This window comes from Pseudomonas sp. GL-B-12 (genome assembly GCF_019955895.1).
Taxonomy (GTDB): Bacteria; Pseudomonadota; Gammaproteobacteria; order Pseudomonadales; family Pseudomonadaceae; genus Aquipseudomonas.
The window spans coordinates 57,672-115,342 of sequence record NZ_JAHBCX010000001.1 but is presented as its reverse complement, the minus strand read 5'-3'; the positions used below and the strand labels follow the sequence as shown (position 1 = coordinate 115,342).

Genomic DNA, 57,671 nt, shown 5'->3' with positions numbered 1-57,671 from the left:
GATAGGGAAAGCGGATCTCCTCCATTAGTCGAAAAGTTGGCAGCCGACCTGGTGGCGTGCCCATTATTTACACCCGTTCGCTGCTCGGCCTGAACAGATGGATCGAAAATAAATGAAGCCCAGAGTAAAGAAATGCAAAAAATGTGGAGTGCTGGATAGAGACGGCTTATCGCTAATAGAAGGTGGGTGCTGTCTTTCGTGCCGATTAAAAAAATATGAGATGGGAAGCTTTAATATTTTGAAGGAGGCACCACTTCGATTAAAAATCCTACTTGGTGGGGTTTCGTTGATTTTTATAATGCTTTCAATTTACGCAATATATCATCAACATCTACTTTTGCCTGGAGGCGCTCGCCATCAACCATTTTTGGTAGAATTTTCAGGGCGTGGAGTGCTGATGCCGGTGTTTTCATTAACGATGTTTTCGATAAGCTTTTTGTCGTTAATTGTTTCCAATTGCCTTCGGCATTCTAGCGACCATATTTATAAAAAAATAATAAGGTACAGCTTTCACGCTGGTTGGATTTTGTATTTAGTTTCGATATTCTTTTTTCGGAAATAATCAGGCAGCCAACAGCTGGCGATTTACAAGCGCATCGCAAGTCGATCGACAAGGTTCTCCCTTTGCGCCATTCAGCCTCAAATTAATTTGATAAATTGTAGCTGTTACGGCTTTTTCGGGTGAGGTCCTAGGACGTTTCCTTCAAAACCTAGCGGTTTTCATGAAGTGGTGCGATGCGAGTGCCGTCGATAGTCTTTGGCAGCCACTGACAACTCAGTGGTGGGGTGTAGGAACCTCTCAAGGCCGATGGGAAGCACTTAGCGTCAATACTTGGTTTGTGGTCGTTTACATGCGCCCGTAAGATCAGTTGCGGCAGCTATGTGCGGGCACGCTTCGGCGTGGTCGGGTTTTCCCAAAGGTCTCGATATTCCTACCCCGCGCTTAGCTGCCACCCTAGCCTGTAGGAAGGCTGATGGCAGCTCCGATTCATCTTTGGGAGCTACTAATGAAAACAATTCACCCCGATCCACCCTACGAAAAACCAATCCCCCATCCCGACAACCGCTTCATGGCATTGACCAGCAACTGCACCGATATGCCTACCCTGTTCGTCGACACCCACGCGCCACTCGACATCCTCACCGACGCCGCCAACTACAGAATTCGCGCAGTCACCCAAGTGCTTGAGAACCTGTCCATGCGCGGTTCGATCGAGTGCGAGTCGTTCATCCTCAGCGACTTTGCCTTGCTCTGCGCCATTTCGTTGCGCGATGGCTGTGATGTGCTGGAAGTGGTTGGGCGGCGGTTGCGAGCGCGGCCTTCAGCGGGGGCGTAGGCGACTCCCATGGATTGAACTCTTTCATGTAAGAAACGGTTCGCAGCTTGATAGTGCGGGCCGTTTTTTTGCAGCCCAGGTCCGAAACAGGCATTGGTCCTCCAATTTCCGTGGTCCTTTTCAGTATTGGTCGTGAGACATTTCCTGATTTTCCCGGCCATCTTGAGTTTCCTCTCTGTCCACGTACTTTGCGTTAAGCCACTCCTCCAGAGCCGGCTTATCGATCGTTAACAGTGGTGCGCTTCCCATGACTGGGGCGCCAGTAGAGAGGGAGATCAGCAATGGCAAAGGGACATTTCATTCGCAAAGACGACGAGACGACCTGCGGTGGCAAGGTTCTGGATGGCGCTACAAACGTCATGATGTTTGGCATCGCCCATGCTCGTGTGGGGGATCCGGTTTCCTGTGGCAAGGACAATAAAACCTACGTCATCGAGGGCGGCGTTTCATACATCAAGAGTCACGGAAGGTTGGTGGCGGGCTCGCTGGACAGCTACAGCAGCTGTCCCTGTAAAGCCGGGCTGATTCCATCGTTTTTTAAGGGTACCTACGAGTCCAGCCGCAGTGCTGCGCCGCACGCCATGCGGAGCGCCACTCCACAGGCGACACCAACCGCCGCCAACAACCCGGTAGCCTCACGATCTTCCAGCTTCGCGCCTGCGCCAAACCATCCCCTGCCAACGCGTGAAAGCAGCATGCAGGCAGCAGAGCCTGGCTTCTACATCGTGCCCAAAAGCACCACCCGCGAACAACTCGAGGCCTCGCTGTTCACCCTGCGCGACCCGGCGGTGATGGGTAAATTCAAGCTGCTGAATCCCAATCGGCGCGACGTCAAAGCCGGCTCGCTGATCGTGCTGAGCGATCCCAATAATTTCCAGTGCACCCGTGAAGAAGCGCTGCTCATGGAGGTGGCGGCTAAAACTAATCAAATACTGGAAACGCTTACCCCGGAAGAGGCGGATTTCATGGTGCAACACCGGGATGCCATTCAGACGATCTTGGGCTTCGGTTCTGGCGCTATTGGCGTCGGCGCGAGCATCTTTAAGAACAACCTGGATAACGTCGATAAAATCTTGCGTGAAATGGAAACTCTGCATCAACGTTTCTTCCTGCGCGACGGACATCTGAACTCACCGGCGTTTCGGGCCGAACGACAAAAGCTGCTGGCGCAACTCGATAGTCACCTGACAAGCCTGACGCGCAAAGGCATCGGTTTCCCACATCACCCCAATTTGAACCGTGCAATGTTCCTATCTCCCCCCAGTCTGGTTCACCGCTGGACGGAAGCCGGCGGTGTGGGGCAGATGCCGGGGTATGCGACTCACCTTGAAGGTGTGGCCAGGGCATCCAATTATCTGAAGTACGGTGGCTGGGTTGGCACTGCCATTGGTGGTGGGGCGTCGGCTATGAAGGTTCAGGATGTGTGTAATGCAGGGAATACCGAAGCTTGCGAGCGGGTTAAGTTTACTGAAACGGGGAGTTTTGTTGGGGGGATTGGTGGCGGCGTGTTCGCTGGAGCGATAAGCGCTCACATTGTCGGTGGAATCTGCGTGGGGCTTGGAATCCCTACGGGTGGTTTCTCTACGCTAGCTTGTGCCGTTTTAGCAACCGGAGCGACAACCCTTTCAGCAAGCTATGCCGGAGAGAAAGTTGGCGAAACTACAGCCGAAAAAATATATGAGGCTCTTAATTGACCCTGAGCACAGCCGACACGTTATTCCTTGTTTTAGGAGTTATTGATATCTCAGGAATGTTCGCGGGAATTGGCTACATGCTTTTTCTCGCAAACACAAAAATGGATATTCTTCAAAGGTGTTTTAAAAACAGCTGGGGCGTTACGGAGGGGTATGCCTTTGGGTATAGCGGGGTGTGGGGAAGAATAATGATAATTGGTCGTATATCAGGTTATGTGGCCTTCTCTACCTTCTACATTAAGCGCGGACTTCTCAGTCCTGACGATTTAAAAGAGCTACCTGTTCCGTTCAAACAAAAACTAATCGCTTTGCAGTGGGTTGGTATAATTTTGTTGGCTGTTATGTTTGGTCTCGCGTTGCTAGCTGAATTTAATGTTGTTTGATTAGGAGGGGCGCTCCTCTGAAAAAATTAAAAAAGGGAACGGGTTTATTACTGGAGTGAAAATAAATCAGTCCCCTTTCCGGTCCAGCCGCGCCGGTAGTAGGAGGTATGTGCGTTGCCCTGGGAGTTCCAATAGGCGGCTTTTTCGCGCTTGCTTGCAGTATCGTTGCGGCGGGCGCTGGCTCGTATGCGGGGGGGGCATTGGGAGAAATGAGTGGCGAGTTCAAAGGTGAAGTGATTTACGAGTCGACGAAATGACTACCGCAGGACTGGTTATTGGTGGCTTGAGTTGCATCGTGACCGTTAGCCTGTTCATTTGTATTGCTCTTGCTCTTTACTTGGGATATGTCCAAGGCGAAGAAATGACTAAGCATTTCAAAAATAGTTCAGCAAGCATAACTAGCGCTACGCACAGGCACTCAGGCCCTTACGGTAAAATGCAGTTAGTGGGAGGAATCTCTTTTGTTGTTACATTTCCTCGTTTTTTTTGAAGCATGGAATCCTTGATGCTGAAGATATTAGAAACCTCCCTTTGCACCTCAGACGAAAACTTGTAGCGCTGCAATGGGGCTTTATAGGCGTTTTCATCTCTATGGCGCTACTAGCCTGTATAGGGTGGTCAGGAATACTTTATTAACTAACAAATGGGCGAGCGGATTTTCGAGGCCACTCAATGAGTATTAGCGTTGCAGACGCACTATTCCTGGCATCAGGACTAATAGTTTTCGGTGCGGCACTTGTTATTTTTGGGGTTGCGCTGCATTTGGGCTACACCAAGGGAGATGTCCTGTCAGAGCATTTCCAAAACAGTTCTCCACTTATAACTGTCTCTGCGCGTATTGACGCAGGGCTTAGAGGTAAGACTCGGCTGGTTTATTCAATATCTAGCGTCGTTACGTTTCCCCGATTTTTTTTGAAGCGCGGTATGGTCACTGCTGAAGATCTCGACAATTTTCCCCATGACCTCAGGCGAAAACTCGTAGTGCTGCAATGGACTCTTCTAGGGGTTGTATCTGGCATGGTGCTACTTGGCCTGATAGCGATGTCTGGGATAATCAGGTAACTGACCAATAAAAAATGGGCACTCAATCTAGTTGGTGTGCCCATTCTTCATGCCACTCCATTCTCGTCAGGCGGGTTGGAAATTTTCTGGACAAGGTCCTAGGACGTTTCCTTCAAAACCTAGCGGTTTTCATGAAGTGGTGCGAAGTGAGTTCCGTCGATAGTCTTTGGCGGTCACTGACAATTCAGTGGTGGGGTGTAGGAACCCTTCAATACCGATGGGAAGCACTTAGCGTCAATGCTTGGTTTGCGGTCGTTTACATGCGTCCGTAAGATCAGTTGCGGCGGCTATGCGCGGGCACGCTTCGGCGTGGTCGAGTTTTCCCAAAGGTCTCGATATTCCTACCCCGCGCTTAGCTGCCACCCTAGCCTGTAGGAAGGCTGATGGCAGCTCCGATTCATCTTTGGGAGCTACTAATGAAAACAATTCACCCGGACCCACCCTACGAAAAACCAATCCCCCATCCCGACAACCGCTTCATGGCATTGACCAGCAACTGCACCGATATGCCTACCCTGTTCGTCGACACCCACGCGCCACTCGACATCCTCACCGACGCCGCCAACTACAGAATTCGCGCAGTCACCCAAGTGCTAGAGAACCTGTCCATGCGCGGTTCGATCGAGTGCGAGTCGTTCATCCTCAGCGACTTTGCCTTGCTCTGCGCCATTTCGTTGCGCGATGGCTGTGATGTGCTGGAAGTGGTTGGGCGGCGGTTGCGGGCGCGGCCTTCGGCGTAGCGCAGAGGGCTTTCGTGGCGAGGGAGCTTGCTCCCGTTCAACTGCGAAGCAGTTGTAGAACAGGTGGAGTGAAGCGTGTCAGACCAGACCGGGGTTCAGGTTTTGGGGCCGCTTCGCAGCCCAGCGGGAGCAAGCTCCCTCGCCACAGGGGGTGGTTACGGCCACTCAGCTGCGAACCCCTGACTTGCCGGCCGGTAAAAGGTAAACTTCCCGGCCTTCGCAGGAGCAGCCATGAATTATCGTCACGCCTTCCATGCCGGCAATCACGCCGATGTGTTCAAACACCTGACCTTGACCCGCCTCATCGCCCTGATGTCGCGCAAGGAGCAGCCGTTTGCCTATCTCGACACCCACGCTGGCATCGGTCTGTATGACCTTCAGGGTGATCAGGCCAACCGTACCGGCGAGTACCTGGAAGGCATTGCGCGTTTGTGGGATCAGCCGGATCTGCCGATCCTGACCGCTGATTACATGCAAGTGCTGCACGAGATGAACCCGGATGGCCAGTTGCGCTATTACCCGGGGTCACCGGAGCTGGCACGACGCCTGACTCGTCCGCAAGACCGCGTGTTGCTCAACGAGAAACACCCGGAAGACGGCTTGCTGCTCAAGGACAACATGGCCGGTGATCGCCGGGTCAAGGTGCACCTGGGTGAAGGCTGGCATGTGCCGCGAGCCTTGCTGCCGGTGCCGGAGAAGCGTGCGGTGATGCTGATCGATCCGCCGTTCGAGAAGCTCGACGAGATGCAGCGCTGTGCCGCGTCGTTGAAGGAAGCGATTGGCCGGATGCGCCAGACAGTGGCGGCGATCTGGTACCCGGTGAAGGATCAGCGCGCGCTGCGCCGCTTCTATCAGGACCTGGCCGGTACCGGTGCGCCGAAGTTGTTGCGGGTGGAGTTGCTGGTGCATCCGCTGGATACGCCCAACAGCCTGAACGGTTCCGGGCTGGCGATTGCCAATCCGCCGTGGGGGTTGGAGGAAGAGTTGCGTGAGTTGCTGCCGTGGCTGTCCCAGAAGCTGGGGCAGACCCAGGGTGGGTGGCAGATGGATTGGTTGATTGCCGAGAGTTGATCAGCAATCAACAACCTGTGGCGAGGGAGCTTGCTCCCGCTGGGGTGCGAAGCACCCCTAAAAACCGGTAACTGCGTTCTTTCAGTAAGAACCGGTTCTCCGGTTCTCCGGTTTTGCGATTGCTGCGCAACCGAGCGGGAGCAAGCTCCCTCGCCACAGTTCAGGGTTAGTTACCCGCCAGGCTCGGTGGCATGCACACGCCGGTACCGCCAATGCCGCAATAGCCTTCCGGGTTTTTCGCCAGGTATTGCTGGTGATACGTCTCGGCAAAGTAGACGGTCGGGGCCTGGTCGATTTCGGTGCTGATTTCACCGAGACCGGCCTTGGATAGCTCGGCCTGGTAGGTTTCCTTGCTCTTGAGCGCCGCGTCCAGTTGTTCCTGGCTAGTGGCGTAGATCACCGAACGGTACTGGGTGCCGATGTCATTGCCCTGGCGCATGCCTTGCGTCGGGTTGTGCAGTTCCCAGAACATCGCCAGCAGTTCTTCGTAGCTGACCTTGGCCTTGTCATACACCACCAGCACCACTTCGGAGTGGCCGGTCAGGCCCGAGCAGACCTCTTCGTAGGTCGGGTTCGGCGTGTAGCCGCCGGCGTAGCCGACCACGGTGCTGACCACGCCTTCACGCTGCCAGAAGCGGCGTTCCGCACCCCAGAAGCAGCCGAGGCCGAAGATTGCGAAGTCGACATCTTCGAAGAACGGGCCGAGCAAGGGGGTGTCTTTAAATACAAAGTGCTTTTCAGGCAGGGGCATCGCGGTTTCGCGGCCGGGCAGGGCTTGTTCTTTAGTCGGGAGCACGTTTTTGTTCACCAGGATTTCCGAGCGCAGAACCATGATCAGTCCTCTCAGTCAGGATAATTAGACAGGCAAGCAGTTTGCCCGAGAGTTGGATCGCTGTCAGGCGATTGGACCACGCGGGTAGCGTTTGAGCTTGTCGATCAGTTCATTGCCCGGGATCGGACGGTCGAACAGGTAGCCCTGGCCGACGTCGCAGCGGTGACGGCGCAGGAACGACAACTGCTCGGCGGTTTCGATGCCTTCAGCCACGACCTTGAGTTTCAGGTTGTGGGCCATGGCGATCACCGCTGAGGTGATTTCCATGTCGTCCTGGTTGTCCGGGATTTCGTGGATGAAGCTTCGATCGATCTTGATGATGTCGATGGGGAATTTTTTCAAGTAACTGAGCGACGAGTAACCGGTGCCGAAGTCGTCCATGGCCAGGGTCAGGCCCAGGCGCTTGAGCTGGTCGAGCTGCAAGTGGGTGTCTTCGGTGGCTTCCAGCAGCAGGCCTTCCGTCAGCTCCAGCTCCAGCAATTGAGCTGGCAGGGCTTCTTCCTTGAGGATGTTGGCAATGGAGGCCACCAGGTCCGGATCGGAGAACTGCTTGGGCGACAGGTTGATCGCCACTTGCAGGTTGCCCAGGCCGGCGGCGGTCAGCGCTTTGCTCATGCGGCAAGCCTGGCGGGCGATCCATTTGCCGATCGGAATGATCAGCCCGGTTTCTTCGGCGACGCTGATGAACTGATCCGGGCGGATCATGCCCTTTTCCGGATGGTCCCAGCGCAGCAGGGCTTCCATCCCCAATAGGCGACCGCTGCGCAGGCACAGTTTTGGCTGGTAGAACACGTCGAGTTCGTTCTGGGTCAGGGCGCGGCGCAGGTTGTTTTCGACGAACAGCTTGTAGCTGGCCTCGGCGTTCAGCGCTTCGGTAAATACTTGCACCTGGTGTTTGCCGTTGGCCTTGGCCTTGTGCAGCGCCAACCCGGCGTTGCGCATCAGGGTTTGCGGGTCGCGCCCGTGCAGCGGCGCGCAGGCCAGGCCGACGGAGCCGGTGACGCTGATCAACTGATTGTCGACGAACATCGGTTTGTCGAGGGTCGCCAACAACTGGTTGGCCACTTGCTGGCCTACCGTGAGGTCGCTGTTGTCCAGCAACACGGCGAATTCGTTACTGGCGAATCGCGCCAGGCTGCCGCTCGGGATCAGGCTGTTGCGCAGGCGCCGGGCCAGGCTGATCAGCAGTTTGTCGCCGGTCTGGTGGCCGAGGCTGTCGTTGATCCGCTTGAAGTTGTCGATGTCCACCAGCAACAGGCTGATCGGCGCGTCGCTGTCCCGGGCGAAGCGTTCATCGAGGTTGCGAATGAACGCCGGGCGGTTGCCGAGATTGGTCAGGTTGTCGGTGTAGGCCAGGCGCTCGATGCGCTGCTGAGCGAGCTTGGTCTGGGTGATGTCTTCGTAGATGCCGATGTAGTGGGTCAGCTCGCGGTTGTCGCCGTAAACCTTGGAGATCGACAACTGGCCCCAGTAGGGTTCGAGGTTTTTCCGGCGGCTCTTGAACTCGCCCTGCCAACTGTTGCTCTTGGCCAGCGCCGAAGGCGCGTCGAACAGCAGTTCGCTGAGGTTCTCCAGGGCCGGCAGTTCTGACAGGCGCTGACCGTGCACTTCTTCGGTGGAATATTGGGTGATCGCGGTGAAGCTCGGGTTGACGTATTCCACCACGCCGTCGCAGTTGACCAGCAAAAAGGCGTTGGCACTTTGTTCGACCGCACGCTGGAACAGGTGCAGGGCGCTGGTGGCGGTTCGCCGGTTGTGGTTACTGATGACCTGGGCAAACTGGTCCGCCAGCTCTCCGGCGAAGGCGATTTCATCCGACTGCCAGGCGCGGGTCGCACCGGTCTGCTCCAGGCACAAAACGCCGACCACCTGGCCATCGACGCGGATACTGGCGTCGAGCATCGCGTTGACGTCGCGCGGGCGCAGGCTTTCGGCCATCTCCCGGGTGCGCGGGTCGCGCATGGCGTTATGGGCGTCGATGGCGCGGCCGGTGTGCAAGGCGTCGAGGTAATCGGGGAACACGCTGACGTCGATTGGCTGCGGCAGCAGGTATTCCTGAGTCGTGCGGTGATAGGCCGAGATCGGCACCAGCATCGAGCCTTCGAGGTGCCACAGGCTGGCGCAGTCGATTTCGTAGATGTCGCAGGCGCTGCGGGTGATCAGCTCGGCGGCTTCGCGCAAGGAGTTGTTGCTGCTGTAGCGTTGACGGGTGAGGAGCAGGATCAGGTCCTGCTGGGCACGCACCCGGTCCAGATGCAGCAGTTGTTCCTGCTGGGCACGCTGATTGAGTTCCAGGGCGATTTGCAGGCGCGAGTTCTGGGTTTCCAGATCCAGGGCCGGTTGCAGCGGGTCATCCTCGAACAGGCCGTCGATGACCAGCAGATAGCCGCGCAACAGGTGGCGATTGTGTTGTTTGTAGGCTTCGCCCAGTTCCAGCAGATTCAGGGAACCAGAGGCGGTGTGCAGGGTGTAGCGGATCAGGTAATGCGTGCTTTCGCTCAGTTGCTGCTGGATCGCGTCGTGCAGTTCATAGCGCGCTTGCGGCTCCATCAGGCTGGCGTACGGCGAGCCCACCAGCGCGCACAGCTCAACGGCGGGCAGGCCGAACTGGCGTTCGCAATTGGGATCAAGAAACAGCAGTGCCCAGCTGGGTTCATTTAGCCGTTCGAAACGCAGCATGCCGAGCCGCGAGGGCACAGGCAACTGCGTCACTACCTCGGCCACCATACGGCTGGCGGCATCGGGTTGGCTTTTCATGGAGGGAAACTCGCTTCGAATATGCTGAACGCGCTGGGCTCTCGCCCTCTTGACTGTTGCCTGCGGCAAGGTTGCATCATTGCGACACCGACTGACAAGAGAGATGAAGGCCAAGTGCTATAAGAATATGTCGGCAGGCACGAAGATTTCTGCAGTTCCCGGCTGAAAGTATTGTTATTGATCAGATCGCAGCCTTGGGGGGCGTCCCGAAGGCTGTGATTTTTTGCCATCAGCGCAAATTAATGCCTGTCGATTGCAGCAACTTGCCATCCCGATCGTGGTAATTCACCTGAATGTGTTCTGCATCGATGACCAGGTGCGCGAAGTTATCCTGACTGATGACTTTGCCGGTCAATTCCTGTCGATATTCGCCTGCGGCGTTGCGTGCCAACGGCCGGTCGAGGATAAAGCTGGATTGACTGGCATAGGGCAGCAGTTTGATGTTGCACAATGGCGACGACACGATGGTGTGCACCTCAAAGTCCGGGTCTTCGCTGTGGGTCAGTCGACTGGTCAAGGAGCCGTGGACGTCACCGGAAACGAAAATGACATTCTTCAGCCGGTGCGAACGAATGGTCTCCAGCAACCGCAGACGTTGCCCGGGAAAACCGGCCCAGGCGTCATCCCCGTTGTGTTTGGCGTCGGGATAGAGCATCACGCTGGTGACCACCAACTTGACCCGGGCGGGGCTGTGGATCAGCCATTGGCACAAGGCATATTCCTGCTCAACATCAAGGATGTGTCGATCATCGGCGGACAGATTACGCTGGGTACGGCTATCGGTGACGAACCATTCGATATCGCCATCGGTGAACTGATACCAATAGTGCTTTGGATGCCGGCTGATCCGTCCATCGGCAAGTAATTCAAATGCCGGGCTGTGGCTGGCTTGATATAACTCATAAGCAGTGATGGCGTTTTTATATAGAACATCATCGCCTGATCTTTTCTTGGTCGGCCAGTTATCTTCAATTTCGTGATCGTCGAGGATCATGTAAGTCGATACATTGGCCATTAACCTGGAAATATGCGGCTGGGAGAAAGCTACACGGTATTTTGCGAGTATTTTCTGATATTCGCGGTCAGGCGCGAAAAAATTCAAATCGTCGACATAGATCTGATCGCCAGTCATCAACATCGCGCTGACCGGCGGGTCGGCTTGCTGTGCCAGTTGTGTAATCGAGGCAAATATCCGGTCACCCAGATGTGGCGCCGACGGGATACCGGCGGTCATCCGCAAGTAACGACATGAGCCAACGAAATAGGCTCGTGGCGTTCCGATCGTGCCGGATCGGGTGCGCAAGCGATAGAGTTCTTGCGGCCATTGCAGCGGCAGTTCTTGCAGCGAATCCACAGAGTGCCCGGCACTCGTGGTGCTGAACCTGCCGGCCTGGTATTCGTATTCGGTATCGGCCGCCAGGTTATTGAGAACAATGACATCGGACATGTCCTGCAGGCTTGTCAGCCTTACAAAGATACTTTTAAGCCATTGTTCATGCCCGGACTGCCGATAACGGATGCCGGCAAATACGGGTGCATCTTTTTGCGCTTCGCCGCGCACAAAGATACGCGCGTGATCAGTTGTAGTGTGCCCAACTATTGGGCCGACAGAGAGTTTTAGCATGTTCGAATCCATTCGAATAATGAACTAATCAACCAGTGGCTTTAAAAGTTGCCAGCGTAGTTTTGGGCGTTAAGGCTAAGTGTTTGCAGGCGGGAAAATGTCGGGCAAAAAGGGATGGGGTGTGTGGGGCAATCAAACCAGGCATGTAGGACATTGCCTGCGTTTCGTGCAGGCAAAAAAAGCCCCGCCAAATTGGCGGGGTTGAGGTACGAGCGTGGCGCTCGGAAACGTGGAACGCGATCGGCCCTCCGGTGAAGGAGGGCCGGTCGGTGTTACAGGAGCATGGTGCGGATGTCGCCCAGCAGATCGCTCAGACGCTTGGTGAAGCGTGCAGCAGCGGCGCCGTTGATCACACGGTGATCGTAGGACAGCGACAGCGGCAGCATCAGTTTCGGCTGGAAGGCTTTGCCGTCCCAGACTGGCTGGATGGTTGCCTTGGAAACACCGAGGATCGCCACTTCCGGCGCGTTGACGATCGGCGTGAAGCCGGTGCCGCCAATGTGGCCGAGGCTGGAAATGGTGAAGCAGGCGCCTTGCATCTCGTCCGACGAGAGCTTCTTGGTCCGGGCTTTTTCAGCCAGGGAAGCAGCCTCGGCGGCCAGTTGCAGCAGACTCTTCTGGTCGACGTTCTTGATGACCGGTACCAGCAGGCCATCCGGGGTGTCGACGGCGAAGCCGATGTTCACGTATTTCTTGCGGATGATCGCTTTGCCGCTTGGCGCCAGCGAGCTGTTGAAGTCCGGCAGTTCCTTGAGCAGGTGCGCGCAGGTCTTGAGCAGCAACGGCAGGATGGTCAGCTTGACGCCAGCCTTCTCTGCAACGGCTTTCTGGGCAACACGGAACGCTTCGAGTTCGGTGATATCCGCCGAGTCGAATTGCGTCACGTGCGGCACGTTCAGCCAGCTGCGGTGCAGGTTGGCGGCGCCGACCTGCATCAGGCGGGTCATCGGCACTTCTTCGATTTCACCGAAGCGGCTGAAGTCCACGACCGGAATCGGCGGGATGCCCGCGCCACCGGTTGCGCCAGCAGCAGCGGCCGGTGCTTCCTTGGCCTTCTGCATCATGGCCTTGACGTAAACCTGCACGTCTTCTTTCAGGATGCGACCGTGCGGACCGCTGGCACCCACTGCGTTCAGCTCGACGCCGAATTCGCGGGCCAGTTGACGCACGGCAGGGCCGGCGTGAACTTTCGCGCCAGGCTTGGCTGGTGCGGCGACCGGGGCAGAAGCAGGTGCAGCGGCGGCAGGAGCAGCAGCGGCTGGAGCAGGTGCGCTCGGAGCAGCAGCGGCAGGTGCCGGAGCAGCGGCCGGAGCGGCGCCTTTGACTTTCAGCTTGAGGATCAGGTCGCCGGTACCGACTTCGTCATCGAGCTTGATGGAAACGCTTTCCACCACGCCAGCGGCAGGCGATGGAATTTCCATGCTCGCCTTGTCGGATTCCAGGGTGATCAGCGACTGGTCGGCCACAACGGTGTCGCCGGCCTTGACCAGGACTTCGATGATCTTGGCCTTGCCCGCCGAACCGATGTCCGGAACGTGGATGTCCTGAACGCTGTCGGCAACCGGTGCAGCCGGAGCTGCTGCAGGAGCAGGCGCAGCGGCGGCAGCTGGAGCGGCAGCCTGGGCCGGAGCAGCAGCCGGTGCAGCAGCACCTGCCACTTCCAGATCCAGGATCAGGTCGCCGGTGCCGACTTCGTCGTTGAGCTTGACGCTGATGGCCTTGACCACGCCAGCGGCAGGCGACGGGATTTCCATGCTCGCCTTGTCGGATTCCAGGGTGATCAGCGACTGATCAGCTGCGACGGTGTCGCCGACCTTGACCTGGATCTCGATGATCTGGGCCTTGCCCGACGAACCAATGTCCGGCACGTGCACTTGCTGAACGCTGGCGGCAGCCGGCGCAGCAGGAGCAGGGGCGGCGGCAGGTGCAGCAGCCGGTTTGGCTTCAGCCTTGGCCGCCGGTGCGGCTGCCGCAGGGGCCGCAGCAGCGGCACCTTCGACTTCCAGCTCCAGCAGTTCGTCGCCTTCTTTCAGGCGATCGCCCAGCTTCACTTTCAGGCTCTTGATGATACCGGCCTTCGGCGCAGGCACTTCCATGCTCGCCTTGTCCGACTCAAGTGTCAGGATGCTCTGGTCGGCTTCGATACGGTCGCCGACCTTCACAAACAGTTCAATTACTTCACCTTCACCGCTGCCGATGTCAGGTACGCGAATGAGTTCGCTCACAGAATCTCTCCTCAGCAGTCCAGTGGGTTGCGTTTTTCCGGGTTGATACCGAACTTGGCGATGGCTTCGGCCACAACCTTAGGTTCGATGTCACCACGGTCAGCCAGTGCTTCCAGGGCTGCCAACACCACGAAATGACGGTCGACTTCGAAGAAATGACGCAGTTTCTTGCGGCTGTCGCTGCGGCCGAAACCGTCGGTGCCCAGGACTTTGAATTCCTTGGACGGTACCCACTGACGGATCTGCTCGGCGAACAGTTTCATGTAGTCGGTCGATGCGATGACCGGACCTTTACGGCCGTTCAGGCACTCTTCGACGTAGCTCAGCTTAGGCTTCTGGCCAGGGTGCAGACGGTTGGTGCGCTCAACGGCCAGGCCGTCGCGACGCAGTTCGTTGAAGCTGGTAACGCTCCACACGTCGGCGCCGACGTTGAACTCTTCACGCAGGATTTTCGCCGCTTCACGGACTTCACGCAGGATGGTGCCAGAGCCCATCAGCTGAACGTGGTGCGCCGCTTCGCGGTTGTCTTCTTCGAGCAGGTACATGCCTTTCTTGATGCCTTCCTCGGCACCGGCCGGCATGGCTGGCTGCTGGTACGACTCGTTCATCACAGTGATGTAGTAGAAGACGTCCTGTTGCTCTTCGGTCATCTTCTTCATGCCGTCCTGAATGATCACCGCGAGCTCGTAGCCGTAGGTTGGATCGTAGGTGCGGCAGTTCGGGATGGTCGCGGCCAGCAGGTGGCTGTGACCGTCTTCGTGTTGCAGGCCTTCACCGTTCAGGGTGGTACGGCCGGCGGTGCCGCCGATCAGGAAGCCACGGGTGCGGCTGTCGCCAGCGGCCCAGGCCAGGTCGCCGATACGCTGGAAGCCGAACATCGAGTAGAAGATGTAGAACGGCAGCATCGGCTGGTTGTGGCTGGAGTACGAAGTACCGGCAGCGATGAAGGAGCTCATGGCGCCCGCTTCGTTGATGCCTTCCTCGAGGATCTGGCCCTTCTGGTCTTCCTTGTAGAACATCACCTGGTCTTTATCGACTGGCTCGTAGAGCTGGCCGACGGAGGAGTAGATGCCCAGCTGACGGAACATGCCTTCCATACCGAAAGTACGGGCTTCGTCCGGGATGATCGGCACGATGCGCGGACCGATTTCCTTGTCCTTGACCAGTTGCGCGAGGATCCGCACGAAGGCCATGGTGGTGGAGATTTCGCGGTCGCCCGAGCCGTCCAGGATCGCCTTGAGGGTATCGAGTGGCGGGGTCGGGATGTTGAAGCTCTTGGCGCGACGCTGAGGCACGAAACCGCCCAGTGCGGTACGGCGCTCGCTCAGGTAACGGGCTTCGGCGCTGCCTTCTTCCGGTCTGAAGAACGGCAGGTTTTCCAGTTCGTCGTCCTGGACCGGGATGTCGAAACGATCGCGGAACAACTTCAGGCTGTCGACATCGACCTTCTTGGTGTTGTGCGCGGTGTTCTTCGCTTCGCCGGCGCCGGTGCCATAACCCTTGATGGTCTTGGCCAGGATGACGGTTGGTTGTTCTTTGTGGTTGACCGCTTCGTGGTAGGCCGCATAGACCTTGTACGGGTCGTGGCCGCCACGGTTGAGCTTCCAGATCTCGTCGTCGGACAGGTCTTCGACCATCGCCTTGAGTTCAGGCGTGTTGAAGAAGTGCTCGCGGACGAACGCGCCGTCTTTGGCTTTGTAGTTCTGGTACTCGCCGTCGATGACTTCGTCCATGCGACGTTGCAGGATGCCGTGGGTGTCCTTGGCCAGCAGCGGGTCCCAGAAACGGCCCCAGATGACTTTGGTCACGTTCCACTGAGCACCGCGGAACACGCCTTCGAGTTCCTGGATGATCTTGCCGTTGCCACGAACCGGGCCGTCGAGGCGCTGCAGGTTGCAGTTGATGACGAAGATCAGGTTGTCCAGCTTCTCGCGGCCAGCCAGGGAGATCGCGCCCAGGGATTCCGGCTCGTCGCACTCGCCATCGCCCAGGAAGCACCAGACTTTCTGCTTGCCGGCAGGAATGAAACCACGGTGTTCCAAGTACTTCATGAAGCGTGCCTGGTAGATCGCCTGGATCGGGCCCAGACCCATGGATACGGTCGGGAACTGCCAGAAGTCAGGCATCAGCCAAGGGTGCGGGTAGGACGACAGGCCCTGACCGTCGACTTCCTGGCGGAAGTTGTTCATCTGGTCTTCGGTGATGCGGCCTTCCATGAATGCACGGGCGTAAACGCCTGGCGAGGTGTGGCCCTGGAAGTAGATCAGGTCGCCGCCGTGTTCTTCGGTCGGGGCCTGGAAGAAGTAGTTGAAGCCGATGTCATACAGGGTCGCACTGGAGGCGAAGCTGGAGATGTGACCGCCGAGGTCAGAATCCTTCAGGTTCGTACGCATTACCATGGCCATCGCGTTCCAGCGTACCAGCGAGCGAATGCGGCGTTCCATGAACAGGTCGCCAGGCATGCGTGCTTCGTGGGTTACCGGGATGGTGTTGCGGTAAGGCGTGGTGATGGCGTAAGGCAACTGCGAACCGCTGCGGGTCGCCAGTTCACCCATACGGGTCATCAGATAGTGAGCACGGTCTTCGCCTTCTTTGTCGAGAACCGATTCCAGGGCGTCCAGCCATTCCTGGGTTTCGACGGGATCGAGGTCTTGCATGGCTTGCTCCAGGGCGGAAAGGCTTCCAGAATCGGTTGCCTGAGTTTGCGACTGGCCTTGTGGGCAGACGATATAAATTCTTGGATTGCCGATAGGTTGTTCCGGCGGCGTGTAGTTTTACTACAAATCTTCCGGCATTTCAGCCCGGCTAATGTATATACGAGTAGTAAAACTACAGGAGAGCGGCTTGTGGCCCCCGGCTGCGTTGTGAGAATAATCGTTAAGGTTGGTCTTTTTCCAACTACAAAAGGTAAAGGCTTGATGCTGGCTGCCAAAATTAAAGAAATTTCAGCTATTTCTAACTTTTGTTCGACACTCCCTCAGGTAGTGGGTTTTCGAAAACCACTACATGCAGTCCGTTGTACGCCGATCAAGGATAGACCATGAGCCTCCCTTCGCTTGCCGAACTGCCCGCCATTCTCCTGCCGTTTGTCACCCGCGCCGAGCAGTCGTTCCGGGCTGCCGTCGCCGCTCTGGACGATGCCCACGGGCTGTCTGCCTGGACGCCAGAACGCTGGGCGCAATTTGCCCGCGTCACCGCCGCCAGCGATTTCGTGATTGAACAGTGTGTTCGTGACCCTTTGATGTTGCTGGAGCTGGTGCAGTCCGGCGAACTGGACCGCCGTTTCGCCCCCGGTGAGTTGTGCGGGCAGATCGCGGCCGCCGCGAACGTGGCCGAGACCGACGATCTGCTTGGCCGCGCCTTGCGCCGCCAGCGTGCACGCCATCAAGTGCGGATCATCTGGCGCGACCTGACCCGCCAGGCCGATTTGATCCAGACCTGCCGCGACCTTTCGGACATGGCGGATGCCAGCATCGATCAGGCCTATCAATGGTTGTATGTGCGGCATTGCCAGCAGTTCGGCGTGCCGACCGGGCGGCGCAGCGGCGAGCCGCAGCAAATGGTCATTCTCGGCATGGGCAAGCTCGGTGCCGTGGAGTTGAACCTGTCGTCGGACATCGACCTGATTTTCGCCTATCCCGAGGGTGGCGAAACCGTCGGCGTGAAACGCCCGCTGGATAACCAGGAGTTCTTCATTCGTCTGGGTCAGCGGCTGATCAAGGCCCTGGACCCGATGACCGTCGACGGCTTTGTATTCCGCGTCGACATGCGCTTGCGTCCCTACGGTTCGGCGGGCGCACTGGTGCTGAGTTTCAACGCGCTGGAGCAGTATTACCAGGACCAGGGTCGCGACTGGGAACGCTACGCGATGATCAAGTCGCGCGTGGTGGCCGGCGATCAGGTGGCCGGGGCGCAACTGCAAGACATGCTGCGGCCATTCGTTTACCGGCGTTACCTGGACTTTTCGGCCATCGAAGCGCTGCGCACCATGAAGCAGCTGATCCAGCAGGAAGTGCGGCGCAAGGGCATGGCTGACAATATCAAGCTCGGCTCCGGCGGTATTCGCGAAGTCGAGTTCATTGCTCAGGCGTTCCAGCTGATCCACGGCGGCCGCGATTTGAGCTTGCAGCAGCGCCCACTATTAAAGGTGCTGAGCACGCTGGAAGGTCAGGGTTACCTGCCGCCGGCCGTGATCAGCGAGCTGCGTGAAGGTTACGAATTCCTGCGTTACACCGAACACGCGATTCAGGCGATTGCCGATCGCCAGACGCAAATGTTGCCCGATGGCGAGCAGGATCAGGCGCGCATTGCCTTTATGCTGGGTTTCGCTAACTGGACGGCGTTCCACGAACAACTGATGTATTGGCGCGGCCGCGTGGCCTGGCACTTCGGGCAGGTGATCGCCGATCCCGATGAAGAGGAGGGCGCCGAAAGCGAAGTGGTGGTCGGCGGTGAGTGGTTGCCGCTGTGGGAAGAGGCCCAGGACGATGAGGTCGCTTGCCGCCAGCTGGAGGAGGGTGGTTTCAAGGATGCCCCCAAAGCCTTGAAAGCCCTGGCCGGCTTGCGCAGCAGCCCGCAATTGAGGGCGATGCAGCGTCTGGGTCGCGAACGTCTCGATGCTTTTATTCCGCGTTTGCTGGCGCAGGCCGTGGAACATGACAATCCGGACCTGGTACTTGAACGGGTGCTGCCGCTGGTCGAAGCCGTGGCCCGTCGTTCCGCGTACCTGGTGCTGTTGACCGAGAACCCCAGTGCGTTGCGGCGCTTGCTGACGCTGTGCGCGGCGAGCCCGTGGATCGCCGAGCAAATCACCCGCTTCCCGCTGCTGCTCGACGAATTGCTCAACGAAGGCCGGCTGTTCAAGCCGCCACTGGCGCCAGAACTGGCGGCAGAGTTGCGCGAGCGCCTGACACGGATTCCCGAGGATGACCTCGAACAGCAAATGGAAGCCCTGCGCCACTTCAAACTGGCGCACCGCTTGCGGGTGGCTGCCTCGGAAATCGCCGGCAGCCTGCCGCTGATGAAGGTCAGCGATTACCTGACCTGGCTCGCCGAAGCGATCCTGGAGCAAGTGCTGGCACTGGCCTGGCGCCAGACCGTGGCCAAGTACGGCACGCCGCTGCGCACCGATGGCACTTTGTGCGATCCCGGGTTCATCATTGTCGGTTATGGGAAAGTCGGCGGCCTGGAACTCGGGCATGGTTCGGACCTGGACCTGGTGTTCATCCACGACGGCGATCCGCAGGCTGAAACCGATGGCGTCAAACCCATCGATGGTGCGCAATTTTTCACCCGGCTGGGGCAGCGGATCATTCACTTGCTGACGGCGCAGACCAACTCCGGGCAGCTGTATGAAGTGGACATGCGACTGCGGCCGTCCGGTGCGTCGGGCTTGCTGGTGAGCTCCCTGGGGGCGTTTGCCCGTTATCAGGAGAACGAAGCCTGGACCTGGGAACACCAGGCGCTGGTGCGGGCGCGGGTGTTGGTGGGCAGTCAGGATGTCGGCCAGGCCTTCGAGAAAGTCCGCGCTGCGATATTGGGCAAGACGCGTGATCTGCCGACCCTGCGCCAGGAGGTCAGCGAGATGCGCGCCAAGATGCGCGATAACCTCGGCAGCAAGAGCACGGCGGCCGGCACCGGGGCAAATGCCTTCGAAGCCACAGCGCCGTTCGATATCAAGCAGGACGCCGGAGGTATCGTCGATATTGAATTTATGGTGCAATACGCGGCCCTGGCGTGGTCCGAAACACACCCGCCATTGCTGCGCTGGACGGACAATATCCGCATTCTGGAAGAGCTGGAGCATGAAGGGCTGATGCCCGTCGAGGATGCCAGCCTGTTGCGTGAAGCGTATAAAGCCTATCGCTCCGCCGCCCACCGGCAGGCTTTGCAGAAGGACCCCGGGGTGATACCGGGCGACCAGTTCGCAGACGAACGGCGACAGGTCATGCGGATTTGGCGCGAGCTGGGGCTAAGCTGAAACGCGCCGGTTGGAGCGAAGAGATTCAAATGTGGGAGCGAGCCTGCTCGCGATGAGGTCGTCACATCCAGCATATATGCTGACGGTCAGGCCGCTTTCGCGAGCAGGCTCGCTCCCACGGTAGATCTGCGGTGTTTTGTAGAATTCTCGAGGCGGGGAGGCGTAGGCCTCCCCGGTTCGTTTATGGAAACCACATGAAAATTCTGATCGTTGGGCCCAGTTGGGTCGGTGACATGGTGATGGCGCAGACACTTTTCCAGTGTCTGAAACAACGCCACCCGCAATGCGAAATCGACGTGCTGGCCCCCGAGTGGAGCCGGCCGATTCTTGAGCGCATGCCCGAAGTTCGCCAGGCCTTGAGCTTTCCGCTCGGTCACGGAGTCCTGGAGCTGGCAACGCGTCGGCGCATCGGCAAATCCCTGGCTGGCCAGTACGACCAGGCGATCCTGTTGCCCAATTCCCTGAAGTCGGCGCTGGTGCCGTTCTTTGCCGGCATCCCGAAACGCACCGGCTGGCGTGGCGAGTTCCGCTACGGCCTGCTCAATGACGTACGCACGCTGGACAAGGATCGTTACCCGCTGATGATCGAGCGCTTCATGGCCCTGGCTTACGAGTCGGGCGTTGAATTGCCAAAGCCGTATCCGCGTCCGGCGCTGCAGATCGACCCGGTAACCCGTGAAGCGGCACTGGCCAAGTTCGGCCTGGCCCTCGACCGTCCGGTGTTGGCCTTGTGCCCCGGCGCCGAGTTCGGCGAGTCCAAGCGCTGGCCGTCCGAGCATTACGCCAAAGTGGCCGAAGCGAAGATCCGCGAAGGCTGGCAAGTCTGGCTGTTCGGTTCGAAAAACGATCACGCCGTGGGCGAAGACATCCGCGCGCGGCTGATTCCGGGCCTGCGTGAAGAATCGGTCAACCTCAGCGGCGGCACCTCGCTGGCCGAAGCCATCGACCTGATGTCCTGCGCCGACGCGGTGGTGTCCAACGACTCCGGCCTGATGCACGTTGCCGCCGCCCTGAATCGCCCATTGGTGGCGGTCTACGGCTCGACGTCGCCGGGTTTCACGCCACCGTTGGCCGAGCACGTGGAAATCGTACGCCTGGGCATCGAGTGCAGCCCGTGCTTCGATCGCACCTGCCGTTTCGGCCATTACAACTGTCTGCGCCAGCTCATGCCGCAGGCCGTGAACGAAGCCTTGCAGCGGTTGCAAGGCACTGTGGTCGAGGTCAAATAGCTTGCGGGTTCTGTTGATCAAGACTTCTTCGCTGGGCGACGTCATTCACGCGTTGCCGGCGTTGACCGACGCGGCGCGGGCGATTCCCGGCATCAAATTCGACTGGGTGGTGGAAGAAGGCTTTGCCGAGATCCCGACCTGGCATCCGGCAGTGGGCAAGGTGATTCCGGTGGCGATCCGTCGCTGGCGCAAAAACATCTGGCAGACCATCAAGAGCGGTGAGTGGAAGCGCTTCAAGCAAAGCGTTCGCGCCACCAAATATGACTTGGTGATCGACGCCCAGGGCTTGCTGAAAAGCGCCTGGCTGACCCGTTACGTCAAGGCCCCGGTGGCCGGCCTTGATAAAAACTCGGCGCGCGAGCCCATCGCTGCGCGCTTTTACGATCGACGTCTGGCCGTTGCCCGCGGGCAGCACGCGGTGGAGCGAGTGCGTCAGTTGTTCGCCATCGCGTTGGGCTATGACTTGCCCAACGGCCTGGGCGATTACGGACTGAATATCGAGCGCCTGGTGGAATTGCCGCGCAAGAACCCGTACGTGGTGTTTCTGCATGGCACCACATGGGACACCAAGCACTGGCCCGAAGCCTACTGGCGCGAGCTGACCGAACGGGTCGGCTACCTGGGTGTAGGGGTGAAGCTGCCTTGGGGTAATGCCCTGGAGAAAGCCCGGGCCGAGCGCATCGCTGCCGGTTTCAAACACGCCGAAGTGTTGCCCAAATTGAACCTGGCCGGTGTCGGCAAGGTGCTGGCGGGCGCGCAAGCCTGCGTGGCGGTGGACACCGGCCTGGGCCATCTGGCCGCCGCGCTGGATGTGCCGACGCTGTCGCTGTTCGGCCCGACCAACCCGGGCCTGACCGGCGCCTATGGCAAAGTGCAGATTCACATGGCCAGCGACTTCCCTTGTGCACCGTGCCTGCAAAAGAAATGCACTTACCAACCGACGGCCGAAGATGGCCGTCAGTTTGACCTGAAACGCGAGTGGCCGTTGTGCTTCACGCGTCTGAATCCCGAGCGTGTCGCGAGCCGACTGAGCACGTTGTTAATGGCTGAGGAGCTGCGCTGATGCAATTGGCATTTGTCCTGTACAAATATTTTCCGTTTGGCGGCTTGCAGCGCGATTTCATGCGAATCGCCCTGGAGTGCCAGAAGCGCGGCCATCAGATTCGCGTCTACACGCTGATCTGGGAGGGCGACGTACCGCCGGGTTTCGAAGTGCTGGTGGCGCCGGTCAAGGCGTTCTTCAACCATCGCCGCAACGAGAAGCTCAGCGAGTGGATGGAAGCGGACCTGGCCAAGCGTCCGGTCGACCGCCTGATCGGCTTCAACAAGATGCCGGGCCTGGACGTCTACTACGCCGCCGACGGCTGTTTCGAAGACAAGGCGCAGAACTTGCGCAATTCGCTGTATCGCCGTTGGGGCCGTTATCGCCACTTCGCCGAATACGAGCGGGCGGTGTTCGCCAAGGACGCCAAGACCGAAGTGTTGATGATTTCCGAGGTCCAGCAACCGCTGTTCATCAAGCATTACAACACGCCGCTGGAACGCTTCCACCTGCTGCCACCGGGCATCGCCCAGGACCGTCGCCGACCGGTCGATGCCGATGAAATTCGCGCAGGGTTCCGCGCGGAATTCGACCTCAAGGACGACGAACTGCTGTTGGTGCAGATCGGCTCCGGGTTCAAGACCAAAGGTGTGGACCGCAGCCTCAAGGCATTGGCGGCATTGCCCGCTGATCTGAAGAAGCGCACTCGCCTGTTTGTAATCGGTCAGGACGACCCCAAATTATTCCAGATGCAGAGCGCGACACTGGGGCTTGGCGATAACGTCACGTTCCTCAAGGGGCGTAGCGATATCCCGCGCTTCCTGCTGGGCGCCGATCTGTTGATTCACCCGGCGTACAACGAAAACACCGGCACGGTTTTGCTCGAAGCGCTGGTGGCCGGCTTGCCAGTGCTGGTGAGCGCAGTGTGCGGTTACGCCCATTACATTGCCGAGGCCGACGCGGGCCTGGTGCTGGACGAACCGTTCGATCAGGCACAGCTGACGCAATACCTGACCGGCATGTTGAACGACACTCAAGCAAGGGCGGCCTGGAGCCGCAATGGTCTGGCCTTCGCCGAAACAGCCGACCTCTACAGCATGCCGCAGCACGCGGCCGATGTGATTCTGGCGGAGCACGCTTAAATGAAGTTGATGCTGGCTGAACCGTTCAAGAGCCTCTGGGCCGGACGCGACCCGTTCGCCGAAGTCGAGGGGCTCAAGGGCGAGGTGTACCGCGAGCTGGAAGCGCGCCGGACATTACGCACGGAAGTCGACGGCAACGGGTTTTTCGTGAAAATCCACCGTGGCATCGGCTGGGGCGAAATCTTCAAGAACCTGCTCACTGCCAAGCTTCCTGTACTGGGTGCCGGTCAGGAGTGGCAGGCCATTCAGCGCCTGCAGGAAGCCGGCGTGCCGACCATGACTGCCGTCGCGTATGGCGAGAAGGGCAGCAACCCGGCCGACCAGCACTCGTTCATCGTCACCGAGGAGCTGGCGCCCACGGTCAGCCTCGAAGACTTCAGTATCAACTGGATCAAGCAGCCGCCCGAGCCAAAACTCAAGCGCGCGCTGATCGCCGAAGTCGCACGCATGACCGGCATGATGCACCGCGCCGGGGTCAACCACCGCGACTGCTACATCTGCCATTTCCTGCTGCACACCGACAAGCCGGTGACCGCCGACGACTTCAAGCTTTCGGTGATCGACCTGCACCGCGCCCAGACCCGCCCGGCGATCACCTCGCGCTGGCGTAACAAGGACCTGGCCGCACTGTACTTTTCCGCGCTGGACATCGGCCTGACCCGCCGCGACAAGCTGCGTTTCCTCAAAGGCTATTTCCAGCAGCCGCTGCGTCAGATCCTGATTGAACAGGCGTCTTTGCTGGCATGGCTCGACGGCAAGGCCAACAAGCTCTATGAGCGTAAACAACGATACGGGGATGCGCTCTGATGTCGGGTTGGAAACTGGAACCGGCCTACAGCGACCTGGCCGATGACTTTGGCAGCCTCGAGGCTGTGTTTGCGCTGCAAGGCGAGCGCTTGACCAGTGACCTGCTCTCGGAGGTCATCCGTGTCGAGCGCAATGGCGTCAACTATTACGTCAAACGGTATGTGGGCGCTGGCAAAGGCTTGCGGCGTTACCTGGGCAAGCCTCGGGTGAAGATGGAATGGCAGAACCTCAAGCGCTTCGCCAAGTGGGGCATCCCCACTGCCGAAGTGGTGGCCTGGGGGCTGGAACGACGCGGTGTGGCCTACGCTCGCGGCGCGATGATTACCCGGGAGCTGCCTCGTACCGAAGACTTGTCGGCACTGGCCGAGCGTCGCGACCCGAAACTGTCGGATCGCGCCTGGGTCGATACCGTCAGTCGTCAGCTGGCCGAATACACCCGGACCATGCACGACCACCGCTTCACCCATAATGATTTGAAGTGGCGCAACCTGCTGATCGACGATGAGGCTCGAGTGTTTTTGATCGATTGCCCCAACGGCGATTTCTGGCGCGGTTTCTGGCTCAAGTACCGCATCACCAAGGATCTGGCGTGCCTGGACAAGGTCGCCAAGTATCAACTGTCGGCGACCCAGCGCCTGCGCTTTTACCTGCAATACCGCAACCGGCCCCGGCTCAATGCTGCGGACAAGAAACGCATCCGGCACGTGGTGAGATTTTTCGAGGGGCGCGAATGACTGATTTTCTGGCCGCTGAAGACCGTGCGCTGCTGGAGCGCCATGGCCTCGGCACGTTCGAGGCGCTCTGGGCCAAACAGCTCGATGCGGTGGACGAGCCAAACACCGGTCGCGGCGGCTGGAGCAGCGTGTTTCGGCTGGATCTGGAAGGTCAGGGTTTCTATCTCAAGCGTCAAAGCAACTACCTGACCCGCACCTTGCGCGCACCGTTCGGCGAACCGAGTTTCGCTCGCGAGTTTCGCAACATCTCCCGTTACCGGAAGATGGGGATTCCGGCGCTGGAAGCGGTGTTCTACGGGGAGCGCAAGGTCGATGGTGAAGTCCGGGCGATCCTGTTGACCCGCGCCCTGGATGGTTGGGACGACCTCGAATCGCTGTTACAGCGCTGGGATGAACTGAGCCCTGAGCAGCACTCGGAAATCCTCAAGGCCAGTGGCGAATTGGCCAGGCAACTGCACGCTGCACGCCAGGTGCACGGATGCTTCTATCCCAAGCATATTTTCATGCGCGCCACCGGCAACGGCTATCAGGCTCAATTGATCGATCTGGAAAAGACCCGACCACTGCTGTACGGGCAGCGTGACCGAATCAAGGACTTGGAACCGCTGGCGCGCCGCGCGCCCGAGTGGGGAGAGTCGCAACTGCGGCAATTGCTGGCCGCCTATCTGGATCAACCACAGGACAGCTCGTTGATCGACAGCTGGCTGGGGCGTTTGACGACGCGGCGCAGCCAAAAGGGACCACGCTGATGCGTTTATCCGAGTTGAAGTCCGCCGGCCGCAACCCGGCGTTGCCGCTGAGCGTTTCGCTGGCTGATGCCGCCGGCCCCGCCGAGTTACAACTGCTGAGCCTTTTGCGGGTATTGCCGGGGCAGCGTTATGTCGGTGCCGGTGTCTGGCGTGGCCGACCGGTGTTGGCCAAGTTGCTGGTCGGCAGCAAGGCTGCGCGGCACTTCCAGCGTGAGCTGGACGGCGTGCGTTTGCTTGCCGCTCAAGGATTGACCACGCCGCAGCTGTTGGCCGATGGCCTGAAAGAGGGTGAGGGTGGTTGGCTGCTGTTCGAGTTTCTGGAAGGCGCCGAAAGCCTGGGTGATACCTGGAAGCAGGTTGAGCAGCAGCCCGTGCTGTCCGATGGGCAAGGAGCGGTGCTGGCCGAGGCGTTAGGTGCCATCGGTCAAATGCACCGCAAAGGACTGTGGCAGGAAGACCTGCACCTGGACAACCTGCTGCGTCAGCGTGGTCGTCTGTACTTGATCGACGGCGCCGGGATTTGCTCCGAAACGCCGGGGCAGCCGCTGTCACGGCAGAAGGTCCTGGAGAACCTCGGGGTGTTCTTCGCCCAGTTGCCGAAGTCGATTGAGCCCTTCATTGAAGAGTTGCTGGTGTATTACCTGCTGAGCAACGGCGAACACGCCTTGCCCATGGAGGCGCTGCAGAAGCAGATCGACAAGGTCCGCAGCTGGCGCCTCAAAGACTTCCTGATCAAGGTCGGCCGCGAGTGCACGCTGTTCAGCGTCCAGCGCGGGGCGTTCGGCTTGCAGGCGATTCGCCGCGAGGAAGAAGCGGCCATGCTACCGGTGCTGGAGCAGGCCGATGACTTGCTTGACCAGGGGCATCTGTACAAGACCGGCGGTGCGGCGAGCGTCGGCAAGGTCGAGGTCGATGGCCGCACGCTGGTGATCAAGCGCTACAACATCAAGGGTTTTGCCCACTGGCTCAAGCGTTTCTGGCGCCCGAGCCGAGCCTGGCATTCGTGGCGCGAAGGCAATCGCCTGGCGTTCTTCGGGATTGCCACGCCCAAGCCGCTGGCGTTGCTGGAAAAGCGTTTTCTGTGGCTGCGCAGTCGGGCTTACCTGATCACCGAGTATCTGCCGGGGCCGGACATCATCGAGCGTTTTGCGCCCTATGTTGAACGTGGCGATGCACCGGAAGCCGAGCTGGTGGCGCTGGATCACCTGTTCTCCGAGTTGATTCGCTTACGCATCAGCCACGGCGACTTCAAGGGACATAACCTGTTCTGGCAGCAGGATCGCTGGGCGTTGATCGACCTCGATTCGATGTGCCAGCACGGCTCCCTCGGCAGTTTCGCCCCGGCGTATGCCAGGGATCGCGCGCGGTTCATGCGCAATTGGCCTGAAGGTAGCGCCCTTTATCAGGTCATCGATCAGCGTTTGCCCAAAGACATCTCCAGCGCCGGCTGAATCGGACCTCCGGTCCTTTCGTCGGAACTGCCAGCCGAGAAGGGCGACAGGTTCTTGTGATCCGTCCTACGCGATCTTGGGAAATCATGAACTGTGGCCGAAATCGCCCCGATGCTAGTTTGCCTGACGTTCTCGGAGGTCAGGCTGTGACGATCAAAATGGCAGTTTCAGCGGGTGTTTTATCAGTGTCGCTAATGGGCTGCGGGACCGCCGCCACCGTCCTGCAGGATGAAGCCGAAGCCGCGCAGGGGCTGCGCCGGCAAAAGACCTATTGCCAGTCCATTCCCCGGGTCTACAGCGGCCTCGCTTACGACTTCTGTGTATTAAATGCGCCGCCAGACCCTACGGGTTTCCTTGTACCACTCGTATTGCTGGACTTGGCCGTGTCTGGCGCGCTGGACACCGTTGTCTTGCCGTACACGATTTACCGGCAAAGCGTGGACGGCAATATCCTTGTCTACTGGCGGCCTTCGCGTGGTTAAAAGTAATCTCAACGTCGCCCCCGCAGTTGCTGGCCGCTTGCGGCTAGAGGCTTGCCGCTGCTTTTACGCTATAATCCCGCCCTTTAGCTGTCTCTCGCCCATTGCGAGGGCACATTAATTTTTGAGGCGCTTGCGCCTGCATGCAGACTAAAGAGGCTAGACCCCTGTGGCATTGACGATTCTTGGCCTGTCCGGCGCCCTTAGCCATGATCCTTCCGCAGCCCTGTACATCGACGGCAAGCTGGTCGCGGCGGCTGAAGAGGAACGCTTCGTACGCGATAAACATGCAAAGAACCGCATGCCCTACGAATCGGCAAAATTCTGCCTGGAACAGGCCGGTATCAAGCCGTCCGATGTCGACGTGGTAGCGATCCCATTCGCACCGATCAGCCTGTTCGGCAAGGCCCGCTGGCAGTACGCCAAGCGTTACTGGTACGCCCCGGACCGTGCACTCGACGCGATCCTGATGGGCAATCGTCGCTACAAGCGCTATCGCAACAAGATCGTCTGGTGCCTGGAGCAACTGGGTTTTGATCCGAAGAAGATCAAGATCGAGCCGGTCGAACACCACCTGGCCCACGCCTCCAGCGCTTATCACTGCTCCGGTTTCAAAGAGAAAACCGCGATCCTGGGCATTGACGGCAAGGGCGAGTACGCCACGACCTTCTTCGGTTATGGCGAAAACGGCAAGATCCACAAGATCAAGGAATTCTTCGATCCGGACTCCCTCGGCGGCCTGTACGGCGCGATTACCGAGTTCCTCGGTTTCGATATGCTCGACGGTGAGTTCAAGGTCATGGGCATGGCGCCGTACGGCGACGCCAGCAAATACGATTTCTCGCGCCTGGCTTCGTTCGAAAACGGCGAGCTGGTAATCAACACCGACTACGCCAACGTCATCGGCCTGCGTCGCTACAAAGAGAAGGGCAAGGGTTATTACTTCTCGCCGAAGCTGATCGAGTGGCTGGGTCCCAAGCGCGAAGGCGACATCGCCGACGAGCCTTACATCCACTACGCCGCGAGCATTCAAGCGCTGTTCGAAAAAATTGCGCTGCAGATGATCGACTACTACCTGGGTGACGTGCTCAAGGAAACCGGCAAACTGGCCTACGCCGGTGGCTGTGCGTTGAACGTCAAGCTGAACCAGAAGATCATCGCCCGCGACGACGTCAAAGAGCTGTTCGTACAGCCGGCGTCCGGCGATGCCGGCACCGCGGTCGGCGCGGCAGCCTATGTTTCCCATGCCCGTGGCGTACCAGTCGAGAAGATGGAACACGTCTACCTCGGCCCGTCGTACAGCAACGAAGATGTTATCGCTGCGTGCGCCCGTCACGAGAACAAGCCAACCTGGCGCAAGCTCGACAACATGCCGGAGCAGATCGCCAAGATCATGGTCGACGGCAACCCGGTGGCCTGGTTCCAGGGCCGCATGGAGTTCGGTCCGCGTGCACTGGGTGGTCGCTCGATCATCGGTTGCCCGAGCATTGCGGGCGTGGCTGACCGGATCAACCACCAGATCAAGTTCCGCGAGCGCTGGAGGCCTTTCTGCCCGTCGATGCTCGACACCGTGGCGCCGCAGATGATCAAGATCGATCACCCGGCTCCATTCATGACCTTCACCTTCGAAGTGGCGGAAGAATGGAAAACCCGCGTGCCGGAAGTCGTCCATGAAGACGGCACCTCCCGTGCCCAGGTGCTCAAGCGCGAATACAACCCGCGCTACTACGACATGATGAAAGCGCTGGAAGTGCTCACCGGCAACGGCGTGTCGCTCAACACCTCGCTCAACCGTCGCGGCGAGCCGATGATCTGCTCGCCGACCGACGCCCTGAACATGTTCTTCGGTTCGGATCTACAGTATCTGATCATGGAAGACATCCTGGTGGTCAAAGAGGGCGCGAACGCCTATGACACGTTCGGCTGAACGTCATGTGCTGCAGTTCTGCCACGGCTATGACGGGCCGTTCCTGGACTGCGCACGGCAGTACGCCAGCCTGTTCGCGGGGACCGGTTATCGAGTGACCACGGTGTTTCTCACCGGGGTTGCCGATGCCGAAGTCGCCGCGGGCTGCGCTTCCGATGAAGTGCTGTTCATGGAGTACAGCTCCAAGGCCATTCGCGGCTTGAAGCTGGGAGCCATCGGCGATCTGCGCAAGATCGCCGCGTCGCGCAACTTCAGTTTCTGCATCGCTCACCGCTTCAAGCCGATCTATATCGCCTTGCTCGGTACGTCGTTGCCGGTGATTGGCGTGCATCACGCTTTTGACGATTACAAACGTGGCAGCCGTAAACTGTTCGCGCATATCTTTCGCAGGCGTCTGAGCCTGCTCGGTGTGTCCGACGCGGTGCGCGACGACATGCGCCAATGCCTGCCGAAGTGGCCGGCTTCGCGAATTCAGACCTTGTACAACCGCATCGATGTGGACGCCTTGCAGGCGACCCAGGTGTCGGCTCGCGAGGCCCGGGAAACCCTCGGGCTGGCGGCGGATGCCTGGATCGTCGGCAACGTCGGACGGCTGCATCCGGACAAAGACCAGGCTACGTTGCTGCAGGGTTTCGCCGAGGCGTTGCCGGGGTTGCCGGCCAACAGCCAGCTGGTGATTCTCGGTAAGGGGCGTCTGGAGGAGAACCTCAAGGCTCAGGCCCGGGAGCTGGGTATCGGTGACCGGGTTCTGTTCCTCGGTCAGGTGCCGGATGCGCGCAACTACTTCCGGGCCTTCGATGTGTTCGCCCTGAGTTCCGATCACGAACCGTTCGGCATGGTGCTGCTGGAGGCCATGGCCGCTGGCGTACCCTTGCTCGCCACGGCCTGCGGCGGAGCGAAAGAGGTGGTCGAAAGCGTGGGCATCCTGTTCCCGTTGGGCGATGCCGAGCGTCTGGCCCAGGGGCTGCAACATCTGGCCGGCATGGATGATCAGCAACGCCGGCAGTGTGCCGAGTTGATGCTCGAGCGCTTGCGCGAACGCTTCTCCGATCGCGCAGTGCGCGATGCTTTCTGGCACTTGCCGCACGTTACCGAACTGGCACCGAGGGGCTGATGCTCAACCGATTTCAAGGCTGGCGCGAGCGTGGCTGGGCGGTAGTCGACGCCTCGACTTACGCCGAAACCTGGCAGCGTTATGGCGGCAGTGTCGCGACTCATCCCGTGGTGGTCGAGCGGCTGGCGCAACTGGCCGACATTCCGGTGCGTTACCTGGCTTGGGTACAGGGTGAAGAGGTCAAGGCGGCGATCCCGACCTGGGGCCGCGACCTGGCCTTGTCCAAGGACGTGCTCAAGCGTCGTGGCAAGAAAGGTCTGTTCGATCTGGGCAACGCCGAAATCATCCTGCCGGCCGCTGCCGATACCCAGGCGCCTTTGCGCCATCGCGCGCGGTACCTGTCGGCGCTGAACGAAGGCCGTTTCACTGGCATCAAGTTGCAGACCGAACAACTGGCCATGGCCCGCACACCCGAAGAACTGTCGAAAAAATTTCGCTATAACCAGCGCCGCGAATTGCGCTTGCTGGAAGAGGCCGGTGGCGTGGTGCGGCCGGTGTCCGAATTTTCCAGCTTCGATCTGGCGGCGATTTACTGCGACCTGTTCCAGCGCCGCTGGGGTTTCCCGGCGACGGGTGCCGAACGCATGGCCGAGGTCGTCGAGTTGCTGCGCGAGTTGCTGATCGGTTCGGTGATTTTCCTCAACGATGCGCCGATTGCGATTCAGCTGGTATACCGAGTCGAAACCCCGCAATGGATCAGCGTCGAGTACATCAACGGCGGGGTCGATCCGCAAACCCGTGAGTTCAGCCCCGGCAGCGTGCTGAGTTTCCTCAATACGCAAAGCGCCTGGGAGCATGCCCGGGCGCAAGACAAACCGTTGCGCTTTTCCTTCGGTCGCGCCGACCGTGAATACAAGGATCGCTGGTGCAACCCCGTGCCGGTCTTCACCGTATGAGCCAAGCCATGAGCCGCAAACAGCAACTGCTCAAGCGCCATCGGCGCAATAAACGTATCGGCCTGTTGATTGCGCTGGCGTTGTTGATCGTCATGGGTGTGACGGTGGCGTGGTGGTTGCCGCTGATGCTGGCGGTTCTGGGCTGGATTGCCCACGAAGCCTGGTTTGCCGATCATCTGTTCTACTCACCGAAAGACGATTACCAGTACAGCTTTCCTCCCTACACGCCCCAGCCCAAGGTGCACCTGAGCGGTGAACATTTGCGGCTGGACGAAGGGGTGATGCTGGTCGACGACGCGACGCTGGTGCTGGCCCTGCGGGTGAAAAGCACCTGGCTGGGTCGTTTTCTCGATCCGGTGGTCGAGTTGGCGGGGGGCGAAAACCCTGACCGACAAACCTTCGAACGGGGCGTGAACGGCCTGCGTTACCTCAATCTCAGTGGTCAGGCTCAGGCGCTGTCCCGTGGTGACCTGCGCTTGCGCGGGCGTTTCTGTCGTGTGTTCGGTGAGCCTGTGCTGTGGGCACTGGAACATCCGGATTACCGGCGTCAGCGGGTCATGGTCATCGCGCCCCACGCCGATGACGCCGAACTGGCGGCCTACGGTTTGTACAGTCAGGCCGACGAAACCTGGATCGTCACACTGACAGCGGGTGAAATCGAAGCCGAACACTTTCAGCAGATGGGCCTGAACAAGGTCGATGCGGCCCGCTTGAAGGGTCGTCTGCGCACCTGGGACAGCATCGCGGTGCCACGTTGGGCCGGTGTACCCGAGGCTCACTGCGTACAACTGGGTTATTTCTGCCTGCAACTGGCGAGCATGCAGGCCGCGCCTGCGGTGGCGGCGGGATCGCGGGAAGCGGACCTGGGCGACACCCGGCTGTTCCGTCAGTTGAATCCTTTCACGCTGCCCGGCGATACCGATGGCGCGCCGACCTGGAACAATCTGCTGGCGGATCTGCGTGAGTTGCTGCTGCGGGCCAGGCCCGAGGTCATCGTCCTGCCGCATCCGACCCTCGATCCGCATCCCGATCATATCTGCGCCCAGGCAGCAGTCCTCGAAGCCTTGCAAGGGCTGGACTGGCAGCCGACCACGCTATTGGGCTATGCCAACCATCTGCACGACAACGATCGCTGGCCGATGGGCGATACCGGTGATGGCATCGCCTTGCCGCCCGCCTTCGATTCGTCCCAGCCGATGCAGCCTTATTGCCTGCCGATGCCGCTGGAGCAACAGCGAGACAAAGCCATGGCGTTGGGCATGATGCACGACCTGCAACCGGCGATGCCGTTCAAGCGCCGCTTGCGTCGGTTGATTCAACGGATGTTGACCGGCCGGTTGCCGCCCACCTATGGCCAGAACGAATTCTTTCGCAAGGCAGTCCGGCGCCACGAGCTTTTGTGGTCCCTCAAGCACACACCAGGCAATGTTTCTCAGCGGGGAGAGTTATGAGTCAGCGGTTAAAGGTCCTGCAACTGCAGCCTGACTACAACGTCAAAGCCCATGATTTCGCCGACCTCGCGGAGCAAATCGTCAAGGCCCTGCCCAGTGATCGCTATGAAGTGACCGCCGCGTTTCTGCGCGGCAAACCCGGGCCGGGTGAAGCGGTGAGCCGGGCCGACCGTTCGGTGTACTTCGAGTTTTCCGACAAGTCCCTCAAGGGCATGCGCCTGCGGGCCATGTGGCAGCTGTACAAGTTCTGCCGTCGGGAAAAATTCGATGTGGTGATCTGCAACCGCTTCAAGCCGGTGAACATGATGCTGGCGCTCAACCGCTGGTTGAAAGTGCCGTTGTGCATCGGCATTTCCCACGGCTTTGGCGAGTACGACCGTTTTTATCGGCGCCGCCAGACCCAGCGCCTGATCGATCGTCACTGGCGTTTCGTCGGCGTGTCGCCAGCGGTGAAGCAGTATCTGCTGGACTGTGACTGCGGCTTCACTGACCAGAATACCTACGCCATCACCAATGCCATCGACATCGAGCAAGCCGAAGGCCTGCAACACAGTCGTGAAAAGGCCCGTGAACTGTTGGGCATCGATCCGTCGGTGCGACTGATCGGTGCGTTGGGGCGACTGGTGCCGGTCAAGGGGCATATCTATTTGCTGCAAGCCTTTGCCGCGCTCAAGGACAAATACCCGAATACCCAGTTGGCGATCATTGGTGCCGGCCGCGAAGAATCGCGCCTGGCTGCGGAAATCGACCGCCTCGGCCTCAGCGGTCGCGCGCATTTGCTGGGTTTCAAGGAAATCGCCCTGCAGTACATTCGCGCTTTCGATATCTGGACCATGCCTTCTTTGGCCGAAGGCCTCGGGCTGGCGCTGCTTGAAGGCATGAGCGGGCATTTGCCGGTGATTGCTTCGAACGTGCCGGCCATGTTGCCGCTCATCGAGGGCGCCGGCGGCCTGGCGATTACGCCGAAGGATGTGCCGACGCTGCAGGCGGCGCTGGACACTTACCTCGGGCTGTCGGATGACGAGCTCAAGGCCAAGGGCGAGCAGGCCTTCCGTTATCTGCAGCAACACCATGACATCGAGGAGTTCCGTCGCGAATACCTCAATCTGATCGACTCCGGCCTGGAACAGGCCCGCAAGGAGCAGCCATGAACGACGCGCAACCCATCGTCACGGTCATCATCGCGTCTTACAACCACGCCCCTTACATCGAGGAAAGCATTCTCAGCGTCCTCAACCAGACCTATCGGAACATCGAGTTGCTGGTGGTCGATGATGGCTCGAAAGATGACAGCGTCGAGCGGATCAAGGCGTTGCAGGTCATCCATGGTTTCGACTTCCGGGTTCAGGAAAACCAGGGGCTGACCAATACACTCAACGGTGCGATTGCCCGGGCAAAGGGCAGCCTGATCGTGCCGTTCGGTTCGGATGACATCATGCTGCCGGAGCGAATCGCCACCCAGGTCGCTCATATGGACGGCAAGCCCGAGGTCGGCATTTGTGCCGGTAACATCGAGCTGATCGACGCCGACGGCAATCTCTACCCCGAGAAGCGCCAGCGCCGGGATGTGCCGTTCCGTCGCCTGGACTTCGATGACATGTTCCTGGAGCGCAAGCCCTATCCTCCGGCCCCCACCCTGATGATCCGTCGCGAAGCGCTGGACAAGGTGGGCGGTTTCGACCCGACCATTCGCTTGGAAGACTTGCTGATCGAGTTGAAGGTGACCCATGCCGGTTACTTCATCGACGGTCTGAACGTGTTGATGGCGCGCTATCGCAAGCACGCCACCAACTCCTACAAGAACCACCGCTTCATGATCGACAGCATCCTGCGCACCTACGCGCTCTTCAGCGATCACCCGCTGTATGACGAGGTGCGCTACAAGTTTCTCAATTCCATGTTCCTCAAGACCGCCAACCGTGATCGCAAGCTGGCGCGGGAGTTGCTGGCGCAGATTCCGTTCAAGGCCTGGAACAAGAAAACTTGGCGTGGGTTGGGCCGGATGTATTTCTCACGGTTGGAGAAAGACTGAGCCATAGGCTGGATTCAAGGGGGAGAGCGCAGGCGCGGGATGTTTCGCGGCGACTTGCCACGACGATTGCTCAACGTTGTTGAGCCGTCTCCTCCAAAAGTTCTTTCCTCGGCTTCCTGTTCTGGCGTAACCAGTGCAGGGTTTTCTTGCCAGCATTGATACCGGGCATTTCGATGTACAGGTAAGTCAGGCTGCTGATGATGATCAGCAGGCAACTGCACACGGCCAGCAACGGCAGGAAGACCCAGGCTTCCCGGGCGTCAAGATGCAATATCGGCGGCAGTCGCTGCACCAGTATCCAGAGCACGAAACCGTGCAGCAAATACGTGCTGTAGCTGATTTCCCCCAGCCAGCGGATGCTGCGTGGCCTCAGGGCGCCGAACAAGGTATTGCCGGACGCCACGATCACAAAAAACAGTGAAAGCAGCAGCAGCGCTCCCGGATTGAATGCCCGGCTGAACACCGTAAAGGCGATCGCCAAAGCGAGCAGGGCGATGATGCCCGCCAGCGGAGACAGGCTCCAGGCGACCCATTGTGGACGGCGAATCCAGTACGCCGCGGCAATGCCGCCGAGGAAACTGGCCAGGATGTGCTTCTTCAGCGAGTGTTCCCAGCCGACCATCTGGTACAGGGCGTAGATGCCGATCAGGCACAGCACCGTCTGCATCCGGCCGCCGCGATAAATGAACACCATGCCGGCCAGTGGCAGGGCCAGGTAGAAAAACACCTCGTACCCCAGCGTCCAGGTGACGTTGGAGATCAACATGCCGGTCTGGTGGTACTGGTTGACGTCTGGCCGCTCGAAGGTCAGCCAGGCCAGGGTCTGACCAAAGAGTTGGGTGACGGAATCCTTGAGTTCCCAGCCCTGCAAATAAAACACGCTGACAAACACGGCCAGCATCAGCGGCAGGTAGAGCGGGTAGAGGCGAAACAGCCGCGATAGCGCAAACGCCAGCCAGTCGTGTTGCCGTCCGTGGGTGAGCAAGCGGTCCCAGAACAAAAACCCGGTGATCATGAAAAAGAGGGCAACGCTGCCTTGGCCGAGCTGCGAGTAGAAATTGCTCGGCGGAAAATCGATCACACCGGTCTGCAGAAAGATCCAGGTAATGATCGAGTGGTGCACAAACACACCGAAGGCCAGATACCCGCGTAAGCCGTCGATGCCGGCAAAGCGGCTTTCACCGCGATGCTCCAGCTGTCGGGTGAATCTCGGCACGGTGCGCAGCAGTAGAGCAGCGGTCGCGATGGCGAGCAGGTAGGCCGTCATCGCGATAAGCGGGTTGGTTTCTGTCATCGGTGAGCCTGGGCCGGAGGGCTTCCGGCCAGCACTTGCCTGTGCAAATTATCCACGTCGGATTTTGAAGCCGCCGCGGCGTATCCCTGCAGCAGCGCTTCGAAGTGGTCGTCGAACAGCCAGTGCCGATCTTCTGCGTAGCGCTGCATATGGCGCAGATTACGTCGGCGCAGGGAAGGGCTCAACGATGAAGGGTATATTCGCAGGTCGGCCAGGTCGATCAGGCCGAACTCGCCGTCCTCCAGCACCAGCACATTGCCCAGGTGCAGAGAGCGGAAGTAGACCCCTTGCTGATGCAATTGAGCCATGAACTTGCCGAAACGCTCCACCAGTGCCTGGCGCACCGCTGGTGCGGTGATGCCTTGCAGGATCTGGCGCAGCGTGTTACCTGGCAACGGAGAGTAGTGGACTGCGGTGCTGCCGTCTTCGAACCGGTAGAGGTCGAGGATGTGCGGTGTCGGGATGCCCCTGTTGCGCAGTTGCACGCTGTTGACGGCAAAACGCTCGGAATAGGGCGTGAAACTGCCCGAGGTATACCAGCGGCGGCGGCGGAACAGCTTGAGAAAGCTGCCATCGCTCAGGCGCAGAACTTTGGGGCCCAAACCATCCTCTTCGATGATCCGGGCATCGGCAGTCAGCTGTTGCAGGGCGCTTGGCGTCGCGCTCTTGATCGGCCTGTCCAGCAGGCGCCTGGCCCGTTGATTGATGCTCAATGCGGCAATCAGTGCCAAGGGGATCCACAGCAGGTACCAGTGCTCCTTGGGGCGAGAGATAATCCCGCCACCTTCGGTCAGGCCCGCACCGATACCGAAGGCCAGCCAGGCTGAGGCAATGATAAACAGCGGTTGCACGCGATGGCGCCAGCTACTGATGAAGCTCCACGCGAGGAAGAACAGCCATGGCAGCAGTCCGATAATGCCGACGTAGTAGAGCACGCCCAGGGCAAAGCTATGGGGCTCCTGAAGGCTGTAGCCGACGCCTGGGTCCAGGGCCAGCTCGGCGTTGTAGCCGTGCCCGATCCATGGATGATCTGCGATCTTGTCCAAGGTCATCTGCCAGATCTCGATACGGAAGGAGCTGCCTCTTTCGATGATTTTGTGTGTAAACAGCACGAACGTCGCCGTTCCGGCGATGAGCATGGAGCCGAGCATGAAGACCGAGCGTCGATTCCAGCAGATGAAACACAGCCACAGCGCAGCCAGCGTCAGTGCAACCAGTGGGGTTCTGGAGCCGGTGGCCAGCACTGTGGCGAACATGATCACCATCGCCGGTATGCTCAACCAGAGTACCTGGCGTCGCTTGCAGGTCATGCTCAGGCTCAGCCAGTAGGTACAGAAAAAGCCGAAAACGTGGGAGCTGAGCAGTGGACTGTCGAACGCGCCTGCACCGATCAGGCGCATTTCCGGTTGGTAGATCTGGCCGAACCTGTACAGGTTGTAGACAGAGGCGATCAGCGCCGCCATCGCGGCGCAAAACACCAGGGGCTGAATGATTTCGCTGCGATAGCGTACCAGCAGGTAGCAGCCGACGAACAACATCAGGGTATGCAATGGCGGTTTGAACTCACCAAACCCGATGTCGTCGCCTGGCCCCCAGTACAGGCTGAGCAGTGCCCAGGCCAGAAATAGCAGGACTGCGATGGCGATCGGTTCGTGCAGCAGTTCTTTGCTGAACCGCGGACGCAGGCACAGTGCAATCAGTGTCGGAATGCTGAACAGGCCATAGTAAAGCTTGTGATGCACGCTGCGCCCCGGCAGGAAAAACAGTGCACAAAGCAGCAATAAATAACCGAGCGGAAGGATCCACAAACAAATGAAATCGAAGATTCTATTGGACGTGCTGTACAAAGCGTTTAATTGCATGCTGAGTAACTTATTCCTAAATTGAGCGACCGTACCAAGGCAGGGACATCTGGTGGCGAGTTAACGCGCCACAATACACAGACTGTATGCGATTGCCAGAACCCAGGGGAAGCTGTGCTAAAGTCAGCGTCCTTTTCATCGACATTCGCGTGATATGACCGACTCCAGTCTCTGCGCAAGCCCATCGAGCTTGAAAATCTACTTCCGCCTGCTCGGCTATGTTCGGCCGTACATCAGCCTGTTCCTGATCAGCATCGTCGGTTTTCTGATTTTCGCTTCGACTCAGCCAATGCTGGGCTACATCCTCAAGTACTTCGTCGACGGTCTATCCAACCCTGAAGCGGCGCTGTTTCCAACCGTGCCCTACCTGCGGGATCTGCAACTGCTGCAGGCGGTGCCGTTGTTGATCATCCTGATCGCCGCGTGGCAGGGGTTGGGGTCGTACCTGGGCAACTACTTCCTGGCCAAGGTTTCCCTTGGTCTGGTCCATGATTTGCGGGTCCAGCTGTTCAACAACCTGCTGGTGTTGCCAAACCGGTATTTCGACAAGCATAACTCGGGGCACCTGATTTCACGTATCACCTTCAACGTGACCATGGTCACGGGGGCGGCAACTGATGCGATCAAGGTCGTAATTCGTGAAGGCATGACGGTGATCTTCCTGTTTGCCTCGCTGCTGTTCATGAACTGGCGTCTGACGCTCGTCATGGTCGCCATCCTGCCGTTGATTGCCATCATGGTGCGTACGGCCAGCAAGAAATTCCGCAAGCAGAGCAAGAAAATCCAGCTGGCCATGGGGGACGTGACGCATGTAGCGTCCGAAACGATCCAGGGTTATCGCGTGGTACGCAGCTTCGGCGGTGAAAAGTACGAAGAAAAACGCTTCTTCGACGCCAGCCAGGGCAACACCGACAAGCAATTGCGCATGACCCGTACCGGCGCCATCTACACGCCGCTGCTGCAATTGGTGATCTACACCGCCATGGCCGTGCTGATGTTCCTGGTGCTGTTCCTGCGGGGCGATGCGTCCGCCGGCGATATGGTGGCCTACATCACCCTGGCCGGCCTGCTGCCCAAGCCGATTCGCCAGCTGTCCGAAGTCAGCTCGACCATCCAGAAGGGCGTGGCCGGTGCTGAAAGTATCTTCGAGCAACTGGATGTCGAGCCTGAAGTCGATACCGGCACCGTCGAGCGTGATGTCGTCAGCGGTCGCCTGGACGTGCGCAACCTCAGTTTTACCTACCCTGACACCGAGCGTCAGGTACTCAATGACATCAGTTTCTCGGTCGAGCCCGGGCAAATGGTGGCATTGGTGGGCCGTTCGGGCAGCGGCAAGTCGACCCTGGCCAACCTGATTCCGCGCTTCTATCACCACGACAAGGGCGAAATCCTCATCGATGGCGTCGAAGTGGAGCAGTACAAGCTGTTGAACCTGCGTCGGCATATCGCCCAGGTGACTCAGCACGTGACGCTGTTCAGCGACACCGTGGCCAACAATATCGCCTATGGCGACCTGGCCGGCGCACCCCGCGAAGACATTGAAAAAGCGGCCAAGGATGCCTACGCGATGGACTTCATTGCTCAATTGCCTGAAGGCCTGGACACCCAGGTCGGGGAAAACGGCGTGCTGCTGTCCGGTGGCCAGCGCCAGCGCCTGGCGATTGCCCGTGCACTGTTGAAGAATGCTCCGCTGCTGATTCTCGATGAGGCGACTTCGGCACTCGATACCGAGTCCGAGCGGCATATTCAGGCAGCCCTGGATCAGGTCATGAAAGGTCGCACCACGCTGGTGATCGCTCACCGGCTGTCGACCATCGAGAAGGCCGATCTGATCCTGGTCATGGATCAGGGGAAAATCGTCGAGCGCGGCACCCATGAACAACTGCTGGCGCAAAACGGCTACTACTCGCGCCTCAACGCGATGGGCCTCGACGCCCCGGCCGAAGACATCGCCTGATCCTGAAAGGGCGAGCCTGGCTCGCCCTTTCGCATACCCGGCGTGCAACGCGTCCGGTGATTTGTATCCAGACCTTTACGCTTCTTGACCAAACCGGAATAAATCTCGGCAACGTGCTTGTTAAGGTTCCTGAACGAACTTTGACTTGAATCGAGAGGGCCATCCCTTTCCCGCGGGTGTCTGCATGTTGCAACGTTATCTCTGGAAACTGTTGCCCAAGCCGCAACGGGCTTTTCTGCTGGGGCGCCTGTCGGTCGTGGACCGTCAAGTGGTGAACAAGTCGATGTCGGCCAGCGTCAGTTTCCCCAAACCCTTCGAGCTGCGTTCCTGCCTGTTCATCCACGTCCCCAAATGTGCCGGCAGCAGTGTCTGTGCGGCCATGTTTGACGACTGGAGTCCGGGCCACTTGCCGTTGTACTGGTACGAGCAGCAATTTCCCGAGCAGTTTGCCGCCAGCTTCAAGTTCGCGTTCGTTCGCGATCCGCTGGAAAGGGCTTACTCGGCTTACGCATTCCTGCGGGGCAATGCCTTGGGGAAACGGGATCACGCGGCGCAGAAACTGGTCAGCCACTACCGTGACTTTGATGACTTCGTCGGCCGCTGGCTGCACCCGGAAACGATCCAGCGACAGTTGCACTTCGCCGCGCAAACGGACTTCCTGACGGACTCCATGGGGCATCTGGCGCTGGATTTCGTCGGCTACCAGGAACACCTGGAGCGGGATTTCAGGCAGGTTTGCGAGCAATTGGGCTATCCGGTGGAACTGCCCCACGTGAACCGGTCGCAGCAGCGGCGCCCGACGCTGGCGCGCGAGTTCTGCACGGTACGCACCCGCAGGCTGGTACGGCGGGTCTATCAGCGTGATTACGAGACGCTAGGATATGAATGAAGCCGTGTCGTTGTCCCGCCACTCGATCAGGCCCTACCCGTTATTGCTGTCGAGCGAGGACCGTGCTGCCCTCAAGTCGCAGACACCACGCTGTCTCTGGTTGACGGGGTTGTCAGGGGCTGGCAAGTCGACCCTGGCCAACGCACTGGAGCTGCAACTCAATCAACAGGGGCTGCACACGTTTGTGCTCGATGGCGACAACCTGCGTGCCGGTCTGTGCCGTGACCTGGGGATGGGGGCTGAATGCCGTCGGGAAAATATCCGGCGCACTGCCGAGGTGGCGCGCCTGATGGTCGACGCGGGGCTGATCGTGATCGTCGCGGCAATCTCGCCGTTCCGGGCCGAACGCGAGGCGGCGCGTCGATTGTTTGCCGATGGAGACTTCATCGAGGTGTTTGTGAGCACGCCGTTTGCGGTTTGCGCGCAACGTGATCCCAAGGGTTTGTATCGGGCTGCCCTTGAAGGCCGGATCAAGGATTTCACCGGCATCGACAGTCCCTATGAGGCGCCGCTGCACGCGGAGTGCGAAATCGATACACAGGCGATGGAAATGAGCGAGGCGTGCTGTCGTCTGGCCGGCTTTCTGCTCAAAAAATGAGCAATAAAACCCGGCGAATCATCCGGTTGCAGCCACCGCACAAGCCGACACCAACCCTGTGTTAATATCGCGCCCCTGTTCATTCTGTATGTGGGTTGCACCATGAAGTTGTCCATGCCGCGATTCGATCAAGCCCCTGTCTTGGTAGTCGGCGATGTCATGCTCGACCGTTACTGGCATGGTGGTACCTCACGGATTTCTCCTGAGGCGCCGGTGCCGGTGGTCAAGGTCGATCACATCGAAGACCGCCCGGGCGGTGCTGCCAACGTTGCCTTGAACATTGCCGCCCTGGGGGCTCCGGCCTCGCTGGTCGGTGTAACCGGCGACGATGAAGCCGCCAACAGCCTGGTCAACAGCCTCAAGGGCGCCGGCGTGCGGGCCATCTTCCAGCGCATTGCGCACCAGCCGACCATCGTCAAGCTGCGGGTCATGAGCCGTCACCAGCAGCTGCTGCGTATCGACTTCGAAGAGCCCTTCGCCACCGACGCGCTGGCGCTGGCCGCTCAGGTCGACGAGTTGCTCGAAGGCATCAAGGTGGTGGTGCTGTCCGACTACGGCAAAGGCGCGCTGAAAAACCATCAGGCGCTGATCCAGGCCGCCCGTGCCCGTGGCATTCCGGTGCTGGCCGATCCGAAGGGCAAGGATTTCTCGATCTACCGCGGTGCGAGCCTGATCACACCAAACCTCAACGAATTCGAAACCATCGTCGGTGGTTGCGCCGATGAGCACGAATTGGTGAGCAAGGGCGCGCAACTGATGCACGACCTGGAACTCGGTGCTTTGCTGGTGACCCGTGGCGAGCACGGCATGACCTTGCTGCGCCCGGATCATCCGGCGTTGCACTTGCCGGCCCGTGCCCGTGAAGTGTTCGACGTGACCGGTGCCGGCGATACGGTGATTTCCACCCTGGCGGCCGCGATTGCCGCTGGCGAAGAGCTGCCCCACGCGGTGGCGTTGGCCAACCTGGCGGCGGGTATCGTGGTCGGCAAGCTCGGTACGGCGGCCATCAGTGCGCCGGAACTGCGTCGTGCGATTCAGCGCGAGGAGGGTTCCGAGCGCGGTGTGCTGGGTCTTGAGCAACTGTTGCTGGCGGTCGATGATGCCCGTGCGCACAACGAACGGATCGTGTTCACCAACGGTTGCTTCGACATCCTGCATGCCGGCCACGTGACCTATCTGGAACAGGCGCGGGCCCAGGGCGATCGCCTGATCGTCGCGGTCAACGACGATGCATCGGTCAGCCGCCTGAAGGGGCCGGGCCGTCCGATCAACAGCGTCGACCGGCGCATGGCTGTGCTGGCCGGTCTGGGTGCGGTGGACTGGGTCATCAGTTTCTCGGAAGGCACTCCGGAAAACCTGCTGAGCGCGGTCAAGCCGGACGTGCTGGTCAAGGGCGGCGACTACGGGATCGACCAGGTGGTCGGCGCGGACATCGTGACGGCCTACGGCGGTACCGTGAAAGTGCTGGGGCTGGTGGAAAACAGCTCGACCACGGCGATTGTCGAGAAGATCCGCAAGTCCTGATTGTGGCGTGGGTTTGTTGTGGCCAGGGGGTAAGCCCCTAGCCACAAGAGCCCACTTGATCTTGCTATCGTGCCGCCTTGCGCGGCACGATTTTCTTCAGCAGCAATTTGGCCTTCCCGCGCAACCGCGCCAACCCTGAATCCTTCACCGGCGGGGTCAGACCCTGCTGCCTCACCCAGTCCTTCCAGCGAATTCGCTCATCGCGAACCAGCCAACCTTCCTGTCGGGCAAAGCTCTCGGCCAGATACAGTCCGCGCGTGCTGGCCGGGTACAGCTGATCCTTTTTCAAGGTGTAGAGCTCAGCCATCGGGTGTCCGTCCTGCAAGGGCATCAAGTACAGATCGGGGCGCTTGCGGTCGAGGCGGGCAACGAGTTGATCACCTTCCAGTCGCTCATCGACATGGAACAGGCTCAGGGATTTGGCTTCCTTGGGAACGTCCAGGCGCAAGTCGTAAATCAGTTGCAGTGACGCCGTTGGCAAATGCACGTAAGCCCGCGGGCGCTCTATCAGCATCAGGTTGGCGCAACGTACCGGCCGCGCCGAGCCGGACAGTGGCGACAAGCGAAACGGCAGGGCTTCACGGTAATGCAGGGCGGCTGAGTAGGGCGCTGGCAGCCAGGTGTCATTGAATCGTCCACCGAGCCAGCCTTCCGGGGTTTCCAGCAGGCATTCTTCGGCTATCTCCTGGATCGCCGTGTGCAAGGGCAGGTTCAGTTCATGGGCCGGCACGTAACCGGAGATCAGCTTGAGCACCACATCGCCACGGTCCTGCCGGCGTTGGCGCACCAGCACCCAATAGTCGCGATTCTGCCAATGCAGGGTCAGGCGCACCGAAACCCCGAGGTTGGCCAGCTCCAGGGCAAACCGTTCGCTGTCGCCGACCGTCACCGGCCGACGACGTTGCAGGGTCTGGGAGAAATTCAGCGGCCTGCCGACGCTCTGATAAGCCAGGCCTTCGGGGGTCGCTTCGACGAATAACGGCAGGGTCTTGAAGTTGCTCGGGTTCTTTCTGATGAGCGTACGCGACATGTCGGCTCCTGCTTAAGGCCGCGTGGGCGGCGTCAGTGGCTACGTAGGACCTGGGCAACGGTCGCGACATTGTGGGCGAGGTGCAGCGGATTGATGGTCCCGACAATAGCACTGGCAACACCCGGATGTTCAAACAACAACTCGAAACTGGCGCGCACCGGATCCACGCCCGGACTCAGGCATACATGACCACTGGCGAGGGCTTTTTTGACCAGAATGGCTTTGCCGTGTGCAGCAGCATAGTCAATGACGGCCTTCTCGTTTTGTTCGTTGAGATTGTAGGTGACCATCGCGCAGTCGCCTTGCTCCAGCGCCTTCAAGCCGCCGTCGACGGTTTTGCCAGAAAAGCCGAAACCGCGAATCTTGCCTTCGGCCTTGAGCTCGGCGAGGGTTTCGTAGACTTCGCAGTCATTGAGGATCGCCAGGTCGTTACCGTCGGAGTGCACCAGCACCAGGTCGATGAAGTCCGTTTCCAGGCGTTGCAGGCTGCGTTCCACCGACATACGTGTGTGTGCGGCGCTGAAATCGTGATGGGACTGGCCGTCGGCAAACTCTTCGCCGACCTTGCTGACAATCACCCAGTCCTGACGCTGGCCGCGCAGCAACGGGCCGAGGCGTTCTTCGCTACGACCATAGGCCGGGGCGGTGTCGATCAGGTTGATGCCCAGGTCGCGGGCGAGTTTGAGCAGCATGCGTGCTTCATCGTCATCGGGAATCCGGAAGCCGTTGGGGTACTTCACCCCTTGGTCGCGGCCCAGTTTCACGGTGCCCAGGCCCAGGGGTGAAACCAGCAGGCCGGTGCTGCCCAACGGGCGATGCAAGTCGTGCAGGGTCGGTTGGCTCATGGCAGCAGTTGCTCCCAGGCAGGTACGCCCATCGGCGGCTTCGGCAGGTCAGGCAGTGCTGCCGGGTGGCTTGGCTGGATACCGTCGCGGGTCAGGCTGGCGATCACACGGTCGGCGAAGTCCGGCGCCAGGGCGAGTTTGGTCGGCCAGCCCACCAGCAGTCGGCCTTCCTCGGCCACAAAGGCGTTGTCGGGACGGGTCAGGCCTGATTGCAGCGGTTCGGCGCGATCCACGCGCAAGGTGGCCCATTGCACCGTGCTCAGGTCGATCCATGGCAGCAATTGGCCGAGTTCTTTCTGTGCGGTGGCGATCTGCTCGGCGGGCTCACGGGTCACGCCTTCGGATTCCGCGATATCGCCGCCCAGGTACCAGACCCACTGGCCATCCGCCGCCGGGTGCGTGGTCACAGTGATGCGCGGCTTGGTGCCGCCGCCCAGGCAGTGGGCGTACAGTGGTTTGAGGCTTGGACCCTTGGCGATGATCATGTGTAACGGGCGGCGCTGCATGGCGGGCTGGCTCAGGCCCAGCGATTCAAGCAATGCCGCGGTTCCGGCGCCGGCGCTCAGGACGATGCGCTGGGCACGGATCTCGCGCTCGTCCACCTTCAGGCCGACCAGCACGCCGCCTTCCAGCAGCGGCTCGATCTTCTGCCCGGCGAGCAAGCCATCGCCGGCCAGATCGGCCAGGCGCTGGATCAGGCTCGGCACATCGACCACCAGTTCCGCCAGGCGATAGACCTTGCCCTTGAAGCGCTTGTCTTGCAGGGCTGGCGGCAATTGTTCGCCCTTGACCTGATCGACGCGACCGCGCACGGCTTTGCTGGCAAAGAAACTGGTGAGGTTGCCGGCGAGGGTGCCGGGGGACCACAGGTAATGGGCTTCGGACAGCAGGCGCACGCCGGTCAGGTCCAGCTCGCCGTCACCGGCCAGGGCTTCACGCCAGCGGCGCGGCATGTCGGCGATGGCTTCCGAGGCGCCCGTCAGGGCGCCATGCAGCGCGTATTTGGCGCCGCCGTGGATGATGCCCTGGGACTTCACACTCTGCCCGCCGCCGAGGCTGGCGCTTTCCACCAGCACGGTCGAAAACCCCTGGCGACGCAGGCGCGCATTCAGCCAGAGGCCGGCGACACCAGCGCCGACAATCAGCACGTCGGTGGAAATAACGGATGGCATTCGGCGACCTCTGTGTTCAAAGCGAAGCCGCAAGTTTCAAGCTTCAAGCTTCAAGCTGCAAGCAAGAGTGGGAGAATATCCCTCTTGCAGCTTATGGCTTGCAGCTTGTAGCTGCTCTTAATGCCCCGCAGTTTTGGAGAACAGCTGGATGACCACAACACCCAGCACAATCAACGCCATCCCCAGCATCGCTGGCACGTCCAGCTTCTGCCCATAGACAAACAGCGCCGCGACGCTGACCATCACGATCCCCATGCCGGCCCACACGGCGTAAGCCACGCCCACCGGAACGCTGCGCACCACCAGGGTCAGCATCCAGAAGGCAATGCCGTAACCGACGATGACCAGCACCAGTGGCAGCGGGGTGCTGAGACCCTTGACGGCTTTCATCGAAACAGTGGCAATCACTTCGGCGCAGATGGCAATGGCCAGGTAGTAGTAGGCGGTCATGGGTCAATCCTCGTGTGAAGTGTTGCTCTCTGAGGTCGGCATTCTAGAGATTCGCCAGATGCGGTAAAGTCATTACCTATCTGCTTAGAAGATGGGTTGAGCCATGAACATGCAATGGAATCTGGAGCAGCTGCGGTTGTTTGTCAGCGTAGCGGAGCAGCGTTCGTTTTCTGCCGTGGCGCGGGATCAGCGCAAGGCGCAGTCGGCGGTCAGCAGTTCGATAGCGTTGCTGGAAGAAGACCTGGGTGTCAGCCTGTTCGACCGCAGCAGCGGCCGTCAGCCGAAACTCACTGAAGCCGGCACGGCTTTGCTGGACGAAGCGCGGGAAGTGTTGCGCCAATGCGAACGGCTCAATGGCCGGGCGCTGGCGATGATGCGCGGCCAGGAGGCACGACTGCGTGTGGCGCAGGATGAGGCGATGCCTTATCAACCGATCATCGAAAGCTTCGAGGCCCTGGCGGAAAAATTCCCCAGCCTTGAAGTGCAACTGACCAGCGCCGCCCAAGGCGATGTCGCGCGCAAGCTGGTGGAGCGGCGCGCCGATCTGGGGCTGCTGTTCTTTCACGATCAGATTCCCGAGGCACTAGAGCGGCGGGTGCTGGGCAGCGTGGAAATGGTCACAGTGTGCGGCAAGGATCATCCGTTGGCGCGCAAAGGCGCAGTGGACGGCCAACAACTGGCGCAACATCGGCAGTTGCTGATGTCCACGGAGTCGAGCATTTATCCCGGCAGTGATCCGGCCAGCCCACAGGTGTGGCGTGCCGACAGTTTCTATGTGATGGCCGAATGGCTGGTGCGTGGCCTCGGCTGGGCTTGGTTGCCACGCCACGTGGTGCAGTACCCGACCTATCAGAACCAGATGGTCGAACTGGTCAGCGAATGGACCCCGCCGGCCCTGGTGGTGGAACTGGTATGGCGCCGGGATGAGCCGCTCGGTCCGGCCGCGCGCTGGCTCGCCGAACGTTTTGCCGTGCACTTGCAGGCGATTGGCGAAAAAAGCCGATAAACTCCGCCGCCATGAATAGAACTCTCTACACCGTGCTGTTTTATCTGGGGCTGCCATTGGTAGCGATTCGGCTTTGGCTGCGCGCGCGCAAGGCGCCGGCGTATGCCAGGCGCATCGGCGAGCGCTTTTCCTGCGGGATGCCGTCGATGAAGCCGGGCGGCATCTGGGTGCACGCCGTGTCGGTGGGCGAAAGCATCGCTGCCGCACCGATGATCCGCGCCTTACTGGCGCGTTATCCGGATCTGCCGATTACCGTGACCTGCATGACGCCGACCGGTTCGGAACGCATCCATGCACTGTTCGCCAATGAGTCGCGCATCCAGCACTGTTATCTGCCCTATGACCTGCCTTGCGCTGCCCGGCGCTTCCTCGATCGGGTCCAGCCGAAACTGGCGGTGATCATGGAAACCGAACTGTGGCCCAACCATATCCATCAATGCGCCAAACGCGGGATCCCCGTGGCGCTGGCCAATGCGCGATTGTCCGAGCGTTCGGCCAGGGGCTACGGCCGGTTCCGCAAACTGACTCAGCCGATGCTGGCCGAAATGAGCCTGTTCGCGGTGCAGACCGAAGCCGAAGCCCGGCGTTTTCTTGACTTGGGGGCGCGGGCGGAAACCGTCGAAGTGACCGGTTCGATCAAGTTCGACCTGACCATCGACCCGCAACTGCTGGCGCGCGCCGTTGAGCTGCGAGGGCAATGGCAGGCGCTGGAGCGACCGGTGTGGATCGCGGCCAGTACCCATGACGGCGAAGACGAGGTGGTGCTGGCGGCCCATCGTCAGTTGTTGGTCAATCACCCCGATGCTTTGTTGATTCTGGTGCCGCGTCATCCGGAACGCTTCAATTCGGTGTACGGGTTGTGCCAGCAACAAGGGTTTGCCACGGTCCGGCGTTCCAGCGGCGATGGAGTCAGCGCGAATACTTCAGTGCTGCTGGGCGACACCATGGGCGAGTTGCTGTTTCTCTACGCCTTGGCTGACAGTGCATTCGTCGGCGGCAGCCTGGTGCCGAATGGCGGTCATAACCTGCTGGAGCCGGCGGCCCTCGCTAAACCGGTGCTGAGCGGGCCGCATCTTTTCAACTTCCTCGAAATCGCCGCGCAGTTGCGCAGTGCCGGGGCGTTGCAGGAAGTGGAGGATGCCGAAGGGCTGGCGGTGGCGGTGCAGCGGCTGTTCGAACTGCCACGTGATGCGCAGCGCATGGCAGAGGCCGGGTTGAACGTGATGCGCGCCAATCAGGGCGCATTGCAGCGCTTGCTGGATGGGTTGGGGCGGTTGATCGAGCGTTAGACCGAGTTGTATTCATTCGCGAGCAGGCTCGCTCCCACACTCGAAACGCTGTGGGAGCGAGCCTGCTCGCGAAGCTTTTGCTTTTACTGCTCCGGTCGCGCTTTCAACTGCTCCTCCGCAGCCTTGGCCAGATCCGGCGGCAGGAAGTCCTTGTCCGGGTTGTAGTTTGGATTGAGCCAGCGTGCCAGGACTTGCAGATCCCCGGGGTTCAACGTGCCGGCCTGTTGCTTCAAGCGCAGGTTGTCGAGGATGTAGTCGTAGCGGGTGTTGTTGTAGTCGCGCACCGAGGTGTAGAGCTGACGTTGCGCATCCAGCACGTCGACGATGTTTCGCGTACCCACCTGATAGCCGATTTCAGTCGCTTCCACCGCGCTCTGGTTGGAGATGATCGATTGCTTGCGCGCCTGTACCTGCTCGACATCGGTGTTCACCGCGCGGTGCAGGTCGCGGGTGTTTTCCACGATTTGCCGGCGCAGGGATTCGCGTTGCTGCTCGGTCTGGTCCAGTTGTGCATAGGACTGACGCACCTGGGAGTTGATCAAACCACCACTGTAGATCGGGATGTTCAGTTGCAGGCCAACGGTCGTTTGCTCGACGTTGCCGCCGTACGGCAGGGGCTGGTTGTTCGGGTTGCTGAAGCCCAGTGCGTCGTTGTCGCCTTTCTCGTACTTGGCGATCGCGTCAACCGTTGGCAAGTGCCCGGACCTGCGTTGCTTGAGGGTTTGCTCGGCGGCGCTAACGGCATAGTTGCTGGCCAACAGATTGAGGTTCTGCCTGCCCGCGGTTTCGACCCAGGCCTTGGCGTCGTTCGGTACTGGCGGCAGGATCGGCAAGTTATGGCTGATGCCCCAGATCGAGTTGTACTGGCGGTTGGTCAGGGTGATCAATGCTTCAAAGGCGTCGTCCACCTGGCGCTGCGCAACGATGCGGTTGGCGCGTGCGGTGTCGTAGCTGGCTTGTGAGTTCAATACGTCGGTCTTGTCCGAGAGACCGACATCGAAACGCTCGTTGGATTGATCGAGCTGGCGTTTGAACGCCGCTTCTTCGGCCTTGGTCGAGGCCAGGTTGTCCTGGGTGCGCAGCACGTTGAAATAGCTGTCAGCGGTTTGCAGGATCAGGTTTTGCTCGGTCGCCGAGAGTTGCAGGGCGGCCTGTTCGTTGACTTCCTTGGCGGCCTGGAACTGGAACCAGCGGTCAGCCCGGAACAGCGGCTGCGCCAAAGTGGCCTGGTAGGAATGAGCATCGCGGTTGGACGTGGCGGACGGCTGATCGAGATCCGTACGCACCTCTGAAATATTCGCGCCGCCCGAGAGGTTCGGCAGCAGCCCGGCGCGGGCCTGGGGTACGACTTCTTTCTGCGCGCCGTATTGGGCGATGGCAGCCGCCAGATCGGCGTTGTTGTTGACGGCTTCCTGATAAACGCTGACCAGGTCCGTCTTGGTCGATAAGGGCGCATCTGCTGCCCAGGCCATTCCGTTGGACGCACAAGACACGGCGAGGGCCAGTGAGAGTTTGCGCAGCATAGACGATCCCTAGAATTGATATTACAGAGGTAATTTGAGCGCCAAGGCTAAGGCCCCGCTTTGACAGCGTCAATGCCGGCTCAGCGTAGCGAGTGTAGTTGTGCATCGGGGCTGCAACAATCCTGATACTGCGTGTAATTACGCCATTCATCATGGTATTTGCCGTGGGGTTGGCGTTCTTTGCCAGTTGTGTCTAGACTGGCCGGGTTCTTGTCGGGGTGCCTTGCTATGAGGCTGAGATCGAATAAATTCGGATCCCGTTGAACCTGATCAGGTTAGCGCCTGCGTAGGGAACAAGATTTCTCGTCACCCGGCGAGTCCTCTTGTGCTTCGTCCGGGATGTTGTTCGACAATCGAACACCCCTCGAGCACTGAGCACAGCACAGCTGGCTTTCCCAGCGCCCGTGCGTCCATTCGTTTACAGGTTCGCTCCGACAAAAATCCACTGCCTGGATGTGTGTCTGGAGAGCCCGTGATGACTACAAAAGCAAAAAACGCCACCAACCTGAGTGACTCGGCCAAGGTCGATCAGCAATCGGTTCAGCCGTTTACCCGCTCGCAAAAAATCTATGTTCAGGGCACTCGCCCGGACATCCTCGTGCCGATGCGCGAAATCAGCCTCGACGTGACGCCGACCGACTTCGGCGGCGAGGTCAACGCACCGGTAGTGGTGTATGACACCTCGGGCCCCTACACCGACCCCAATGTCATCATCGATGTGCGCAAGGGCTTGGCCGACGTGCGTTCGCCGTGGATCGAATCCCGTGGCGATACCGAGCGTCTGAGCGGCCTGAGCTCGAATTTCGGCCAGGAGCGCCTTGCCGATCCGGAGCTGACCAAGCTGCGCTTCGCTCACGTCAACAACCCGCGCCGCGCCAAGCCGGGTGCCAACGTCAGCCAGATGCACTACGCGCGCCAAGGCATCATCACTGCCGAGATGGAATACGTCGCCATCCGCGAAAACATGAAGCTGGAAGTGGCCCGCGCCGCCGGCCTGCTGGACCAGCAACACGCTGGCCACAGCTTCGGCGCCAGCGTACCGAAAGTCATCACCCCTGAATTCGTCCGAGACGAAATCGCCCGTGGCCGCGCGATCATTCCGGCCAACATCAACCACACCGAACTGGAACCGATGATCATCGGCCGTAACTTCCTGGTGAAGATCAACGGCAACATCGGCAACAGCGCCCTGGGTTCGTCCATCGAAGAAGAAGTGGCGAAACTGACCTGGGGCATTCGCTGGGGTTCGGACACGGTCATGGACCTGTCCACCGGCAAGCACATCCACGAAACCCGCGAGTGGATCATCCGTAACTCGCCGGTGCCGATCGGTACGGTGCCAATCTACCAGGCTCTGGAAAAAGTCGGCGGCGTGGCCGAAGACCTGACCTGGGAGCTGTTCCGCGACACGCTGATCGAGCAGGCCGAGCAGGGCGTCGACTACTTCACCATTCACGCCGGCGTGCTGTTGCGCTACGTGCCGATGACCGCCAAGCGCGTGACCGGCATCGTCTCCCGTGGCGGTTCGATCATGGCCAAGTGGTGCCTGGCGCACCACAAAGAGAACTTCCTCTACACCCATTTCGAAGACATCTGCGAAATCATGAAGGCCTACGACGTCAGCTTCTCGCTGGGCGATGGCCTGCGTCCGGGCTCGATTGCCGACGCCAACGACGAAGCGCAGTTCGGCGAACTGGAGACCCTCGGCGAGCTGACCAAGATTGCCTGGAAGCACGACGTGCAGTGCATGATCGAAGGCCCGGGCCACGTGCCGATGCAGTTGATCAAAGAGAACATGGACAAGCAGTTGGAGTGCTGCGACGAGGCGCCGTTCTACACCCTCGGCCCGCTGACCACCGACATTGCGCCGGGCTACGACCACATCACCTCCGGTATCGGTGCGGCGATGATCGGCTGGTTCGGTTGCGCCATGCTCTGCTACGTCACGCCGAAGGAGCACCTGGGCCTGCCGAACAAGGATGACGTGAAGACCGGGATCATCACCTACAAGATCGCTGCGCATGCCGCCGATCTGGCGAAGGGTCACCCGGGGGCACAGATCCGCGACAATGCCTTGAGCAAGGCGCGTTTCGAGTTCCGTTGGGAAGACCAGTTCAACCTGGGCCTCGATCCGGACACCGCTCGTTCGTATCACGATGAAACCCTGCCGAAGGATTCGGCCAAGGTCGCGCACTTCTGCTCAATGTGCGGGCCGAAATTCTGCTCGATGAAGATCACTCAGGAAGTCCGTGAGTACGCGGCCAACCAACGGATCGAAGCGGTCGACGTGGACGTCGCCCAAGGCATGGCCGAACAGGCCGAGCGCTTCAAGCAGGAAGGCAGTCAGCTTTACCAGAAAGTTTGATCTGACCTGGGATTGACGGTGCCTTTGGTGCCGTCTTCGCGAGCAAGCCCGCTCCCACATTTGATCTCCTGTGAACACAGATTTTGTGTATGACAGAGGCCAAATGTGGGAGCGGGCTTGCTCGCGAAAGCGCCAATTCAGACACCGAAACTCCCAATAACAAAATGTGTTCCTCTGAGATAACACCCTTGAGCATTCAACCCAGTACTTACTCTCCCGATATCGCGGTGCCGAGCGACAAACGTGTGTTCGGCGGCCGCGATCTGTTTTCCTTATGGTTCTCCCTCGGCATCGGCCTGATGGTGTTGCAGACCGGCGCATTGCTCGCGCCAGGCCTTGGCTTGTCCGGTTCGTTGCTGGCGATTTTTCTCGGCACCCTGGTCGGCGTTCTGCTGCTGGCGGCGGTCGGGGTGATTGGCAGTGACACCGGCCTGTCGTCGATGGCCGCGCTCAAGCTCAGCCTCGGTACCAAAGGCGCGAGCCTGCCGGCGGTGTTGAACCTGCTGCAACTGATCGGTTGGGGTTCGTTCGAAATCATCGTCATGCGCGATGCCGCCAGTCTGTTGGGCGCCAAGGCCTTCAGCGAAGGCAGTCTGCTGTCAAATCCCGTTCTGTGGACGCTGTTCTTCGGCGCACTGGCGACCTTGTTGGCCGTTAGCGGTCCATTGACGTTCGTGCGGCAGATCCTGCGCAAATGGGGTATTTGGCTGCTGCTGGCCGCATGCACCTGGCTGACCTGGAACCTGTTCGCCAAGGCTGACCTGGCCGCGTTGTGGGCCCAGGCCGGTGACGGTTCGATGCCGTTCGCCGTGGGTTTCGACATCGCCATTGCCATGCCGCTGTCGTGGTTGCCGCTGATCGCCGACTACTCGCGCTTTGGCAAACGGGCGAAAAACGTCTTCGGTGGCACCGCCATCGGTTTCTTCATCGGTAATTTCTGGCTGATGAGCCTGGGCGTGGCCTACACCCTGGCGTTCGCGCCGAGCGGTGAAGTCAATGCCTTGCTGCTGGCGCTGGCCGGCGCCGGCCTGGGGATTCCGCTGCTGCTGATTCTTCTGGATGAATCGGAAAACGCTTTTGCCGATATTCACTCGGCGGCGGTGTCCAGCGGGATTCTGTTGCGCGCCAAAGTCGAGCATCTGGCGTTGGCCATCGGCGTTATCTGCACGCTGATTGCCCTGCTGGCGCCGTTGGCCCAGTACCAGAACTTCCTGCTGCTGATCGGTTCGGTGTTTGCGCCGTTGTTCGGCGTGGTGCTGGTGGACCACTTCATTCTGCGCAAGCGCAGCGCCCAGGTGGCCTCGGCCGCACTGCGCTGGCCGGCACTGCTCGCCTGGCTGGGCGGGATCAGCACCTATCATTTGTTGGCCAACCTGTATCCGGATGTCGGTGCAACCCTGCCGGCACTGGTAGTGGCAGGGTTGCTCCAGCTAGTGCTGGGCCGGGCCTTCAGTTACGGCCGGGAAACAGCTCGGGCTTGATGATGCCGTTCAGGCGAGGGTAGGGGATCTTCAGTTCGACATGGCCCAGCGCGTAAGGCGCGATGGTGCTGGTTTCGTACTTGAGGATCACCCCACCGTAGGTCAGCGCCACGTTCTGGGTTTTCTGGAACGGCCAGCTCTTCACGAACTCCGGTTCCTGATCGAGCTTGGTGCTGATCAACCAGCTGTTGTGTGCCACCTGCGCGGCTTTCCAGAACGCGTCTTCCTGCCCCGGCACCAGCATGTCCGACAGCGTCAGCACTTTATGCTGCTGGCGCGAATAGTTGATGAAACCTCGACCTGGGGTGCCATGGGCACCGCCAGTGTCCAGATAGCTGGACAACTCGACGATCACCAAGCCGTCATGCTGCTCACGTACCTTTGCCTGTAAGTAGCTGCTGTTGCGCGGGCCGGCGGTGCGCAAAAACTCTTCGCGATAGGCTGCCAGGGTCGGGGCGACCGGCGCGTCGGGCGAGGTGCGGGTCATTTGCAGCAGGCGTTTTTCGATGATGCCGTCCAGTGCAGGCTCGTCCGCAAAGTGCAGGGTGTCGATGTTGACCAGCGGGCAATCGGGGTTGCTGCAACCGGGCTTGAGTTGCTCGGAGGCGTCGCGGGTGGTTTCCAGCGGCGTCCGGTAGTTGGGCTGGAACAGGCTCGCGCAAGCGCCCAGGGTCAGGGCGATAGCGGCCACGGAGGCGATTTTGAAAAGCGACATGAGCGTCCTTTCTGAAACAGGGGAAGGCAAAAAGTTACCGGCTTCGACTCTCAACAAAGCAGTCAGTTCGCCACTAAGCTAATTAGAGTGGGTTTCGCCCTCACCGTCCATCCCGCTGACGGGAAAGGGGCTGCATCAAACGTCACGGGCGCGTTAGGATGGCGCGAAGTCGAGGCCCAGGAAAAAAAGCAGCCTCGAACAGGATTTGCAGTAAAAGAGGATAGTCATGACGGATTTTGCCAACGCCATTCCGACCGCCGTTGATATCGTGCGGCGCGAAAAGTGCTACGAGGGCTTCTACAAACTCGAACGCGTGCACTTGCGCCACGAATTGTTCGCCGGGGGCATGAGCCGCGAGATCAATCGTGAAGTATTCGTTCGCCATGACGCGGTATGCATGCTGCCTTACGATCCGCAGCGCGATGAAGTGGTGCTGATCGAGCAGTTTCGCGTCGGTGCCATGGGCAAGACCGACAACCCGTGGCTGATCGAACTGGTCGCTGGTCTGATCGACAAGGATGAAGTGCCGGAAGCAGTTGCTCACCGCGAGGCGCAGGAGGAAGCTGGGCTGGTAATCGGGGCGCTCTGGCCGATGCTCAAATACTTTCCATCGCCGGGCGGCAGCAACGAGTTCGTGCATTTGTACCTGGGGCGTTGTGACACCACCGGGGTTGGCGGCCTGCATGGGCTGGAGGAAGAGGCAGAAGATATTCGCGTCACGGTCTGGGCTTTCGAAGATGCCCTGCAAGCCGTGCGCGACGGGCGTATTGCCAACGCGGCGAGCATCATTGCCTTGCAATGGCTGGCTTTGAACCGTGTTGAAGTGAGGGGGTTATGGTCGTAAACAAGCTGCGCGATCGCTATCGGGTGGACCTGGTGGGGCTGCAAGCGTCCTGCGAGGCGAACTACGCACGCCTGATGCGACTGCTGCCGGACATGCGCAGCGAGCCTGCCGCGCGGCGCATCGCCGTGACCCATGGCGACCAGATGCTCGGTGTGCTGGCACTGGAGGTGCTGCTGACCTGTCCTTACACCACGACCCTGCAAGTGCGTCAGGAACACAGCCTGCCCTGGCTGCCGGTGCCGCAACTGGAAGTGCAGGTCTATCACGACGCGCGCATGGCCGAAGTGGTCAGCGCCGAACATGCACGACGCTTTCGCGGCATCTATCCTTACCCGAACGCCTCGATGCACCAGCCGGACGAAAAGGCCCAGCTGAACATGTTTCTGGGCGAATGGCTGAGCCATTGCCTGGCGCTGGGGCATGAGTACGAAGTCGTACGGTAATTGAGCAACGCAGTTGTGAACTGCGTCAGGTTCAACGATTTCCCCTTTCGATCGTCCCCCAGCATAATTGCGGCACTTACCCATCCCCGTGATCACGCCCTGGGAGAACGCCTTGCCGAGCGTATCCACATTGACCACCGCCGATCCGGCGTTGCTGGTGCAACTCTCCGACAGCCACCTGTTTGCCGAAGCGGACGGCGCGTTGCTGGGCATGAATACCCGCGACAGCCTGCAAAAGGTCATCGAGCTGGTGCGCGCGCAACAGCCGCGGATTGACTTGATCCTGGCCACGGGTGATCTGTCCCAGGACGGGACGCTGGAGTCCTACCAGCAGTTTCGCGACATGACGCGCCAGCTCGATGCGCCGGCGCGCTGGATTCCCGGCAATCACGATGAGCCGTGGATCATGGCTGAGGCGGCGGTGCAGAGCGCTTTGCTCGAACCGGTGGTGGATATCGGCAACTGGCGGGTCACGTTGCTCGATTCGGCGGTGCCAGGCTCGGTGCCGGGTTATTTGCAGGATGAACAGCTGCAGTTGCTCGCCCGCTCGTTGAGCGAAGCGCCGGAACGTCATCATCTGGTGTGCTTCCACCATCACCCGGTGTCCATCGGTTGCGCATGGATGGAGCCGATTGGCTTGCGCAATCCCGAGGCGCTGTTCGCCGTGCTGGAGCGTTTCGAACAGGTGCGCGCGGTGTTGTGGGGGCATGTGCATCAGGAGATCGACCAGATGCGCAATGGCGTACGTTTGATCGCCTCGCCCTCGACTTGCATCCAGTTCGAGCCCGGCAGCGAGGATTTCAAGGTCGGGGAACAGGCACCGGGCTATCGCTGGTTGCGGCTGCTGCCCGACGGGCGGCTGGAAACCGGGGTGGAGCGGGTCACCGGGTTTGATTTCACTGTGGATTACGGTTCCAACGGCTACTGATTTTTTCATTTTTTCTGGAAAACCTGGTCGCGCCCTTCGCGAGCAAGCCCGCTCCCACAGGGGGGCTTGTGACCGACGCAGGTCCAGTGTGGGAGCGGGCTTGCTCGCGAAGGCGTCTACACAGACGCCGTGAATTCTGCGGATATCCCCGATTCTCCCGAGTCCCTGTAAACTCCGCCTCTTTAGCCGACGCACAGGGAGCTCAAATGTCCGGTTCGATCCTTTATATCCACGGCTTCAACAGCTCGCCGTTGTCGAAGAAGGCCTGCCAGTTGATCGACGTGATGGAGCGCCTGGGCCTGAGCGAACACTTGCGCGTTCCGGCATTGCACCACCACCCGCGCCAGGCTATCGAGCAGCTGGAGCGGGCGATTACCGAGCTGGGGCGGCCACTGCTGGTCGGCAGCTCGCTCGGCGGCTACTATGCCACTCACCTGGCCGAGCGCCATGGCTTGAAAGCCCTGTTGATCAACCCTGCCGTCAGCCCGCACCGGATGTTCGACGGCTTTCTGGGGACGCAGAAAAACCTGTATACCGAAGAGACCTGGGAAATGACCCACGACCATGTGACGGCCCTGGCCGAACTGGAAGTGCCGGCGCCCCAGGAGCCGCAGCGTTATCAGGTATGGTTGCAAACGGCTGACGAAACGCTGGACTATCGCCTCGCCCAGCAGTATTACCGGGCATGCGCCTTGCGT

At 59.9% G+C, this 57,671-nt stretch carries 45 protein-coding genes and 1 riboswitch (1 of these 46 only partly in view); of the genes, 32 read left to right on the top strand and 13 right to left on the bottom strand.

All coding sequences use genetic code 11. The annotated features are described in order from the left end of the window. The first annotated feature begins 1,007 nt into the window (after positions 1 to 1,007). The 5 genes from KGA85_RS00460 (at position 1,008) to KGA85_RS00440 (ending at position 6,287) form a co-directional block, all read left to right on the top strand. Complete coding sequence (locus KGA85_RS00460; protein WP_223457739.1) at positions 1,008 to 1,337, top strand: hypothetical protein; 330 nt, start codon at positions 1,008 to 1,010, stop codon at positions 1,335 to 1,337. A gap of 281 nt (positions 1,338 to 1,618) precedes the next feature. Beyond that, entirely contained in the window at positions 1,619 to 3,031 is a 1,413-nt protein-coding gene (locus tag KGA85_RS00455; protein WP_223457741.1) for a PAAR domain-containing protein, read from the top strand. Beyond that, on the top strand, positions 3,028 to 3,414 hold the full coding sequence (locus KGA85_RS00450; protein ID WP_223542825.1) for a hypothetical protein: 387 nt from the start codon (positions 3,028 to 3,030) through the stop codon (positions 3,412 to 3,414). The genes KGA85_RS00455 and KGA85_RS00450 overlap by 4 nt, the downstream gene beginning before the upstream one ends. A gap of 1,478 nt (positions 3,415 to 4,892) precedes the next feature. Further along, complete coding sequence (locus KGA85_RS00445) at positions 4,893 to 5,216, top strand: hypothetical protein (RefSeq protein ID WP_223532266.1); 324 nt, start codon at positions 4,893 to 4,895, stop codon at positions 5,214 to 5,216. Between the two features lie 231 nt (positions 5,217 to 5,447). Further along, positions 5,448 to 6,287: a 23S rRNA (adenine(2030)-N(6))-methyltransferase RlmJ gene (locus KGA85_RS00440; protein WP_223461449.1), complete on the top strand. Its 840-nt coding sequence runs from the start codon at positions 5,448 to 5,450 to the stop codon at positions 6,285 to 6,287. 166 nt (positions 6,288 to 6,453) lie between these two features. Here KGA85_RS00440 and msrA read toward each other — a convergent pair whose 3' ends face one another. The 5 genes from msrA to aceE all read right to left on the bottom strand — a co-directional run bounded on the left by msrA (position 6,454) and on the right by aceE (position 16,382). Next, positions 6,454 to 7,119, bottom strand: coding sequence for a peptide-methionine (S)-S-oxide reductase MsrA (gene msrA / locus KGA85_RS00435; protein ID WP_223461451.1), 666 nt, complete (start codon positions 7,117 to 7,119; stop codon positions 6,454 to 6,456). Positions 7,120 to 7,182: 63 nt separating this feature from the next. Continuing rightward, positions 7,183 to 9,876: a putative bifunctional diguanylate cyclase/phosphodiesterase gene (locus KGA85_RS00430; RefSeq protein WP_223542824.1), complete on the bottom strand. Its 2,694-nt coding sequence runs from the start codon at positions 9,874 to 9,876 to the stop codon at positions 7,183 to 7,185. A gap of 229 nt (positions 9,877 to 10,105) precedes the next feature. Then, a complete protein-coding gene (locus KGA85_RS00425; protein ID WP_223461455.1) occupies positions 10,106 to 11,500 on the bottom strand; it encodes an alkaline phosphatase D family protein in 1,395 nt (464 codons plus the stop codon). Between the two features lie 272 nt (positions 11,501 to 11,772). Next, positions 11,773 to 13,725 (bottom strand): dihydrolipoyllysine-residue acetyltransferase, encoded by a 1,953-nt coding sequence (aceF, locus tag KGA85_RS00420; protein WP_223461457.1) that lies wholly within the window; start codon positions 13,723 to 13,725, stop codon positions 11,773 to 11,775. Between the two features lie 11 nt (positions 13,726 to 13,736). After that, positions 13,737 to 16,382 carry a pyruvate dehydrogenase (acetyl-transferring), homodimeric type gene (aceE, locus tag KGA85_RS00415; RefSeq protein ID WP_223461459.1) on the bottom strand — a complete coding sequence of 882 codons (2,646 nt, stop codon included), beginning with the start codon at positions 16,380 to 16,382 and terminating at the stop codon, positions 13,737 to 13,739. A 383-nt stretch (positions 16,383 to 16,765) separates the two neighbouring features. On the opposite strand from aceE, the gene glnE reads away from it, so the two are divergent. From glnE to KGA85_RS00340, 15 genes are all read left to right on the top strand, one after another. Beyond that, positions 16,766 to 19,705: a bifunctional [glutamate--ammonia ligase]-adenylyl-L-tyrosine phosphorylase/[glutamate--ammonia-ligase] adenylyltransferase gene (gene glnE, locus KGA85_RS00410; protein WP_223542823.1), complete on the top strand. Its 2,940-nt coding sequence runs from the start codon at positions 16,766 to 16,768 to the stop codon at positions 19,703 to 19,705. A 194-nt stretch (positions 19,706 to 19,899) separates the two neighbouring features. Beyond that, positions 19,900 to 20,934, top strand: a complete 1,035-nt coding sequence (waaF, locus tag KGA85_RS00405) for a lipopolysaccharide heptosyltransferase II (protein WP_223542822.1) — start codon at positions 19,900 to 19,902, stop codon at positions 20,932 to 20,934. Position 20,935: 1 nt separating this feature from the next. Beyond that, positions 20,936 to 21,997 (top strand): lipopolysaccharide heptosyltransferase I, encoded by a 1,062-nt coding sequence (gene waaC / locus KGA85_RS00400; protein WP_223542821.1) that lies wholly within the window; start codon positions 20,936 to 20,938, stop codon positions 21,995 to 21,997. Next, positions 21,997 to 23,118: a glycosyltransferase family 4 protein gene (locus KGA85_RS00395; RefSeq protein WP_223461465.1), complete on the top strand. Its 1,122-nt coding sequence runs from the start codon at positions 21,997 to 21,999 to the stop codon at positions 23,116 to 23,118. Before waaC ends, KGA85_RS00395 begins: the two co-directional genes overlap by 1 nt. Then, entirely contained in the window at positions 23,119 to 23,925 is an 807-nt protein-coding gene (rfaP, locus tag KGA85_RS00390; RefSeq protein ID WP_223461466.1) for a lipopolysaccharide core heptose(I) kinase RfaP, read from the top strand. It begins immediately after the preceding gene. Then, positions 23,925 to 24,659: a lipopolysaccharide kinase InaA family protein gene (locus KGA85_RS00385; RefSeq protein ID WP_223461468.1), complete on the top strand. Its 735-nt coding sequence runs from the start codon at positions 23,925 to 23,927 to the stop codon at positions 24,657 to 24,659. The genes rfaP and KGA85_RS00385 overlap by 1 nt, the downstream gene beginning before the upstream one ends. After that, on the top strand, positions 24,656 to 25,408 hold the full coding sequence (locus KGA85_RS00380; RefSeq protein ID WP_223461469.1) for a lipopolysaccharide kinase InaA family protein: 753 nt from the start codon (positions 24,656 to 24,658) through the stop codon (positions 25,406 to 25,408). The genes KGA85_RS00385 and KGA85_RS00380 overlap by 4 nt, the downstream gene beginning before the upstream one ends. Next, entirely contained in the window at positions 25,408 to 26,859 is a 1,452-nt protein-coding gene (locus KGA85_RS00375) for a lipopolysaccharide kinase InaA family protein (protein WP_223461470.1), read from the top strand. Before KGA85_RS00380 ends, KGA85_RS00375 begins: the two co-directional genes overlap by 1 nt. 146 nt (positions 26,860 to 27,005) lie before the next feature. Then, positions 27,006 to 27,341, top strand: coding sequence for a YceK/YidQ family lipoprotein (locus tag KGA85_RS00370; RefSeq protein ID WP_223461472.1), 336 nt, complete (start codon positions 27,006 to 27,008; stop codon positions 27,339 to 27,341). A 166-nt stretch (positions 27,342 to 27,507) separates the two neighbouring features. Further along, positions 27,508 to 29,265, top strand: a complete 1,758-nt coding sequence (locus KGA85_RS00365; protein ID WP_223461474.1) for a carbamoyltransferase — start codon at positions 27,508 to 27,510, stop codon at positions 29,263 to 29,265. Continuing rightward, positions 29,249 to 30,379: a glycosyltransferase gene (locus KGA85_RS00360; RefSeq protein ID WP_223461475.1), complete on the top strand. Its 1,131-nt coding sequence runs from the start codon at positions 29,249 to 29,251 to the stop codon at positions 30,377 to 30,379. Before KGA85_RS00365 ends, KGA85_RS00360 begins: the two co-directional genes overlap by 17 nt. Beyond that, entirely contained in the window at positions 30,379 to 31,275 is an 897-nt protein-coding gene (locus tag KGA85_RS00355) for an antimicrobial resistance protein Mig-14 (protein ID WP_223542820.1), read from the top strand. Before KGA85_RS00360 ends, KGA85_RS00355 begins: the two co-directional genes overlap by 1 nt. 8 nt (positions 31,276 to 31,283) lie before the next feature. Further along, on the top strand, positions 31,284 to 32,726 hold the full coding sequence (locus KGA85_RS00350) for a PIG-L deacetylase family protein (RefSeq protein ID WP_223532258.1): 1,443 nt from the start codon (positions 31,284 to 31,286) through the stop codon (positions 32,724 to 32,726). Further along, a complete protein-coding gene (locus KGA85_RS00345; RefSeq protein WP_223461480.1) occupies positions 32,723 to 33,877 on the top strand; it encodes a glycosyltransferase family 4 protein in 1,155 nt (384 codons plus the stop codon). Before KGA85_RS00350 ends, KGA85_RS00345 begins: the two co-directional genes overlap by 4 nt. After that, positions 33,874 to 34,758, top strand: coding sequence for a glycosyltransferase (locus KGA85_RS00340; RefSeq protein ID WP_223461482.1), 885 nt, complete (start codon positions 33,874 to 33,876; stop codon positions 34,756 to 34,758). Before KGA85_RS00345 ends, KGA85_RS00340 begins: the two co-directional genes overlap by 4 nt. A gap of 70 nt (positions 34,759 to 34,828) precedes the next feature. Here the strand turns inward: KGA85_RS00340 and KGA85_RS00335 are convergent, their stop codons facing one another. Beyond that, entirely contained in the window at positions 34,829 to 36,052 is a 1,224-nt protein-coding gene (locus KGA85_RS00335) for an acyltransferase family protein (protein WP_223461483.1), read from the bottom strand. Continuing rightward, positions 36,049 to 37,914 carry a bifunctional O-antigen ligase/aminoglycoside phosphotransferase family protein gene (locus KGA85_RS00330; protein ID WP_223532256.1) on the bottom strand — a complete coding sequence of 622 codons (1,866 nt, stop codon included), beginning with the start codon at positions 37,912 to 37,914 and terminating at the stop codon, positions 36,049 to 36,051. Before KGA85_RS00330 ends, KGA85_RS00335 begins: the two co-directional genes overlap by 4 nt. 154 nt (positions 37,915 to 38,068) lie before the next feature. On the opposite strand from KGA85_RS00330, the gene msbA reads away from it, so the two are divergent. From msbA to hldE, 4 genes are all read left to right on the top strand, one after another. Continuing rightward, on the top strand, positions 38,069 to 39,871 hold the full coding sequence (gene msbA / locus KGA85_RS00325; protein ID WP_223461487.1) for a lipid A export permease/ATP-binding protein MsbA: 1,803 nt from the start codon (positions 38,069 to 38,071) through the stop codon (positions 39,869 to 39,871). Positions 39,872 to 40,055: 184 nt separating this feature from the next. Then, the gene (locus KGA85_RS00320) at positions 40,056 to 40,760 is read left to right on the top strand and encodes a sulfotransferase family 2 domain-containing protein (protein WP_223535228.1); all 705 of its coding nucleotides are present in this window, start codon (positions 40,056 to 40,058) and stop codon (positions 40,758 to 40,760) included. Beyond that, the gene (cysC, locus tag KGA85_RS00315; protein WP_223535226.1) at positions 40,753 to 41,358 is read left to right on the top strand and encodes an adenylyl-sulfate kinase; all 606 of its coding nucleotides are present in this window, start codon (positions 40,753 to 40,755) and stop codon (positions 41,356 to 41,358) included. Before KGA85_RS00320 ends, cysC begins: the two co-directional genes overlap by 8 nt. Before the next feature lie 102 nt (positions 41,359 to 41,460). Continuing rightward, complete coding sequence (hldE, locus tag KGA85_RS00310; RefSeq protein ID WP_223461493.1) at positions 41,461 to 42,882, top strand: bifunctional D-glycero-beta-D-manno-heptose-7-phosphate kinase/D-glycero-beta-D-manno-heptose 1-phosphate adenylyltransferase HldE; 1,422 nt, start codon at positions 41,461 to 41,463, stop codon at positions 42,880 to 42,882. Between the two features lie 64 nt (positions 42,883 to 42,946). Here the strand turns inward: hldE and KGA85_RS00305 are convergent, their stop codons facing one another. The 4 genes from KGA85_RS00305 to KGA85_RS00290 all read right to left on the bottom strand — a co-directional run bounded on the left by KGA85_RS00305 (position 42,947) and on the right by KGA85_RS00290 (position 46,379). After that, positions 42,947 to 43,912, bottom strand: a complete 966-nt coding sequence (locus KGA85_RS00305; RefSeq protein WP_223461495.1) for a metal ABC transporter ATPase — start codon at positions 43,910 to 43,912, stop codon at positions 42,947 to 42,949. A 32-nt stretch (positions 43,913 to 43,944) separates the two neighbouring features. Beyond that, positions 43,945 to 44,757: an aldo/keto reductase gene (locus KGA85_RS00300; RefSeq protein WP_223461497.1), complete on the bottom strand. Its 813-nt coding sequence runs from the start codon at positions 44,755 to 44,757 to the stop codon at positions 43,945 to 43,947. Continuing rightward, positions 44,754 to 45,929 (bottom strand): NAD(P)/FAD-dependent oxidoreductase, encoded by a 1,176-nt coding sequence (locus KGA85_RS00295; protein WP_223461498.1) that lies wholly within the window; start codon positions 45,927 to 45,929, stop codon positions 44,754 to 44,756. The genes KGA85_RS00300 and KGA85_RS00295 overlap by 4 nt, the downstream gene beginning before the upstream one ends. Positions 45,930 to 46,046: 117 nt before the next feature. Beyond that, complete coding sequence (locus KGA85_RS00290) at positions 46,047 to 46,379, bottom strand: DMT family transporter (protein WP_223461500.1); 333 nt, start codon at positions 46,377 to 46,379, stop codon at positions 46,047 to 46,049. Between the two features lie 103 nt (positions 46,380 to 46,482). Between KGA85_RS00290 and KGA85_RS00285 the strand changes: the two genes are divergently transcribed. Further along, positions 46,483 to 47,385 carry a LysR family transcriptional regulator gene (locus KGA85_RS00285; protein WP_223461502.1) on the top strand — a complete coding sequence of 301 codons (903 nt, stop codon included), beginning with the start codon at positions 46,483 to 46,485 and terminating at the stop codon, positions 47,383 to 47,385. A gap of 11 nt (positions 47,386 to 47,396) precedes the next feature. Further along, entirely contained in the window at positions 47,397 to 48,674 is a 1,278-nt protein-coding gene (waaA, locus tag KGA85_RS00280) for a lipid IV(A) 3-deoxy-D-manno-octulosonic acid transferase (protein WP_223461504.1), read from the top strand. Between the two features lie 83 nt (positions 48,675 to 48,757). Here waaA and KGA85_RS00275 read toward each other — a convergent pair whose 3' ends face one another. After that, on the bottom strand, positions 48,758 to 50,197 hold the full coding sequence (locus KGA85_RS00275; RefSeq protein ID WP_223461506.1) for a TolC family outer membrane protein: 1,440 nt from the start codon (positions 50,195 to 50,197) through the stop codon (positions 48,758 to 48,760). 204 nt (positions 50,198 to 50,401) lie between these two features. Next, positions 50,402 to 50,507, top strand: a riboswitch (TPP riboswitch). Positions 50,508 to 50,672: 165 nt separating this feature from the next. Between KGA85_RS00275 and thiC the strand changes: the two genes are divergently transcribed. Next, positions 50,673 to 52,562, top strand: coding sequence for a phosphomethylpyrimidine synthase ThiC (thiC, locus tag KGA85_RS00270; RefSeq protein ID WP_223532254.1), 1,890 nt, complete (start codon positions 50,673 to 50,675; stop codon positions 52,560 to 52,562). 188 nt (positions 52,563 to 52,750) lie between these two features. Then, positions 52,751 to 54,043 (top strand): putative hydroxymethylpyrimidine transporter CytX, encoded by a 1,293-nt coding sequence (gene cytX / locus KGA85_RS00265; protein ID WP_223461509.1) that lies wholly within the window; start codon positions 52,751 to 52,753, stop codon positions 54,041 to 54,043. On the opposite strand, the gene KGA85_RS00260 is transcribed toward cytX, so the two are convergent. Then, a complete protein-coding gene (locus KGA85_RS00260; protein ID WP_223461511.1) occupies positions 54,012 to 54,758 on the bottom strand; it encodes an RsiV family protein in 747 nt (248 codons plus the stop codon). The genes cytX and KGA85_RS00260 overlap by 32 nt on opposite strands. Positions 54,759 to 54,984: 226 nt before the next feature. Here KGA85_RS00260 and KGA85_RS00255 point away from each other — a divergent pair, with 226 nt between their 5' ends. From KGA85_RS00255 to KGA85_RS00240, 4 genes are all read left to right on the top strand, one after another. Further along, positions 54,985 to 55,602 carry an NUDIX domain-containing protein gene (locus tag KGA85_RS00255; protein WP_008016925.1) on the top strand — a complete coding sequence of 206 codons (618 nt, stop codon included), beginning with the start codon at positions 54,985 to 54,987 and terminating at the stop codon, positions 55,600 to 55,602. Continuing rightward, the gene (locus tag KGA85_RS00250; protein ID WP_007977461.1) at positions 55,593 to 56,045 is read left to right on the top strand and encodes a DUF1249 domain-containing protein; all 453 of its coding nucleotides are present in this window, start codon (positions 55,593 to 55,595) and stop codon (positions 56,043 to 56,045) included. The genes KGA85_RS00255 and KGA85_RS00250 overlap by 10 nt, the downstream gene beginning before the upstream one ends. 112 nt (positions 56,046 to 56,157) lie before the next feature. Then, positions 56,158 to 56,973: a 3',5'-cyclic-AMP phosphodiesterase gene (gene cpdA / locus KGA85_RS00245; protein ID WP_223461513.1), complete on the top strand. Its 816-nt coding sequence runs from the start codon at positions 56,158 to 56,160 to the stop codon at positions 56,971 to 56,973. Between the two features lie 206 nt (positions 56,974 to 57,179). Beyond that, positions 57,180 to 57,671, top strand: the 5' portion of a protein-coding gene (locus tag KGA85_RS00240; protein WP_223461515.1) for a YqiA/YcfP family alpha/beta fold hydrolase. It continues 117 nt past the right edge of the window; only the first 492 of its 609 coding nucleotides appear in the window; the start codon lies at positions 57,180 to 57,182; its stop codon lies beyond the right edge, outside the window.

Bases quoted from the DNA above. Each gene is read 5' to 3' on its own strand.
- KGA85_RS00460 (WP_223457739.1), top strand. From the start codon at position 1,008: ATGAAAACAATTCACCCCGATCCACCCTACGAAAAACCAATCCCCCAT.
- KGA85_RS00455 (WP_223457741.1), top strand. From the start codon at position 1,619: ATGGCAAAGGGACATTTCATTCGCAAAGACGACGAGACGACCTGCGGT.
- KGA85_RS00445 (WP_223532266.1), top strand. From the start codon at position 4,893: ATGAAAACAATTCACCCGGACCCACCCTACGAAAAACCAATCCCCCAT.
- KGA85_RS00440 (WP_223461449.1), top strand. From the start codon at position 5,448: ATGAATTATCGTCACGCCTTCCATGCCGGCAATCACGCCGATGTGTTC.
- msrA (WP_223461451.1), bottom strand. From the start codon at position 7,119: ATGGTTCTGCGCTCGGAAATCCTGGTGAACAAAAACGTGCTCCCGACT.
- KGA85_RS00430 (WP_223542824.1), bottom strand. From the start codon at position 9,876: ATGAAAAGCCAACCCGATGCCGCCAGCCGTATGGTGGCCGAGGTAGTG.
- KGA85_RS00425 (WP_223461455.1), bottom strand. From the start codon at position 11,500: ATGCTAAAACTCTCTGTCGGCCCAATAGTTGGGCACACTACAACTGAT.
- aceE (WP_223461459.1), bottom strand. From the start codon at position 16,382: ATGCAAGACCTCGATCCCGTCGAAACCCAGGAATGGCTGGACGCCCTG.
- glnE (WP_223542823.1), top strand. From the start codon at position 16,766: ATGAGCCTCCCTTCGCTTGCCGAACTGCCCGCCATTCTCCTGCCGTTT.
- waaF (WP_223542822.1), top strand. From the start codon at position 19,900: ATGAAAATTCTGATCGTTGGGCCCAGTTGGGTCGGTGACATGGTGATG.
- KGA85_RS00395 (WP_223461465.1), top strand. From the start codon at position 21,997: ATGCAATTGGCATTTGTCCTGTACAAATATTTTCCGTTTGGCGGCTTG.
- rfaP (WP_223461466.1), top strand. From the start codon at position 23,119: ATGAAGTTGATGCTGGCTGAACCGTTCAAGAGCCTCTGGGCCGGACGC.
- KGA85_RS00385 (WP_223461468.1), top strand. From the start codon at position 23,925: ATGTCGGGTTGGAAACTGGAACCGGCCTACAGCGACCTGGCCGATGAC.
- KGA85_RS00380 (WP_223461469.1), top strand. From the start codon at position 24,656: ATGACTGATTTTCTGGCCGCTGAAGACCGTGCGCTGCTGGAGCGCCAT.
- KGA85_RS00375 (WP_223461470.1), top strand. From the start codon at position 25,408: ATGCGTTTATCCGAGTTGAAGTCCGCCGGCCGCAACCCGGCGTTGCCG.
- KGA85_RS00360 (WP_223461475.1), top strand. From the start codon at position 29,249: ATGACACGTTCGGCTGAACGTCATGTGCTGCAGTTCTGCCACGGCTAT.
- KGA85_RS00355 (WP_223542820.1), top strand. From the start codon at position 30,379: ATGCTCAACCGATTTCAAGGCTGGCGCGAGCGTGGCTGGGCGGTAGTC.
- KGA85_RS00350 (WP_223532258.1), top strand. From the start codon at position 31,284: ATGAGCCGCAAACAGCAACTGCTCAAGCGCCATCGGCGCAATAAACGT.
- KGA85_RS00345 (WP_223461480.1), top strand. From the start codon at position 32,723: ATGAGTCAGCGGTTAAAGGTCCTGCAACTGCAGCCTGACTACAACGTC.
- KGA85_RS00340 (WP_223461482.1), top strand. From the start codon at position 33,874: ATGAACGACGCGCAACCCATCGTCACGGTCATCATCGCGTCTTACAAC.
- KGA85_RS00335 (WP_223461483.1), bottom strand. From the start codon at position 36,052: ATGACAGAAACCAACCCGCTTATCGCGATGACGGCCTACCTGCTCGCC.
- KGA85_RS00330 (WP_223532256.1), bottom strand. From the start codon at position 37,914: ATGCAATTAAACGCTTTGTACAGCACGTCCAATAGAATCTTCGATTTC.
- msbA (WP_223461487.1), top strand. From the start codon at position 38,069: ATGACCGACTCCAGTCTCTGCGCAAGCCCATCGAGCTTGAAAATCTAC.
- KGA85_RS00320 (WP_223535228.1), top strand. From the start codon at position 40,056: ATGTTGCAACGTTATCTCTGGAAACTGTTGCCCAAGCCGCAACGGGCT.
- cysC (WP_223535226.1), top strand. From the start codon at position 40,753: ATGAATGAAGCCGTGTCGTTGTCCCGCCACTCGATCAGGCCCTACCCG.
- hldE (WP_223461493.1), top strand. From the start codon at position 41,461: ATGAAGTTGTCCATGCCGCGATTCGATCAAGCCCCTGTCTTGGTAGTC.
- KGA85_RS00305 (WP_223461495.1), bottom strand. From the start codon at position 43,912: ATGTCGCGTACGCTCATCAGAAAGAACCCGAGCAACTTCAAGACCCTG.
- KGA85_RS00300 (WP_223461497.1), bottom strand. From the start codon at position 44,757: ATGAGCCAACCGACCCTGCACGACTTGCATCGCCCGTTGGGCAGCACC.
- KGA85_RS00295 (WP_223461498.1), bottom strand. From the start codon at position 45,929: ATGCCATCCGTTATTTCCACCGACGTGCTGATTGTCGGCGCTGGTGTC.
- KGA85_RS00290 (WP_223461500.1), bottom strand. From the start codon at position 46,379: ATGACCGCCTACTACTACCTGGCCATTGCCATCTGCGCCGAAGTGATT.
- KGA85_RS00285 (WP_223461502.1), top strand. From the start codon at position 46,483: ATGAACATGCAATGGAATCTGGAGCAGCTGCGGTTGTTTGTCAGCGTA.
- waaA (WP_223461504.1), top strand. From the start codon at position 47,397: ATGAATAGAACTCTCTACACCGTGCTGTTTTATCTGGGGCTGCCATTG.
- KGA85_RS00275 (WP_223461506.1), bottom strand. From the start codon at position 50,197: ATGCTGCGCAAACTCTCACTGGCCCTCGCCGTGTCTTGTGCGTCCAAC.
- thiC (WP_223532254.1), top strand. From the start codon at position 50,673: ATGACTACAAAAGCAAAAAACGCCACCAACCTGAGTGACTCGGCCAAG.
- KGA85_RS00260 (WP_223461511.1), bottom strand. From the start codon at position 54,758: ATGTCGCTTTTCAAAATCGCCTCCGTGGCCGCTATCGCCCTGACCCTG.
- KGA85_RS00255 (WP_008016925.1), top strand. From the start codon at position 54,985: ATGACGGATTTTGCCAACGCCATTCCGACCGCCGTTGATATCGTGCGG.
- KGA85_RS00250 (WP_007977461.1), top strand. From the start codon at position 55,593: ATGGTCGTAAACAAGCTGCGCGATCGCTATCGGGTGGACCTGGTGGGG.